General features: G+C 67.8%; 40 protein-coding genes. 4 read left to right on the top strand and 36 right to left on the bottom strand.

All coding sequences use genetic code 11. The features are described from left to right. The 7 genes from MJ777_RS08235 to MJ777_RS08265 form a co-directional block, all read right to left on the bottom strand. On the bottom strand, positions 1 to 426 hold a 426-nt coding region (locus MJ777_RS08235; RefSeq protein ID WP_239374782.1), incomplete at its 3' end, for an ACT domain-containing protein. Between the two features lie 9 nt (positions 427 to 435). After that, positions 436 to 2,292, bottom strand: a complete 1,857-nt coding sequence (locus tag MJ777_RS08240) for a hypothetical protein (protein WP_239374785.1) — start codon at positions 2,290 to 2,292, stop codon at positions 436 to 438. A 155-nt stretch (positions 2,293 to 2,447) separates the two neighbouring features. Beyond that, on the bottom strand, positions 2,448 to 3,359 hold the full coding sequence (locus MJ777_RS08245; protein WP_239309830.1) for a 1-aminocyclopropane-1-carboxylate deaminase/D-cysteine desulfhydrase: 912 nt from the start codon (positions 3,357 to 3,359) through the stop codon (positions 2,448 to 2,450). Positions 3,360 to 3,366: 7 nt separating this feature from the next. After that, positions 3,367 to 3,810, bottom strand: a complete 444-nt coding sequence (locus MJ777_RS08250; protein ID WP_239309832.1) for an SRPBCC family protein — start codon at positions 3,808 to 3,810, stop codon at positions 3,367 to 3,369. Positions 3,811 to 3,878: 68 nt separating this feature from the next. Further along, positions 3,879 to 5,645: a hypothetical protein gene (locus MJ777_RS08255; protein ID WP_239374788.1), complete on the bottom strand. Its 1,767-nt coding sequence runs from the start codon at positions 5,643 to 5,645 to the stop codon at positions 3,879 to 3,881. After that, positions 5,642 to 9,400, bottom strand: a complete 3,759-nt coding sequence (locus MJ777_RS08260) for a TM0106 family RecB-like putative nuclease (RefSeq protein WP_239374806.1) — start codon at positions 9,398 to 9,400, stop codon at positions 5,642 to 5,644. The genes MJ777_RS08255 and MJ777_RS08260 overlap by 4 nt, the downstream gene beginning before the upstream one ends. Positions 9,401 to 9,664: 264 nt before the next feature. Continuing rightward, the gene (locus tag MJ777_RS08265; protein ID WP_239309838.1) at positions 9,665 to 10,777 is read right to left on the bottom strand and encodes a hypothetical protein; all 1,113 of its coding nucleotides are present in this window, start codon (positions 10,775 to 10,777) and stop codon (positions 9,665 to 9,667) included. Between the two features lie 264 nt (positions 10,778 to 11,041). On the opposite strand from MJ777_RS08265, the gene MJ777_RS08270 reads away from it, so the two are divergent. Next, entirely contained in the window at positions 11,042 to 13,558 is a 2,517-nt protein-coding gene (locus tag MJ777_RS08270; protein ID WP_239374825.1) for an ATP-binding cassette domain-containing protein, read from the top strand. A 71-nt stretch (positions 13,559 to 13,629) separates the two neighbouring features. Next, a complete protein-coding gene (locus MJ777_RS08275; protein WP_370651568.1) occupies positions 13,630 to 14,592 on the top strand; it encodes a ParA family protein in 963 nt (320 codons plus the stop codon). A gap of 67 nt (positions 14,593 to 14,659) precedes the next feature. Here the strand turns inward: MJ777_RS08275 and MJ777_RS08280 are convergent, their stop codons facing one another. The 3 genes from MJ777_RS08280 to MJ777_RS08290 all read right to left on the bottom strand — a co-directional run bounded on the left by MJ777_RS08280 (position 14,660) and on the right by MJ777_RS08290 (position 17,808). Further along, positions 14,660 to 16,321 (bottom strand): metallophosphoesterase family protein, encoded by a 1,662-nt coding sequence (locus tag MJ777_RS08280; protein WP_239374828.1) that lies wholly within the window; start codon positions 16,319 to 16,321, stop codon positions 14,660 to 14,662. 129 nt (positions 16,322 to 16,450) lie between these two features. Beyond that, on the bottom strand, positions 16,451 to 17,458 hold the full coding sequence (locus MJ777_RS08285; protein ID WP_239374831.1) for a DUF2889 domain-containing protein: 1,008 nt from the start codon (positions 17,456 to 17,458) through the stop codon (positions 16,451 to 16,453). Between the two features lie 167 nt (positions 17,459 to 17,625). Continuing rightward, complete coding sequence (locus MJ777_RS08290) at positions 17,626 to 17,808, bottom strand: hypothetical protein (RefSeq protein ID WP_239374834.1); 183 nt, start codon at positions 17,806 to 17,808, stop codon at positions 17,626 to 17,628. Between the two features lie 119 nt (positions 17,809 to 17,927). Here MJ777_RS08290 and MJ777_RS08295 point away from each other — a divergent pair, with 119 nt between their 5' ends. Continuing rightward, positions 17,928 to 18,611 carry a maleylpyruvate isomerase N-terminal domain-containing protein gene (locus tag MJ777_RS08295; protein WP_239374837.1) on the top strand — a complete coding sequence of 228 codons (684 nt, stop codon included), beginning with the start codon at positions 17,928 to 17,930 and terminating at the stop codon, positions 18,609 to 18,611. 42 nt (positions 18,612 to 18,653) lie between these two features. On the opposite strand, the gene glgA is transcribed toward MJ777_RS08295, so the two are convergent. From glgA to MJ777_RS08420, 25 genes are all read right to left on the bottom strand, one after another. Beyond that, the gene (gene glgA / locus MJ777_RS08300) at positions 18,654 to 19,802 is read right to left on the bottom strand and encodes a glycogen synthase (RefSeq protein ID WP_239374840.1); all 1,149 of its coding nucleotides are present in this window, start codon (positions 19,800 to 19,802) and stop codon (positions 18,654 to 18,656) included. Positions 19,803 to 19,852: 50 nt separating this feature from the next. Further along, the gene (gene glgC / locus MJ777_RS08305) at positions 19,853 to 21,091 is read right to left on the bottom strand and encodes a glucose-1-phosphate adenylyltransferase (RefSeq protein ID WP_239309852.1); all 1,239 of its coding nucleotides are present in this window, start codon (positions 21,089 to 21,091) and stop codon (positions 19,853 to 19,855) included. 553 nt (positions 21,092 to 21,644) lie between these two features. Continuing rightward, complete coding sequence (locus MJ777_RS08310; protein ID WP_239374842.1) at positions 21,645 to 23,762, bottom strand: glycosyltransferase family 39 protein; 2,118 nt, start codon at positions 23,760 to 23,762, stop codon at positions 21,645 to 21,647. Between the two features lie 246 nt (positions 23,763 to 24,008). Further along, complete coding sequence (locus tag MJ777_RS08315; protein WP_239309855.1) at positions 24,009 to 24,764, bottom strand: hypothetical protein; 756 nt, start codon at positions 24,762 to 24,764, stop codon at positions 24,009 to 24,011. A 66-nt stretch (positions 24,765 to 24,830) separates the two neighbouring features. Then, positions 24,831 to 25,268, bottom strand: coding sequence for a roadblock/LC7 domain-containing protein (locus MJ777_RS08320; RefSeq protein WP_239374860.1), 438 nt, complete (start codon positions 25,266 to 25,268; stop codon positions 24,831 to 24,833). 555 nt (positions 25,269 to 25,823) lie between these two features. Next, positions 25,824 to 26,141, bottom strand: a complete 318-nt coding sequence (locus MJ777_RS08325; RefSeq protein ID WP_239309857.1) for an antibiotic biosynthesis monooxygenase — start codon at positions 26,139 to 26,141, stop codon at positions 25,824 to 25,826. A gap of 56 nt (positions 26,142 to 26,197) precedes the next feature. Beyond that, complete coding sequence (locus MJ777_RS08330) at positions 26,198 to 27,181, bottom strand: acetylserotonin O-methyltransferase (protein WP_239309859.1); 984 nt, start codon at positions 27,179 to 27,181, stop codon at positions 26,198 to 26,200. Positions 27,182 to 27,267: 86 nt separating this feature from the next. Continuing rightward, the gene (locus MJ777_RS08335) at positions 27,268 to 28,284 is read right to left on the bottom strand and encodes an amidohydrolase family protein (protein WP_255724015.1); all 1,017 of its coding nucleotides are present in this window, start codon (positions 28,282 to 28,284) and stop codon (positions 27,268 to 27,270) included. A gap of 248 nt (positions 28,285 to 28,532) precedes the next feature. Continuing rightward, the gene (locus MJ777_RS08340; protein ID WP_239309862.1) at positions 28,533 to 29,054 is read right to left on the bottom strand and encodes an ester cyclase; all 522 of its coding nucleotides are present in this window, start codon (positions 29,052 to 29,054) and stop codon (positions 28,533 to 28,535) included. Continuing rightward, complete coding sequence (locus MJ777_RS08345; protein ID WP_239309864.1) at positions 29,051 to 29,356, bottom strand: antibiotic biosynthesis monooxygenase; 306 nt, start codon at positions 29,354 to 29,356, stop codon at positions 29,051 to 29,053. Before MJ777_RS08345 ends, MJ777_RS08340 begins: the two co-directional genes overlap by 4 nt. Beyond that, positions 29,356 to 30,093, bottom strand: coding sequence for an SDR family NAD(P)-dependent oxidoreductase (locus tag MJ777_RS08350; protein WP_239374863.1), 738 nt, complete (start codon positions 30,091 to 30,093; stop codon positions 29,356 to 29,358). The genes MJ777_RS08345 and MJ777_RS08350 overlap by 1 nt, the downstream gene beginning before the upstream one ends. Next, complete coding sequence (locus MJ777_RS08355; protein ID WP_239345098.1) at positions 30,093 to 31,361, bottom strand: beta-ketoacyl synthase N-terminal-like domain-containing protein; 1,269 nt, start codon at positions 31,359 to 31,361, stop codon at positions 30,093 to 30,095. The genes MJ777_RS08350 and MJ777_RS08355 overlap by 1 nt, the downstream gene beginning before the upstream one ends. Continuing rightward, the gene (locus MJ777_RS08360; protein WP_305039405.1) at positions 31,358 to 32,638 is read right to left on the bottom strand and encodes a beta-ketoacyl synthase; all 1,281 of its coding nucleotides are present in this window, start codon (positions 32,636 to 32,638) and stop codon (positions 31,358 to 31,360) included. The genes MJ777_RS08355 and MJ777_RS08360 overlap by 4 nt, the downstream gene beginning before the upstream one ends. Positions 32,639 to 32,675: 37 nt before the next feature. Beyond that, the gene (locus tag MJ777_RS08365) at positions 32,676 to 33,083 is read right to left on the bottom strand and encodes a cupin domain-containing protein (RefSeq protein WP_239310366.1); all 408 of its coding nucleotides are present in this window, start codon (positions 33,081 to 33,083) and stop codon (positions 32,676 to 32,678) included. Between the two features lie 113 nt (positions 33,084 to 33,196). Continuing rightward, positions 33,197 to 33,673: an SRPBCC family protein gene (locus MJ777_RS08370; protein ID WP_239374865.1), complete on the bottom strand. Its 477-nt coding sequence runs from the start codon at positions 33,671 to 33,673 to the stop codon at positions 33,197 to 33,199. Between the two features lie 59 nt (positions 33,674 to 33,732). After that, positions 33,733 to 33,984 (bottom strand): phosphopantetheine-binding protein, encoded by a 252-nt coding sequence (locus tag MJ777_RS08375; protein ID WP_239310368.1) that lies wholly within the window; start codon positions 33,982 to 33,984, stop codon positions 33,733 to 33,735. A 98-nt stretch (positions 33,985 to 34,082) separates the two neighbouring features. Beyond that, on the bottom strand, positions 34,083 to 34,409 hold the full coding sequence (locus MJ777_RS08380) for a TcmI family type II polyketide cyclase (RefSeq protein ID WP_239374868.1): 327 nt from the start codon (positions 34,407 to 34,409) through the stop codon (positions 34,083 to 34,085). Between the two features lie 411 nt (positions 34,410 to 34,820). After that, positions 34,821 to 35,882 carry a LuxR C-terminal-related transcriptional regulator gene (locus MJ777_RS08385; protein ID WP_239374871.1) on the bottom strand — a complete coding sequence of 354 codons (1,062 nt, stop codon included), beginning with the start codon at positions 35,880 to 35,882 and terminating at the stop codon, positions 34,821 to 34,823. A gap of 18 nt (positions 35,883 to 35,900) precedes the next feature. After that, positions 35,901 to 36,533: an ATP/GTP-binding protein gene (locus MJ777_RS08390; RefSeq protein ID WP_239310371.1), complete on the bottom strand. Its 633-nt coding sequence runs from the start codon at positions 36,531 to 36,533 to the stop codon at positions 35,901 to 35,903. Then, on the bottom strand, positions 36,514 to 36,882 hold the full coding sequence (locus tag MJ777_RS08395; protein WP_239310372.1) for a DUF742 domain-containing protein: 369 nt from the start codon (positions 36,880 to 36,882) through the stop codon (positions 36,514 to 36,516). The genes MJ777_RS08390 and MJ777_RS08395 overlap by 20 nt, the downstream gene beginning before the upstream one ends. A 93-nt stretch (positions 36,883 to 36,975) precedes the next feature. After that, on the bottom strand, positions 36,976 to 37,395 hold the full coding sequence (locus tag MJ777_RS08400; protein WP_239310387.1) for a roadblock/LC7 domain-containing protein: 420 nt from the start codon (positions 37,393 to 37,395) through the stop codon (positions 36,976 to 36,978). Further along, positions 37,395 to 40,160, bottom strand: a complete 2,766-nt coding sequence (locus MJ777_RS08405; protein WP_239374874.1) for a sensor histidine kinase — start codon at positions 40,158 to 40,160, stop codon at positions 37,395 to 37,397. The genes MJ777_RS08400 and MJ777_RS08405 overlap by 1 nt, the downstream gene beginning before the upstream one ends. Positions 40,161 to 40,992: 832 nt before the next feature. Continuing rightward, complete coding sequence (locus MJ777_RS08410; RefSeq protein WP_370652675.1) at positions 40,993 to 43,263, bottom strand: protein kinase; 2,271 nt, start codon at positions 43,261 to 43,263, stop codon at positions 40,993 to 40,995. 22 nt (positions 43,264 to 43,285) lie between these two features. After that, entirely contained in the window at positions 43,286 to 44,947 is a 1,662-nt protein-coding gene (locus MJ777_RS08415) for a DUF2142 domain-containing protein (protein ID WP_239374878.1), read from the bottom strand. Between the two features lie 153 nt (positions 44,948 to 45,100). Next, a complete protein-coding gene (locus tag MJ777_RS08420; RefSeq protein ID WP_239374881.1) occupies positions 45,101 to 45,601 on the bottom strand; it encodes a DoxX family protein in 501 nt (166 codons plus the stop codon). A gap of 207 nt (positions 45,602 to 45,808) precedes the next feature. Between MJ777_RS08420 and MJ777_RS08425 the strand changes: the two genes are divergently transcribed. Then, positions 45,809 to 46,585, top strand: a complete 777-nt coding sequence (locus MJ777_RS08425; RefSeq protein ID WP_239310376.1) for a FadR/GntR family transcriptional regulator — start codon at positions 45,809 to 45,811, stop codon at positions 46,583 to 46,585. Positions 46,586 to 46,668: 83 nt separating this feature from the next. On the opposite strand, the gene MJ777_RS08430 is transcribed toward MJ777_RS08425, so the two are convergent. Continuing rightward, a partial coding sequence (locus MJ777_RS08430; protein ID WP_239374884.1) for an LLM class flavin-dependent oxidoreductase occupies positions 46,669 to 47,402 on the bottom strand: 734 nt, incomplete at its 5' end.

Below are 47,402 nucleotides of genomic sequence, written 5' to 3' on the forward strand. Positions count from 1 at the left end.
CAGGTGGTGGAAGGGCACGCCATGCCAGCGGACCAGCTCTTCGGCGTCGCGGTGGTTGGACACGACACCGGCGATCTCGATCGGCAGGGTGCCGGCGCGGCGGCGCGACAGCAGGTCGGCCAGACAGTGATCGTGCTGCGAGACCATGATTATAGTGCGGGATCGGACGGCGGCGTCCCAGAGCTGCCAGTCCATCGAGAAGGTCTCGGCAACCGCGCCGAAGGCGTCACACAGGTCCTCCAGGCTGCCGTGCGGCTCCTCGACGTCGGCGGCCAGGCGCAGGAAGAAGTGGGTGCTGTCGGGGTCCAGATACTGTTGGGCTTCGACGATGTTGCAACCACTCTCGGTGATGAAGGAGGACACCGCCGCGACGATGCCACGCCGATCGGGGCAACTGAGCGTGAGTATCAGACGCTGGTGTGACACGCCGTCAGTCTAGGGCTTCCGATCATATGATCGGAATTTTCCGGGGGTGTCCCGGGCAACGGTGATCGGCGGTTCGATGAGAAAGGGCTCCAGGGGCCGGTCGGTCGGGGTGAACCGGGGTGTTCCCGCCGCCGCGCCCGTTGAGGAGCCCGGGGTGAAGCGCCAGCGTTTCGGTACCGTACGGACCCCGACAGGGTAGATCGTCAACTGTCCGTCGGGGCTGATGTGTAGTCGCAGGAAGTTCTTGTAATCGGCGATTCCCTGTGCGGCGAACAGTTCGTTGGTGTTCAGGCCCATCGTCCGGTCGGCCAGCCAGAGATAGGCGGCGACCAGTTCGGTGGCGGCCAGGCCGCCGGCCGTGAACACCAGCGGGAGCACTCCGGCGAGCAGCCAGGTGCCGGGCAGCGGGCGCGTGATCGTGACAGCGCCGGCAAGCAGGGCGACAGCAAGCAGGAGCTGGGCAAGCCCATGCGTGGCTCCGGCGGCGATACCCCGCGCGGTCCGGCCGGCTTTGGTCAGGGCGAGCGCCGCGGCGATGACGCCCACGGCCAGCACGAGCCCGGGAATGCCGCTGAGCAGGCCCACGAACAGGCCGCCGACGCTTGCGCCGCGCAGGCCGTCCGCGATGCCGTCGAGGCGACCGGCGGCACCTCGCCCGTCCGTCCCGGCGGCGCCGACTGCCAGCGTCAGCAGTAGGTGGATGCCACCGAGCAGCGCGACCAGACCTGGCGCGAGCGCTGGCAGACGGAAGATGCCGGTGGCGAGCCGGCGGGAGGCCGGCGCGTCCGGAAAGGTGGTGCTGGCCAGCTCGTAATGGACCGGCGGGTCGCTCTTTCCCCGCGCGCGCGATGCCGGCGGCGGCAGTACCAGCCGTTGCGGCAGCCGGTGGGTGGCGGACAGGTAAGCACCGCCACCGCCGGCGGTGAACTTCACCGCGGTGCCGCCGACCTCGCTGTAACGGGCGTAGTGGTGCCGGTCGCCGGTCAGGGACACCCGCACCTGGGCGCCGGCCGCACGGATGATCGTGCGCTCGAAGTAGTCGAGGACGGCGTATGCTTCGGCGTCCTGCTCGGCCGTGCTGATCCAGCTCGGCTTCGCCGAGCAGAGGATGATCGCGTCACCGGGGTGCATCCGCTGTGCGATCTTGATGAAGTAGCGGCGTTGCGGGTCGTCGATGTAGGAGTCGAACTGGATGTCGATCCCCAGCAGCCACCATCGGTGCGGCAGCCGCACCGCGAAGTAGCTGCGGGTCTGCTCGGTACGCCAATCGCCGATGCTCGAGCCCTGGCAGAAGACCCGCATAAAGGCGGTGAGCCCGTCGTACCAGTCGTGGTTGCCCGGTAGCACGAACAGCTTCGGCCGCTCAGCCGGCTCCGAGCGCTGCCTGGGTAACGCGGTGCGGTACGGGCCGATCAGCTTGTTCTCATAGCCGGCGATGCTGGGTGTGGGGTAGCACTGGTCGCCGCCCATCACCAGCATCCGGCCGCGCGGCATCGTCGTCCCGGCCAGGTTGAGGCTGGGCGCGGCCAGCAGCGATGCCATCGCATAGGTCGAGTCGAACCCGTCACCGAGATCGCTGACGTAGTCGAACCACAGTTCGCCGGTGTCAGGTGGTTCGCTGCCATCCGGCAGTTCCCCGGAGGCTGGCGCATCACGGGTGCCGGACAGGTCGGCCACAGGCGCGGCGGGCAGCGCCGCCATCTCCTCCCGTTTGTCGGCGTACGAGCCGAGCAGCCCGCTGATGCCCACGCGTATGGCCGTACGCAGCAGCAGTGAGGGCGAGAGCCATCGGGTCATGGTGGCGCGCGTGAACCCAAGCGCGCGCTCGTTGACGATCATGACGTCGACGTGTTCGTTCTCGCGCACGTGGCCCCTTATCCCGTTACGTCAACCGGAACGCTGCGTCATATCGCCGTTGCGGGACGCTCTCTAAATGGCCGCGCGTCGCCTTCAGCGAGAGAAGCGTGGCAATTCAATCACACCCGCCCGACAGCCGGGCGGGTGCGGATCAGGTCACGCGGCTATCGGGGCGGCGGTTCGGCCGGTCCGGTGATAATGGCGAGGACCTTGGTGCCGGGCGGGATCACGCCACCTCGCACCAGGGCGAAGATACCGTACATCATCTTCGCCACATACACGGCTTCGAGCAGGATTCCATGGCGCTCGGCGAAGGCGTCGACAAAACAGCGGAGCTCCGGTGGGTTCTTCGCGAAGCCATCGAAGTGGAAGCCGCATTCGACCCGCCAGTTGTCGGTCGACCGGCCGAAGGCGGCACGTTGCAGGCCGGCGACCACCCCGGTAAGAAAATGTCCGCCTTTCAGCGCGGAGAACCCGATGGCGGTTCGGCCCGGTTTCAGGCCGGCCGCGATACCGGCCAGCGTGCCGCCCGTGCCGCACGCGCAACAGACCAGGTCGAACTCAAGGCCGACCTCGGCGATGATCTCGGCGCAACCGCGGACCCCGGCGGGGCTGCTGCCGCCCTCGGGGATCAGGAAGAAGTCGCCGAGGCGCCTCCGCAGGTCTGCGATGACGCCGGGGTCGTCCTTGCGGCGGTATGCGGACCTGTCGAGGTAGGTCAGATGCATGCCGCTGGCCGCGGCCGCCGACAACGACCAGTTGAGCGGGAGGTGTTCCTCCCCGCGGATCACACCGATCGTCTGGACCCCGATAATCTCACCGGCGGCGGCTGTCGCGCGGATATGGTTGGAAAAGGCGCCACCGAAGGTCAACACGGTCGACATGCCCGCCGCGGCGGCGTCGGTCAGGTTGTACTTGAGCTTACGCCATTTGTTTCCCGGTACTTTTTCGCTGATGAGGTCGTCGCGTTTGACAAAAACCTGGACGCCGTGGCGGGTGAGCCGATCGTCGCGCAGCTCCTCGACTGGCGACGGAAGGTGAAGGCCGAGATCCGTAACCCAGCCGAGATGCGTCACTCGATCGTCAGTCCAGCCTGGGCTGGATGTTGTCGAGAACACCGTTCCACAGCTTGCGGATACCGATCGGCGCGAAGGCTCGTTCGAAGAAGCCACCGATTCCGCTTGCGCCCGCCCAGCTTGTCTCTACTGATATCCGCGCCGTTCCCGGGTCAGCGGGCCGCACCGTCCACACGGTACGCAGAGTGGAGTTCTGGTCGGTTTCGGTGAGGGTCCGGCTGGGTTCGGGTGTGGACACGACCGCTTCGACGGTACGGACGCGGCGGCGGGTCGCGTGCAGCCGGTAACGAATCCGGGTACCGGCGCCGGTACCGCCCTCGATCACTTCGTAGTCGGTGATCATTTTTGGCCACGCCTCGGCGCGAATGCCCCTGTAGTCGGCGAGCGCGTCGACGACCTTCGCCGGTGTCGCCGCGACGACCCGTTCCACCGCTACCTTGATCTCTGCCATCCGCGCTCCATTCATGGTTGTTCCGTTGCTGCGTGTTCCGTCTGGGGCTCTTTGGCGTCAGTACCTTGTCACGACCGGCCGGGGGCGCTGTCGAGCAGCCACAGGTCGACCCCGTCGACGTAGCGCCCGGGTGCACCCGCCAGCGTCGTCAGCAGGGTGACGAGCTCGTCGTGGTGATCGGTGGGGCCGAGGATGATCGCATTCAGATGGTAGTGGTCGAAGGCTGCCGCCAGGCCAGGTTGTCCCAGGGCCGCCTGTGCGGTCCGCTGGCCGGTCGCGACAGCGATGAGCGCTGAGTTCAGCGGGTCGACCTCCGGATGGAAGCTGGATCGTCCATTACGGTCAGGAACTGTGCAGTAGCAACCTGGCATAGTAAACCGGAAACCGGTCTGCGCCTGCCACAGCATCGCGATGTTCTGCTGAGGGTACGGATAGGGCACGACCAGCGCTGTCGTCGCTGTGGGCAGGTTGTCGACCTGCGGGCCGGTGAAGAACCTCGGCGTGACCGTGGTGAAGGGCAGGAGCGTCGCCGGTACCAGCGGCACCAGGGCGGCGGCGGTAACGACGCCGGTGACGGCGCGCAGCCGCGGCGGCCGTGCCTGGTCGAGCCAAACCGCGATCATCGCACCCGCGGCCAGCACGAGATACAGCGACAGGCGGGACGGCAGTGCGTTGTGCAGCACCGGCCCCAGCTCCAACAGACGCCACGGCAGTGGGATACCGGTGGCGTGCCCGCCCAGGTGCAGGTGCGGGCCGAGGGACAGGACAGCGACGGCGGCGAACAGCGGCCCGCACAGGGCCACGAGCGGATCACGGCGTAACCGCAGCGCGATGAAGGCGAGCAGAGCCAGCAGCGGGAGGCCGAAGTAACCGCTGACCTCCACCGCGTTGCCGGAGAACCGCAGGCTTTCCCGGACGGCGAAGTCCGGGCCGATGGCCTGGAGCGGCGTGGGCGTGACGAAGGTGAGAAGGTCGGACACGGCGATGTCGGACGGCTGGATTGATCCGTGGACGCGCTGGGGGCCGAAGAACTGGATGTAGAGCGGCCAGGCGAGCAGCACGGTGGCGACGGCCGCGCAGACCGCGAGCCCACCTGCTGCCGCCGCGGCGCGCAGGCGGATCTGATCACGATGCTGGACGCACAGGATCGCGATGGCGATGATCGCAACCACCGCTGAGGTCGCCAGCACCTCCTCGCTCACCAGCGCTTGGGCGGCTACGGCCACGCCGAGCAGCGCGCCGGTCCGCGCGGCCCGGCGTTGGCGGATGAGCAGGTCGTCCAGCAGCAGCAGGAGGATCGGGGGAAAGAGCGCGAACGACAGGTGCAGGTGGCCGTAGGAAGCGCCGATGACGTAGGGGCTGAAGCCGTAGAGCAGCCCGGCGACGGCGGCGGGGAACGCCGCGCTCCAGCGGCGCATCACCAGGAACATCACCCAGCCGGACAGCGCCGGCGCGAGCGTCGTCAGTACCTGGAAGGCCACCAGCGGCCCGGCCAGCACGGTGATCGGTGCGGCCAGCACACCGAGCAGCGGCACGCCAGTGCTCCACATGATGTTGACGCCGTCCGGAGCGTTGAGAAAATGGGTGACGAACGGGTCAAGCCCGTGGGCCAGGGCGTAGGGCGTCCAGGCCAGGTACCAGGAGAACAGGACGGCATCGCTGCCGCCGTAGATAGTCGTGCCCAGATCCGTCCAGCCATCCCAGAACAGCGCTACGGACAGCGCGCAGAAGCCGGCGAGAACAGCCGGGGCGGCCAGCCATCGCTTCCTCCCCTTTTTCCCCGCGTCTTTCCCCCGGCCCGTTCCAGTGTCGGCGCTGGTGTCGAGCGCGGTCACGGGCATCCCCTCAGATCGTCCTCAGCGAGTTGACTCGCCCGCGGTGCCGCCGTGGCGCCCGCGTCCCCCGGCGGCGTCCTGGACGCTTGCCGGCGGTCGGGGCCCGCTGCCGCGGAAGCGCGGGCCCGGATCACCGAAACCGGCTGATTACCGGCGGGTTGCGTGGTGATCCCGGGGAAGTCGGTGCGGGCGGTGGCCCGCAGCCGGGCGAGGCCGGCCAGCAGGCGCAGCTCGTCGACCGTGCGTGCGGCGCTGTCGAGCAACGCCGGTGACATCACCAGCACGGCCAGGACCTGCGCCCGCGACAGCGCGACGTTCAGCCGGTTACGGGAGAGCAGGAAGTCCAGCCCCCGGGGCGCTTCGGACGCGCTGGACGTGGTCAGCGACACGATGACGACGGGTGCCTCCTGGCCTTGGAAGCGGTCGACGGTCCCGGCCCGGACGCCGTGCGTCCCGGCCCTGTCGAGCGCCTGCTCGATCGCCCGTACCTGGCGGTTGTACGGGGCGACCACCAGGATGTCGGGGCCACGCAGGACGCGCTCGCCGTCGAGGTCGACGAAGCGCCGGCCGAGGATGGTCTCGATCAGGCCGGCGACCGCGTCCTTCTCCGGGTCCGAACGGGTGGTGTTGCCGTAGTGGAGCACGTCGCGCAGGTAGAGGCCGGCGTCGATGCCGTCGAGGTGACGGCCGGCGGTCACCGGGTGGGCGTGCAGCCGTCCCCGGTAGGCGAGCGCCGAGACCGGTTCGCACACGGCCGGGTGCATACGCCTGGTCAGATCGAGGAAGTACCCGAACGCGCCGGGGATGACGTCATTCGTGCCGAGCAGGTGGGAGAGGGCGGAGGCGTCCGCGCCGTCCGGGTGGATCCCGGCGACGACCTGGGGGAGCTGCTGCGGGTCACCGAGCAGTACGAGGTTGCGGGCGGCACCGGCGACGGCCAGGGTGTCGGCGAGCGCGAACTGGCCCGCCTCATCGATGATCAGCACGTCGAACGGCTCCGCGCGCAGCGCGGGGTTCGCGAAAGCCCACGAGGTATCGCCCACCAGATGCCCGTCCGGGTGCGCGGCGCGCCAGGAGACCAACGCGCGGAGGTCACGGGGGCAGTCCCACGGTGCCAGCGGGCTGGGCTTCTGCCCGGAGCGCAGCTTCTTGGCCGCGGGTATCCCGGTGGCGGGAGGGCGGCTCGCCGCCGGGATGTTGCCGGTCGCCGCCAGCATGGCGTTCTCGATCGCCTTGTGGCTGGTCGAGCACACCCCGACCGTGCGGCCCTGGCCGACCAGATGGCGGATCAACCGTCCGGCCAGGTAGGTCTTGCCGGCTCCGGGCGGCCCCTGCACGGCCAGGTAGGACCCGGCGAGTAGGTCGACGGCGGCGAGCACGGTGGCAATCAGATCATTCCCGTGCTCGGCCGGGTCGGGCAGGCCGACCCGGCCGAGCAGACGTGGCGGGTGCCGGCGAAGCAGATCCATGGCCGGGCCTTCGGGCAGCGCGGGCCCGGCCAGGACGGTGCGGGCGAGCTCCGCGATCGCGGCCGGTTTCGGTTCGGGACGCACCGGCGCGCCAGGCAGCACGGCGACCGGCAGTTCGGCAGCTGCCCCGGCGCTGCCGTCCCCGTCGAGACCCACCTCGCCGGGCCTGGCGGTCTCGTGGATGAGCAGCTGGTCGGGGCCCGCGCGCTTGATGCTGCCATCACGGGTGGTGCCGTCGGCCCCACCAGCCCCCGGGTAGAGCAGACGGATCCGGTCGCCGTCGGAGTACGGATGGGTGCCCTCAGCGTCGAGTGCGGCCAGCAGGTCACGCCGGGTTCGTTTCCCTCGCCCGGCCGGGACGGCCCAGTCCTCGACGATGGTCCAGCCCAGGGGGACGGCGCAGTTGTCGTTCGCCTCCAGCGCCGCTCGGTCGGCGGTGAGCCAGGCGAAGAACTCCCACCACGCCGGCTTGTTCTCGCGGCGGTGGTACCCGACGGCGGCGGCCAGCAGCGCCCGCGCCCGCTCGTCGTCGGTCCAGACCGCCGGATCGTCCGGCAGCTTCGCGGTCAGCGCGTCCACTGTCGCGTCCACTGTCGCGTCGGGCCCGTCGCCGTGGTCCGCCGACGGGTGGTATGCCGGCGCGCCCGCTATGCCCTGCGCCGCGCGCAGGTCCAGCAGCCAGCGATGCAGCCGGTGGGTGGATACGCAGTCGACCCGGTTGTACTCGGCGATCTCGCCGAGGAGGCGGTCGGCCGCGGCACGGTCGGAGTTTGCGAGGTGGGCCAGAACGTTCTCGTAGGCGACGATGCTGTCGATCGCGGTCTTGACCTCCGTCCCCCGGGCGCCGGCCAGGTACAGCGGTTCCAGATACTTGATCGAATATGAGCGTTGGGAGATCTTCAGGCTGCGCCGGACAACCGTGTAGAGGTCGACGAGCCTGTGCCCGGCAAGCAGGTCGTCGACCTGCCGCTCGCGGGTGCCGTGGCGGGCGGCCAGCCGTTTCAGGGCGTTCGGCTCATACGGGGCGTAGTGGTAGATGTGCGCCTGCGGATGGTCGGCGAGCCGCGCGGCCGCCCAGTCGACAAACCGCTCGAAAGCGCGCTTCTCCGCTGGCCGGTCATGTGCCCAGAACGGATGGAAGAGCTCCTGGGCGCCGTCCCCGGTACCGGTCGGGGTCACGGCCCCGAACAGGTACTCCAGACCAGTATTGCCCAGCGCGTATGGGTCGCCCTCCATGTCGAAGTAGATGTCACCGGGGTCCTGGGCGGGCAGGGAGGCGAGCCCGTCCGGGGCGACCACCCGGACGGTCACGGTCCCGGTCCGGTCGTCATCGGTGCGGGTGGCATCCTGGATGGCCTGTAGCTCCGCCTGGAGCCGTAGCCCGGCGAAGGTCGCCGCGGCCATCGACGGCGGGCGCTGGTCGTCACCGGCCGCGGCGAGCTGTTCGAGCGTGCTGATCCCGCCGGCCCGCAGCTTGCGTCGCTGATCGGTGCGCAGGCCGGCGACCAGCGACAGGTCACGGGCAGCCTCCCGCCCTTTCTCGCAGTGGCCGGCGAACGCGCAGGTCTCACATGCGGGCCGGGGATCAGCCCAGGAGGGCGTCGGGATCGCGGGTTCGGTCGCGAGCCGCGAGGCCAGCCGGGTCCGGGCATGGCTGATCAGGGGCGCGATATCGTCAGCCTGCAGCGACTCCAGCCGGCCGTCGCCGAGTAGCAGATGGATGTGGCGCGCGACGTCTACGCCGATCGTCGGCAGCGCCTGGGCATAGGCGGTGAGCTGCAGCACCGCGGTAGGACGGGCGTGGCGGGCGAGTTTGGCGTCGTACGGCTCGTAGCGTCCGTTTGCCGGGGCGCCGGTGTGGGCGCCGGTGAGCGGGTCGAGGTGCGTGGCGATCAGGAAGTCGGGCCGGCCCTGGAAGGAACCGTCGAAAAGGACACCCTGGTAGATGACGGCGACGCCGGCGGCGACGGCGTCGCGGGTCTGATCCCTCGCCGCGGCCAGCGCGGTCAGGGTGTTGTCAGGCCGTTCGATCACCCGGACGCCATCCGCGCCGAAGATGTGGACGAGCCGCTCCAGCCAGCGCCGTTCGTGGGCGTCACCGTGGCGTACCAGCAGGTCGTCCGCTTCGGACGTGGTGACCTCCGCGCCGGTGCCGTCGAGGCGCACGCCGGCCGCGCGGGCATGGGACAGCGCTAGCCGGTGCCCGCACTCGAGCGTGTCGACGACATCACCGGCGGACACGACCCATCGGGCATCTCCGCCGGCGGTGTCGTCGAGTCGCTGCATGCCATCCCCCGGATAGTCGCTTCGTGACGATCCGGGGACCCCTGGCTCGAGGGCCGGCCGCCGCGGCGGGCTGGTCAGTCCGCCGCGTGCGAACCGACCCGGACAAGCTTCGCAGGGTGCGTGTGATCTTCACGTCATGGGCTCGGTCTGGCTGGGCTCGGTCTGGCTGGGCTCGGTCTGGCTGGGCTCGGTCTGGCTGGGCTCGGTCTGGCTGGGCTCGGTCTGGCTGGGCCCGGTCTGGCTGGGCTCAGTCTGGCTGGATGCTCATCCTGGCTGGGTGCCATACCGGGTGGCGGCGTTCCTGACCAGTTGCAGTGAGCCCGGATCGGCGCTCAGCTGTTTGCTGTCCATGAAACTGAACCCGAACAGGCCCGCGGCGGTAATCTGCCGTACGTAGTCGTCGGTGAAAATCGTCCGCAGATCGTCATGCCAGGTGGCGGTCGAGCCGTCGTCGGGTTTGTAGTGCGCGACCATGACCGGGCCATACCCACCGAGGATCTGCGTCATCCTGCGGATATCGTCGACATTGCTTTTTGAGTCCATCGCCTGGAAGCTCTGGAAGTCCGACTGACGCAGCACGTCGTCGAAGTGCCCGATCAGCGATTTTCCGCCGCCTTTTGCCGGGTCGTCCCAGCGGGCCTGCCAGCCACCCCAGCCGAGCGAGACCCTCGCGTTTGGCGCCATGGAGTGGAAGATGCCCATTGCCGCGGTGTACTGGTCCTTCAGCTTCAGGTAGTAGTTGGTCACCTCGGGCGTGGCCGCCCAGGTGTTGGCCTGGCACGGATAGGTCTGTAGCTCGGTGAAGAGCGTGACGTAGAGGGGCGCTCCGTCCGCCGGGCCAGCGAATATCTGCGCGAGCCGTCTGGTGTCACCCAGGAACGATGATGACAGTGGGTAGTCGCGACCACACGCTGGGCCGTACTTGGTCTGGACCGTCGCGACCTGACCGGCCCCGCCGAGCCACACCACGAGGTGGATCGCCCGTCGTTTGGCGTAAACCTGTGGAATGAGGTCCTTCGCCCAGTTAGTCATGAAACCGAAGTCGTTCGGGCTGTTGTACCAGGTTGTGAACATCCCCAGCTGGTTGGCGACGGGCGATGTCGAGTCGCTGTCGAGGGAGGGGCCAAGGCCGAACACGAGCTTTCCGGTCTGGCCGAATACGGCCGGTCGGGGTGATATACGATTGGCGGTGCCCGTCACATTTCCCACCGCCCGCGTCTGGCCGGTTATATCCGGTAGTGACCAGGCGAGGAGGCCGGCGAGTGTCGCGAGAAACACAAAAGACGCTTCAAGTGGGCGAAACGACTTCAATACGAACAAGGCGGGCTTCTCCGCGGTTTCTCCCGAAGTGTGCCCCCGGACGGGGGTAGCGTACATGCTGCCATCCGGCCGACAGGGCCATCCTGGAGATCGCCGCTCGAGTGTCCGTGCCGACTCGAACCTCCGTGCCGCCAGCCGGTGCCGGCCGCGGCGGTTACCGGCCTGTTTCATCGAAAAGACACAATTCCGTGGGGTCGCGGCGGTTAAGATCTCTTTCAGCTGACCACAGGCCACGCGAGCACGCCTCTCTCAGGTGCGCGGAGGCACACCAACGGTGGCCGGAGGCCGACAACCTCCGGCCACGGGGGGAGAGAAACGCAGGTGGACTGGACCGGGACCGCGCTACAGGTCAACACTCCGGCCGGCCAGGTGGTCCTGACCGGCGATGGACCATACGTGGTGGGGCGGGCCCGCCAGGCCGACGTCGTCATCGTCGATGGCCGGGTGTCGCGGCGTCACCTCGTCCTGGAGGCAGGGGCGGAAGGCTGGCAGGTACGCGACATCAGTGCCAACGGCCTCTGGCAGGACGGCCGGCGGGTGGGCAACCTCAGCGTGAGCGCGGCACAGGTGCGGATCCGTCTCGGCGCCGTGGACGGGCCGGAGGTCGTTCTCATCCCGCGGCCGCGGCAGCCCGTCCCAGCGGGGCCGGTCGAGCTACCAGCCGACCCGCCCACCGCGCTCGCGGGAAGCGACGACGATCCGGGTCCGCCCACGTCTGAGCAGCCGTTCATCGGTGACGAGCGCAAGGTTCACCAGCTGCGCCCAGGGCAGGTGACCATGGGCCGTTCCCGCGACAACGATCTGGTTGTGGACGACTTACTGGCCTCTCGGCACCATGCCCAGCTTCGCGTCGACACCCACGGGTCCGGTGGTACCACCCATACCGGTCGAGGCCGTGCGCGACGCGGTGACGTCGAGGTAGTCGACCTGGGCTCAGCCAACGGCACGTTTGTCAACGGCCGGAGGGTGACGCACGCGCCCGTGGCGCAACGTGATGTCGTCGCCATCGGCCATCATCTGTTCCAGCTTGACGGTGACACGTTGGTCGAGTACGTCGATAGCGGCGACGTTACGTTCGAAGTGCAGGGCCTGTCGGTATGGGCTGGTGCCAAGCAGCTCATGAGCGACGTCACCTTCCGGCTGCCGGCCCGGTCGCTGCTGGGTGTGGTCGGTCCGAGCGGCGCGGGCAAGTCGACGTTGCTCAACGCGCTCACCGGATTTCGTCCGGCCGACGCCGGCACGGTCCGCTACGCGGGCCGGGATCTCTATGCCGAGTACGACGAGCTGCGCCGCCGGATCGGTTACGTCCCGCAGGCCGACCCCCTGCACAACCAGCTGACCGTTCGCCAGGCCCTGGAGTACGGTGCGGAGCTGCGCTTTCCAGCTGACACCACAGCGGATGAGCGGCGTGCCCGGGTCAGCGAGGTCGTCGTTCAGCTGGGGCTGCGTGACCATGCGGACACACCGGTCGGCCGGCTGTCCGGCGGCCAGCGCAAGCGGACCAGCGTCGCGCTCGAGCTGCTCACACGTCCGACACTGCTGTTCCTGGACGAGCCGACCTCCGGGCTGGATCCGGCCAACGACCAGTCGGTCATGGAGGCGCTGCACTCCCTCGCCCGGGGCAGCGACGGTGCCGCCAGCGCTCCCAGCGAAGGCCGCACAGTGATTGTTGTGACTCATAGTGTGCTATTTCTTGATCTATGTGACTATCTGTTGGTGCTCGCGCCCGGCGGCCACGTGGCTTACTTCGGCCCGAGTGCCGGTGCGTTGCGGTTCTTCGACAAGAAGGACTTCAAGGAGTTCGTCGCTGTCTTCCGGGAGCTGGAGGCCACCGCGGGTGAGGTGCTCGCGGCCCGTTTCCGCGCGTCGGAGTACTACGTCCCGTCCGCTGTGGTCGCGCCGGTGGTTCGGCGGACCGCGGCGACGCTGCCCAGCGTCCGCCAGCAGCCGGTGCGGGCACAGCTGTCCACCCTCACCCGCCGCTACCTGCGGGTGGTGCTCGCGGACCGTTCCTATCTTCGGCTGATCATCGCTTTTCCGTTCCTGCTGGGGATCATTCCGCGGGTGATCCCGGCCCGGGACGGTCTCGCCGCGCTGCCGGTGCCGAACCCGGACGCGACCAAGGTGCTCGTCGTGCTGGTGCTGTGCGCATGCTTCATGGGGATGGCGAACTCGGTTCGTGAGCTCGTCAAGGAACGGCCGATCTACCGGCGGGAGCGCACGATCGGCCTGTCACGTACCGCTTACCTGGGTTCCAAGGTGGTCGTCCTGGCCGCGATCACGACCTGTCAGTGCGCGATCTTCACATTGATCGGATTACTGGGCCGGATGCCGACCGCTTCCGTGCTGCTCGGTTCCCCGCTCGCGGAGTGTCTCGTCGCGGTGCTCGTGGCGGCGCTGTCCTCGATGATGATCGGCCTGCTTGTCTCGACGCTGGTCGACAGCGCTGACAAGACCATGCCCGTGCTGGTCCTTATCACCATGGCTCAGCTCGTGCTCTGCGGCGGGCTCGTGTCGGCGGTGGGACGTCCGGTACTTGGGCAGGTCAGCTGGATCGCGCCGGCGCGCTGGGGTTTTGCCGCGCTCGCCTCGACCGTCGACCTCAACAAGGTGGCCCAGCTGGGCAGGGTGAGCCCCGAGGCGGCCAACCCGGCCAGGAGGCTGCCGCTGGGTGATCCACCGGACCCGCTGTGGAACCACAACGCCGTGACCTGGCTCACCGACGTCAGCGTTGGCACCGCGGTGGGTGTCCTCGCCCTGACCCTGACCGCCTATATGATCCGCCGGATCGAGCCCAAGGTCGGACGACGGAAGCAGACAGCGGATCCGTCATCCTGATGACGCGGATCCGCTGTCCTCAGCGCTTGTGTTATCAGCGTTGACCGGTCAGGGAAAACGAGGGCATGGACGTGGCGTACATCGTCTCGACGATCAACCTGAAGGGTGGCGTCGGCAAGACGACGATCACGGCTGCCCTTGCGGAGGTCATGGCGGCGGAGCACGGCAAGCGGGTACTGCTTGTTGATCTTGATCCGCAGACAAACCTGACGATCTATATGATCGGCGAGGCACAGTGGAAGGATCTCAACGACTCGGACCGGACGCTGGCCACCCTCTTCCGCGACGCGGTGGAGCCGGGGCCGGCCGGAAGCCGGTTCGACATCGACGCTGCCCTGCAGCGGGACGTGTCCCCGGTGCGGACCGTCACCCAGGTCGATCTGCTGGCGTCCTCGCTCGACCTCATCGACCTGCAGGACCGTCTGCTCGTCCCGTCCAGGGATCTCGTCCACAACCCCGTGGAGCTGCTGGCGCGGCAGCTCGAGAAGATAGCCGGTGGCTACGACTACATTCTCGTGGACTGCCCGCCGAATCTGAGCGTGCTCACCCTGAACGGGCTGAGGATCTCGCACGGCTACATCATCCCGGCTGTCCCCGACTTCATGTCGACCTACGGAATACCACAGGTCCGGGCCAGGATCACGAAATTCGCCGCCGGTGTGGGCGTCGACATCCCGACGATCGGCCTTGTCATCAGCAAGTACCGGTCCGAGGTGACCCTGCACCAGCAGATGGCGGACTACCTCCAGCGAAGCGGGCAGGGCGCTGGGCTCCACGTGTTCGAGTCCAGGATCCCGGAGTCCGGTGACATAGCGGCCGCGGCCGAGTTCAATGACTGGGGCACGCTACGGCAGCGGTACGGCTACAAGGGGCAGTACGACGCGCTGGCCGCCCTCACCGTGGAGTTCATGAGCGTCGTCGAGGGTGTGGCGGCACGGGATCGGGCCGCAGGCCCAGGCGCCGGGATCATGGACCACACGGACGCGGTAACCGATCGTGTTGCCGGATCACACCGGTGGGACCCGACAACATGATCATGCTAATGATTCTGGGCCAGGATGCGTCCAGATCAGGATGCCTTCAGATCAGGATGTCTCCAGATCAGGATGCGTCGAAGTCGGCCTGCGGGCCGCGCACGCCCCGGGATCCGAGGGTGCACAGTCCGGCGGTACGGACGATCGTGACGCGGTCGAGCTCCGCGCCGCTCTCGGCGATCGCGCGGACGGTCAGCGTCGCCGGCTGGCCGGCGCTCGCGGGCCTGACGTCCACGGCGACGAACGAGAAGCCGGTGTAGCGGACCCGGGACCAGGTCACGACCTCAGCTGTCTTCACCCCGACGCCCGTCCACGAGTAGGTGTTGACTGAGGCAAGGTCGTTCACATGCCCGGCGTAGCTGTCCGGGGCCGGGAAGCTGTACAGGCTGCGCCCGCCGGCACCGACCGACAGGTAGGTGGTCCCGTCGGTGTCCGGGTGGACGGTTCCGCCGATCGGCACCACCTTGGTCGGGCTGCCGCCACGCAGCGGGTCACTGCGTTCGTAGATGTGGTTGTGGCCGTTGATGACGAGGTCGACACGGTAGGTGTCGAACAGGGGCACCCACGCGGCCCGCACACCACCGTCGGAGGCATGCGCGTTCGTCGTCGAATACGCGCAGTGGTGGAAGAAGACGACGATGAAGTCGACGTCGGGCTGGTGACGCAGGAACTCCAGCCGCTCCTTCAGCCAGGCTGTCTGGGAGCCGCCGCTGTAGCCGAGGTTCGCGGGAATCTCGTTCGAGACGTCGTTGGCGTCGAGGCTGATCACTCCGACATTGCCGTAGATGAACGAGTAGACCGACGGGCAGGCCTGCGGGCCGTTGCCGGGGAAGTCCCACCGGGCGATCTGGCCACCGTAGCCGTCCGGGGAGTACAGCGCCTCCATGTCGTGGTTGCCGGTCGCGACCATCCACGGCACCCGTGAGGCGACCGCTTCGATCTGCCCGAGGTAGGCATCCCAGATGGTTGGGTTGAACACGTCCGTCCCGTTCGCGCCGGTGGCGCTCACCGGCAGGCCCCGGCCGCTCGGGTCCGCATACGCGATGTCGCCCGCCAGCAGGTGGAAAGCGGGGTTCTGCTGGGCCACGACACCGTCGTTGGCCAGCGCGTGGGCACTGACGCCTTGGTCGCCGAAGGCCGTGAAGGTGAAGGGATCCGTATTCCAGCGGCCCCGCTGGGGCGCGGTGCGCACCGTCGAGAGGGCGCCGACGGTGGTGGCGGGCTCGTAGCCCTGGTGGCCCACCCCATAGTAGTAGGTGGTGTCGGGGCGCAGCCGGTCCACTTCGACGTGCAGGTAGTACTGGTCGACGGGCCCCGCCGCTCCCGGCACCTCCGAATGCAGCGGACGGACCTCGGCCGGGATGCGCCCGGACAGGTTGTACGGGTCGGTGCCGATGCGCAGGAACGGCCTTCTGACGGGGGTCGGCACCTGCCAGCCGACGCGGATCTGACGGCGTGGGTTCGCGCCGAACGCGAGGTGTCGGGCGAACGGGGCGACCGACGCTCCGTCCGCGGTGGAGTTGGTGGTGACCAGCGTCGGGCTCGCTGCTCCTGCGGCTGGCGTTGTGGCGAACGCCGCCGAGTCGAGCAGGCTGGGGCCGGCGAGGAGCGCGCCGGCCCCGATTGCGCCGGCGCGGAACAGCGTACGACGGGACGGGCGCTGGGCCACCAGCCAGTCGTGCTGTTCGGCCATGCTCATCCGCTCGGCGAGGCGATCGGGTATCCCCATGCGTGGTGTCTTCACGACATGTGACACTGGACCGATCAACTCACGCGGCATGGTCGTCCAGATGAATGACTTCCTACTGTTTTCACCTGAAACGGTGAATGATGTGCCTGAGCTGCGGCCGACCGCCCGCTACGGCAACAGGGGGATCAGCGCGTGCATGTCCGCGAGCGCACGGAGCTGGTCGGTGAGGTGGGTGCAGGTCGTCGGTCCGGCCAGGTCCGCGCGCAGCACGTCGCGGAGCCCAAGCAGGCCCTGGCCGACCAGACGGCTGGCGCTTGCCGCGGCGACCGGGCAGTCCGGGCCGGGAAGGACATGGGGCGTCGCGCTGGTCGAGCGGATCGTCCCGGTTGCGAGGTCGACCGTCGCCCTGACAGCATATTCGTGGATTACTTTCTGAGTACCGTCCGCTTCGCAGAACGTGTCACGAAAAAGCCCGTCCACCACGACCTCTCCCGGCAGCGTCCCAGGGAGCAGGTCGATCCTGCGCCGCCGCCGGATGCTTCCCGGTGGCAGATCTGGCATCGTATGCCAGCCCAGCGGATCGGTCGCGTCCTCCAGCGCCGGGGCGGACGGTCCGATGCCGAGAAGAGCGAAGCGGCCTTCGCGCTGGCTCACGTCCATCACGCCACCGGCCTTCCAGCCTGCGCAGACATCCGTGGGTGGCATGATTGTGTTCCGCGGTCGTTTGCCGGAGACGCGGACGATGGCCGACCCTGAGATCAGGGTGACGACGGGTACTTCGTCGAGGAGGAGGCCGAGCAGGGTGCCGTCGGCGGTCAGCTGGGGCACAGCCCGGTCCAGCGCCGTGCGGAAGCCGGAGCCAGCCCGGGTACCGACCAGCGTGTCCGTGCCCGCCGTCGCGGGCTCACAGGAAACCGCGGTCACCAGGCGCTGGCCGAAGTAGTCGATCGCGACTCGGGTACTTGCCTCGGCCACGAGCTCCGGATCGGAGTCTGTGGTTCGCCGGTCTGTGGTCGTGCGGATGTCGCGGGCCCTGCCGACAAGGATGAGCGGGCCTTCGAGGCCGTCCGGGCGCAGGGCGTCGACCGAGCTGGTTCGACGCACCGAGCCTGGGATGCGCGGCGGCGTGCCCGCACTCGGCCCGACTGTCCCGGGCCACAGAAGAACACTGGTCACTCTTACAACAGTTACCAGCCCGGATGAGTCGTTGCAGCATCCAAGCTTGGGCACAGCGCCGGAAGTCGGCAATGTCACGCCCCCACGCTCACGCCCTCGCGTCACGCCCCCATGGTCATGACTGCTTTGCGCCGAACATCCTGGCCCGCTGCTCCGAACGTCTCTGCCTACGAGTCTGGTAGAGGGTTCGGTGTCGGCGCGTGATAAGAGCGCCCGAGGACAGGGCGGACGAACCGGGTGAGGTCCGCCGGCGGCCGGTACGTCGTTTGGCCGTAGTCCAGCAGCTTGCCGTCGACGGGGTCGGTGACCAGGCGCCGCCATACTCCGTCGCCGGCGACCTGGCGAGCCACATCCGCTCTGATCGGCTACACATAGATATCCCCCTAAAAGGGAGCGGCGTACGGGCGGATGGATCGCGAGGTGACGGAGGGATACGCCCAGGTGTTGACCTTGACGGCTCTGAAGGGCTATGACTCGACAGGTGCATGGCACCGGACCCCACGAAACGCGGGCCTGTTTCGAGCATGCGGCCAGCGCGTTCGTGTCCCTCGTCACCGGAATCAGCGATGATTGCTGGACGGCCCCAGCCCTGGGTGAGTGGTCCGTGCGCGACCTGGTCGGGCACACGAGCCGGGCGTTGTCGACCGTGGAGACCTACCTGGGGACACCGGCCGGCGTGGTCGATGCGGGCGCCGGCGCTCAGACTGATCGCATAGATGCCGTCGGCTACTACCTGGCGGTACGAAGCGGGGATCTGGCGGTGCGTATCGGGCTGGCGGACCCCGCGGCCGTGACCCAACGTGGCCGTGATGCCGGCGCGGCACTCGGTAACGACCCGTCGGACGCGATTACAGCGCTGGCTAACCGGGTCCGCAAGCTGGTGCGCGAGAGCCCCGACGACGCGGTCGTCATGACTGCGCTCGGCGCTATGAGGCTGGCTGACTACCTGCCCACCCGGACCTTTGAGCTCACCGTCCACACCCTGGATCTGGCTCGTGCGCTGGACGTCCCGCCACCGCCGAGCCTCGGCACCGCCATCGGTGGCAGCCTGCTGCTCGCCGCCGGCATCGCCGCGGCGCTCCCCGACGCCGCCGACATCCTCCTGCTGCTCACCGGGCGCGCAGACCTACCCGCCGCTCTCAGCGTGGTCTGACACCAGCGGCGTGCTCTGGACACAGCGGCACGCTGGCCGGTGTCAGAGCAGGGCCTCGTAGAGGCGGGCGGTCTTCTCGGCCACGGCCGGCCAGCCGAACTCGGTGACGGCCCGGTCGCGGCCGGCTCGGCCCATCGCGGTGGCACGCACCGGGTCCGCGAGGAGCTCGTTGACGGCGGCGGCGAGCGCCGCCGGGTCGCTGGGCGGGACGAGCAGCCCGGTCACGCCGTCATCCACCACTTCGGGGATACCGCCGACCCTGGAGGCGACCACGGCCGTGCCACAGGCCATCGCCTCCAGGTTGACGATCCCGAGCGGTTCGTACACGGACGGGCAGACGAACACGGTTGCATGCGACAGCAGCCCGATGATGTCGGGCTTGCTCAGCATGCCCGAGATCCATACGAGTCCCTTGCGGGTGTCGCGCAGCCCGTCCACCAGGTCGGTGACCTCGGTCAGTAGCGCGGGGGTGTCGGGCGCGCCCGCGCAGAACACCAGTTGCGCCCGCGGGTCGAGCTCGGCCGCGGCCCGCAGCAGCACTGGTACTCCCTTCTGGCGGGTGATCCGACCGACGAACACCACGGATGGCTGTTCCGGGTCCACCCCGTACCGGGTGAGGACGTCGGTCGCGGGGCTTGGCACGTACTCATCGGTGTCGATCCCGTTGCGGATGACATGGATCTTCGCCGGATCGACCGCCGGATAAGCCGACAGGACGTCCGCCCGCATGCCCTCGCTCACCGCGATGACGGCCGCGGCGGACTCGATGGACACCCGTTCGCACCAGGATGACAGCGCGTAGCCGCCACCGAGCTGTTCGGCCTTCCACGGCCGCAGCGGTTCCAACGAGTGTGAGGTCAACACATGTGGGATCCCATAGAGCAGCGACGCCAGATGCCCGGCCAGGTTGGCATACCAGGTGTGTGAATGCACCAGGTCGGCGCCGGCGGCGGCGGCGGTCGCGGACAGGTCGGCCGACACCGTCCGCAGGGCGTCACCCGCGTCCGCCAGCTGTTCCCACGGCCGGTGGGCGCGCACCGCGATACCGTCCGAGCCCACCCGGTCGGCCCCCTGGCAGTGCACGGTCAGCTCCACGAACCGGGAGATCTCGCGGGCAAGGTACTCGACGTGCACTCCGGCGCCGCCGTAGACCTCCGGCGGGTACTCCCTGGTCAGCAACGAGACGCGCATTACCTGCCCTTCAGGCATCCAGGACGGGGCTCAGTCGGTGATTGTCGGGCTCAGCCGGTGATCGTCACACCTTTCCCGACGACCGTGACGCCATCGGGGCTGACTGTGAATCCGCGGGCGATGTCGTGTTCCTTGTCCACCCCGATCTGCGTACCTTCCGGTACCACCACGTTCTTGTCGAGGATCGCGTCGCGGACCACCGCGCGCCGTCCGATGATCGTGTTGTCCAGTACGACCGCGTTCTCGACCTGCGCCCAGGAGTTCACCCGTACTCCCGGCGACAGGACCGACCGGCGTACCAGGCCGCCGGAAATGATCACTCCGTTGCTGACGACGCTGTTGAGCGCCATGCCGGTACGGCCTGGTTCCTCGTGCACGAACTTCGCCGGCGGCAGGGACGGGACGTTCGTCAGGATCGGCCAGTGCCGGTTGTACAGGTTGAACACCGGATCGAAGGCACACAGATCCATGTGCGCGTCGAAGTAGGAGTCGAGGGTGCCGACATCCCGCCAGTAGCCCCGGTCCCGTTCGCTCGCTCCTGGCACGTCGTTGTCAGCGAAGTCGTAGACCTGTGCCATGCCTTCCTTCGCCAGCATCGGGATGATGTTCCCGCCCATGTCGTGGACGCTGTCGTCGTCGGTGGCATCGGCTCGCAGCGCCTCGATCAGGGTGTCGGTGGAGAAGACGTAGTTGCCCATGGAGGCGAACGTCTCATCGGGCGCGTCCGGCAGGCCCGGAGGATCCGCGGGCTTCTCGAGGAAGGCGTCAATTGTGCGACCATCCGCACTCGGACTGATCACACCGAGTTGTGTCCCCTCCATCCGGGGCACACGCAGCCCCGCAACGGTCACTCCGGCCCCGCTGCCCAGATGCTGTCCGACCATCTGCCGCGGGTCCATTCGGTAGACGTGGTCGGCGCCGAACACGACCACGATATCCGGTTGATCATCGTAGATGAGGTTCAGTGACTGCAGGATGGCGTCCGCGGATCCCGTGTACCAGCGGGGTCCGAGCCGCTGCTGTGCGGGCACCGGCGTGACGTAGTTGTCGAGCAGGTCGCTCATCCGCCACGTGGTGGTGATGTGCCGGTCCAGGCTGTGGCTCTTGTATTGCGTGAGAACGCAGATCCGCAGGTAGCCGGCGTTGGCCAGGTTCGACAGGACGAAATCGATCAGCCGGTAGAGGCCGCCGAACGGGACAGCCGGTTTGGCGCGGTCGGCGGTGAGCGGCGCGAGCCGTTTGCCCGCACCACCGGCCAGCACGACGCCGAGCACTCTTGGCGTTGACATCCCAGACCTCCCCGGGGTAGCGATCGATGATCGGATGGGATCGGCTGGCACCGGCCTGTGGCGGCCGGGTTGGTAGGCCCAAAGCCTAACAACGTGTAGCTAATTGCGATGTTGGGCACAGAAGCTCTTGGGACCTGTCTTACCACCGGGTTCACGCTGATCATCCTGGGCGCGGCGGATCGGATGCTCACGAAAAGGATTTTTTGTTATTATTGGGAATAATAATCTCATCGATTGATTTTTTATGGTGTTCTGGTGTCACTCGGTTGGTCTTCCCTGGCTGTGCCCTGCTATGCGCGCGATCCCCGTTGATCATGCGCATTTCCCGGCGCGTGGCGGGCTCACCGTGGGCGGCACGCCCTACCTGGTGAGCCCGCTCCGGCGGGTCCTAGAGCGACCGGCAACAGGGGACGCGGCGTCGCGGGGCTGGGGCACGCACCTCGCATCGTTGGCATCAGTCGCCACCCAACACCTCCGGTGGCTCCCTGCGACGCCTCGCGATGCACGCACCCCGGCCCCGCTCCTTGATCCACACCCCTGTTGCTGGGCGCTCTTATCCGGCGGGCGTGGTCAGGCCGTACACGGTTGTGCCGCCGATCGTGGTCTGGCTGAAGTTCTGCTGCACCCACGCGGTGATGGCGCTGGCCGTGCCACTGGGCTGGCCGCCGCCCATCGCCATCCCCATCCCGCCGCCGCCCATGAAGTAGTGGATTTTTCGTTGGCTGACGTACTCCTGGAACTGCGCGAGCGTGGGCGTGGGATCGGTTCCGTTGAAGCCGCCGATGGCCATCACCGGGTCGCCGGTGGCGAGCTGGACGCCTGCCGCGGAGTTGGAGCCGACGGCGGCCGCGACCCAGATGTAGCGCCCCGCGTCCGCCCGCAGCGCCGTGACCAGCGCGGCACTTGGCGTTCCCGCGTTGAGAAGCCCGCCGAGGCCACCGGCTGTCCGTCCGAACATGGCTCCGCCCCGCCGGCCGAAGCCGCCGGCCAGACCTGCGGTACCGCCCTGTGCGGCCGGGCCGCCCGGTGACGTGCCCGGCGGGGTGCTACCGCCAGCGAAACCACCGCCAGTGAAACCGTTCATCCAGCCGCCGCCAGCGAAGCCGCGGCCGGGGCCACCGAAACCCGTGGGCCCGGCGGATGGGATGGCACCGGTGTGCGTGGCGGAAGCCGTCGCGACCGCGTAGGCGGCTGGCCCGGTGGCGCCCGCGACAATGCTCACGGCAGCCATCACCACGGCGGCCCGGCGAGCCAACGGCACCGAGAGCACGAGGCTGAGGATCAGCGCGACAATCGCCGCGCCACCGAGAAGGAGCACCAGCGGCCGCAGCCACGGGTGCCAGCTGGGCGTCCGGCTGAGCAGGACGTAGGCCCAGGCCGTTGTGGCGGCCAGGGCCATGGCCAGCAGCAGAGCGGCGGCGAACTGGCCACGGCGGTGCCAGAGGCCGGTGCCGCCGATACCGATCACGGCTCCGATCGCGGGGGCGAGCGCTACCGTGTAGTACGGGTGGATGATCCCCTGGGCGAGGCTCAGGGTGATGCCGGTGACGAGGAGCCAGCCGCCCCACAGCGCAAGGGCCGCCCGGGTCCTGTCCGTACGCGGGGCGCGCCAGCCGAACGCAAGCCCGCCGATCAGGAGGATCAGCGCAGCCGGAATGAGCCAGGAGACCTGCCCACCCATCTCGGAGTTGAACATCCTGGTCAGACCAGTCGCTCCCCAGCGGCCACCGGTGCCGCCCGCCCCGCCCATGCCACCGACGCTGCCGGCTTCGTTGCCGTTGAGCCGGCCGAAGCCGTTGTAGCCGAAGATCAGATTAAGGACGCTGTTGTTCTGCGAGCCGCCGATGTAGGGGCGTGAGCTCTTCGGCCACAGTTCCACGACCGCGACCCACCAGCCGGCAGCGACGAGCATCGCCGCCCCGGCGAGCAGGAGCTGGCCGATCCTGCGCCGGAGCGGTGCCGGCGCGGCCAGGAGATAGGTGAGCGCGAACGCCGGCACGACCAGGAATGTCTGCATCATCTTGGCGAGAAAACCGAAACCGACGAAGACGCCCGCCCAGACGATCCAACGGGTACTCGCGTTCTCCACAGCCCGGACGGTCGCGTACGCACCCAGGACCAGCAGCAGGACGAGCAGCGAGTCGGGGTTGTTGAACCGGAACATCAGCACCGCGACCGGGGTCGTCGCGAAGACCGCGCCGGCCAGCAACGCCGCGCCGGGGGAGAACCAGCGCCGGACCGTCGCATACAGGACGCCCACGGCCGCGACGCCCTCGAGCGCCTGCGGGACGAGCACGCTCCACGAGTTGAGCCCGAAGAGGCGTACGAAGATCTCCGCGACCCACAGGGAAGCCGGTGGCTTGTCCACGGTGATGAAGTTCGAGGCATCCGAGGAACCGAAGAAGAAGGCCTTCCAGCTCGTCGAACCGGCCTGCACAGCGGCGGAGTAGAAGGCGTTCGCCCAGCCGGACCTCCCCAGCCCCCAGCTGTAGAGCAGCGCGGTTGCGGTGAGAAGGGCGAGCAGGGCAGGGCGCACCCAGGGCTGGTCGGATTCCCGGCCGCGAAGAAGGCGCCGCGCCCATCGGGCGGGTGGCTGCCGGACCTGTGTAGCCGCCGGGCCAGCCGGTGCGGGGGGAACTCCGGCCGCCTGGTCCGGAAAGGTTGTGGTCACGTTCAGGTCCTCATCATCAGGGGCGGGAGCTGGACGACGGCGCGGCCGGGGAGCGTCCGGGGTGCCCGGCTGGCCGTCATCACGGATATCGCCGACATCGCCGACATCGCCCTATCGTCGGGTCTCAGCCTGATGTGGGCCTGACGCAAGTCTGGGAACCGACTGAAGGCCGACGCGGGCGGGCAGCCCCGCCGACACAGCTGTGCGGGGACGGCATCGTGCCCATCGTGGTGTCCATCGCGCCGGTCACCCGCTGTCGGGGCGACCGGCGATCAGATCGGAGATGCGGTCTTTGCGGTGGATCCACCGTTGGTCGTGGCGGATGGCCCGGCTGTCGGCCCGCGCGGCTTTGTGAGATCCGCTGTGATAGCGCCATCGTGCCCACGGCGAGTTGGGCCGAGCCAGCCGGATCGCGCCGATGAGCGCGAGGAAGGGGACGAGCAGCCCGATGGTCCCGAGGCGCAGTTTGCCCTTCAGAAAAGTGATCACTACCAGAAGGATGTTGAGGATGAGTGATGCCACGTAGTCCCACAGCGCCGCGCTCTGGCTGTCGTCAAGGCCGTTGACCCCGAAGGGCAGGCTGCCCAGAATGAGCAGGCCGGTGACCGCCACCCCGAGGGCGACCGCATCGACCGAGACGCGGCCCTCCTCGCTCCAGTACACGTCCTGTAGGTGCAGGACCAAAGCGAACTCGTCCAGGACGAGCGCGATCCCGACACCGAACAGCGCTCCGAGCAGGTCCCACCACGGTGATCTGCCGGCTGCCGGGGTGAACGCGCCGACTCCGGCGACGCACATGAAAATGATGCCGAAGACGATATGGTGGATATGTGTCCCGCCAGCCGCGACATTTCCGGGCCACCAGGAAACCCCCGCCCGGATCATCCGGACGCTGAGCCGGATGAACAGAAATGTACCCACGAACGCCACCAGCAGCAGGAACAGCGGCTGTTTCCCGGGCTCGACAATGACCCGGTGATAGAAGTCCGTCACCGCGCTCACCTGAACTTCCGCAAAGAATCTAGGCCCGCCGCGGCCGGGTCTGTCCGGACCGTATTCGTCAGGCGGTTATCCTACGTCCAGCCGGCTCCGTGGCTCGCCGCGCCTGGCCGGTGTCAGGAAGTCGCGTGCCCGCGCCACCAGCCGGGTCATCTCATATCCGACGAGACCGATTTCACATGTTTTGGCGGCCAGGACGGACAGGCAGGCGCCCTCGCTGATGGCCATGAGGAGCAGGGTGCCGTGGTCCATCTCGACCATTGTCTGGCGTACCGGTCCGGACTCCATGAGGGTCGCCGCACCGAGGGCCAGGCCGAGCAGGCCCGAGGAGATCGCGCACAGTTGTTCTGCCCGGTCGCGGATAAAGCCGTCGCACACCGCGAGCAGCAGCCCATCGACCGAGACGACGATGGCACTCGCCACTCCAGGAACCGACCCGACGAAGTTATTGACGAGCCAGTTCAGCCCACCGTCTGGCCCGTCGTCCGGTGCGCTCGCCTCGGTCACACGCTCCCTCGCTGTCCGCACGGGTGCGCCGATCCACCATGGCTCCGGTAGTACAATTCGCTACCTCTCTGGCCGTTCTCGTCCGCGTTCGGTGACCCGACTGAGCCGTGGCTATTTCCGCCAAGGTATCGGCTCGGGGTTCGCCAACCGCGACCAGGTTCCTCGCGTCACCTTCGGATGGCCAGTTTATGCCCTGCCAGGTGGGCGCCTTGACCTGGTGACAGCTGGGTCAGGCGGCGGGCTGGAAAAAGTACCCAAGATAAACGAATTAACCTGTTATGTCTGTATTGCTATGATCACCCGTTGATTGGATTTTGTCACCGGGCTCGTGTCGGCTGGCCTTGAGCCGCCGGGATCCACGGCCAATCTCGTCGCCGTGATCTGACCGGTCGCTATCGGTCGTCATGGTCCAGTCGGTAGAAAAGACTGGAATCCGGCAAGGCCCATGCATCCGGCAAATCCAGTATTGTGGCCATATGCTGGTCCGGCCACCCGGCCGTCGATCAACGGGCGGGTGGCCGGACGGGTATGCCAGTGTGACGGGCATACCGATGTTCAGCTGGTGGCGGCTCCGTGCTCAAGCCGGGCAGCGATGTTGTAGATCCGGCGTTCGAAGCTCCCGGACCAGTACGGCGTCATCGGGCTGGTGATCTCACGGTGGCCCGGTGCGGTCTCCCAGGCGAGGAACTGCTCTTCGCTCTCCCACTCGCTGAGCAGGAGGTAACGGCCGGAGCCGTCGGGGTCTCGCAGGAGCTCGTCACCGAGGAGACCGGGCGTGCCCTTCATCCGTGCGGTGACCTGTAGATAAGCCAGTTCGAACTCGTTCGCCACCGCCGGGGCGACATTCGCGAAGACAAGAATACGCGCGGTCATCGACGACCTCCTTGCGTCAGCTATTTTTTGATCTTCCACGGACGGCGCCGAGAAGGCTATCCGGCCGTGGCCAGAACAAGCGAGGCCGGACCGGCCAGCGGCCGGTGCTCGTCGAACCGCCAACCGGTGTCCGCCAGCAGTTTGGCGGCTTCCTCGACGCTGTAGGCCTGGCCACCGCCGACAAGCAGGAATTCACCCGAGAGGAGTGCCGCAAACGCGGGGTCGGTGTGGGTGGGATCGGTCCACAGGTCGACCAGCAACAGACGGGCCCCGTCAGGGGCCGCCGCCCGGACCCGGCTCAGCAGAATCCGGCTGCGGTCCGGTGGGAAGAGATGAATCACGTTCGCCAGCAGCAGCACATCGTGGTCCTTGGGTATCGGATCGTTGAAGAGATCGCCCTCGACGATGGTCAGCCGGTCCCGGTCAGCCAACCCGTCGACATGCCGCGCAGCCACGACCGCGGTCTGGGGAAGCTCGAACAACGTGGCGGACAGCTGCGGATTGCGGCCCAGTGCCGCGCGCGCGAACGAACCGGTACCGCCACCCAGATCGAGCAGGCGCTGATGGGCGGAGAAGGAGTAGCGACCGGGTAGCGCCGCCGCGGAGGCGCTGGTGCTGACCTCCATTCCGAGCGAGAGCATTGTCTGCTCCGCCGCGGACAGGGGCTCTGTCTGCGGTTCGCCCGTGCGCACCGCGGCCTCAAGCCGTTGCCAGGTGGGATAGCTGATCTGGTCCCACCACCTCAGCATGGGGCGCCGGTCAGCCGGCGTGGCGCCGGCCAGAAACGTCTGCGCGACTGGGGCGTTGCTGTATTCGTCGCCCTCCCGGTTGACCAGGCCGACGCTCACCATCGCATCGGCGACGATCCGCGTGGACCGTTCCGGAACGTCGATCACGGTGCTCAGCTGCGCCGCCGTGCGCGAGCCCGGCGCCAGCGCCTCGAACAGGCCGATCCGGGACGCGACGAACAGAAACTTGGCGGCCATGTAGCCGGCGGAGATCCGTAGAATCTGTTCGGGTGTTTCACTGGACTCGGTCATGATAGTTCCCGTTCTTGAGTAATGGTTCGTCGGTCGGGCGCTGATATTTGCGGGACCAGGTGTCGAGACGGATCGAGGCGGGCAGTTCAGCCGGTTCTCGGGAAATTTTCTGGTGCCACTCGGCGAGCGACGGCCGGGAAAAGCCGAAGTGCGTTTTCGCGACTGATCAGACGAAATGCTTCCGTATCGAGACTGGGATCATTTTTCAGTCCCTGGGACGCCACGGAAACTCCGACGGCGGGCACCGCGTTGTAGTCGCTACCGTAAAGGATTCGCGTGGCACTGACGGAGGCGAGTAATGTCGGTGTGGCGTATGGTGACATCGGCCCGGCTGTATCGTAGTGAAAGCGGTTCAGGGCGGCCTGGACCGTGCTGGCGTCGAGACCATGCCCGAAGGCGGCGGCAAGGGTGAGCCGGGCGGCCTGATAAGGCAGGAAGCCGCCGGCGTGCGGCAGGATGAACGAGATTTCCGGGTAACGGTCCAGCGTGCCGCAAGTAATCAGCTGGATGGCTGCCCGCGTCGTGTCGAGCATGAAGTCCGCGATGAATGCCGGGAACGGGCTCACTGAGCAGGACGGCAGGTTGAACGGGTGGATGAGCACGACTGCCTGCCGCAGGTTCAGCTCCGCGAAGACCTCGTCAAGGGCAGGATCTCCCAGATATGCCCCGTCCGCATGGCAGCCCATGACGACGCCGTCCGCGTCGAGCTCGTCGAATGCATAGGCGATCTCGGCCAGTGAGATTTCCATGAATGGCAGCGGAACGTAGGCGAGAAATCCGAACCGCTGCGGGTGCTGATGGGCGATCTCGGCCAGTGACTCGTTGGCGGTACGGGCGATCTCGGCGGCCCAGGGCGCATCCCCGCCGAGGAATTCGCTGGGAATCGCGGCCGACGCCAGCCCCAGCTCGATGCCAGTCATGTCCATCGTCTCCAGAGCGACCCCGAGATCCCAGGTCGCGAAGGGCGGTCCGCCGACCGGTGGTAGCAGATTACGGTCGACCGCCAATCGTTTTAAAGTGGGTGGTAACATATGGTGATGGACGTCGATGTACCCGCTTGGTCGCGCGCCGTCGGAATGCGCTCCGGGAGGATGTTCGCTCATGGTGGGTTCTCCTGGCCGGGACGGGGTGAGATAAAACTAAGGTGGGATGAATGTTAAAGGGCAACCGGTCCGCTGGATTATGACACCACTGGTCCTGTCCGCGACGATGATTTTCTCGGCCGGTGGCCTGGTTTTCGGCAGAAAATCAGAGCGCGGTGTGATGGTGCTGGCAGGGGCTTGTCTGATCTGTTTCGTTCGGCTTGGGAGACAGGGCTTTTGCCCTCACCGGCCGGGCCGTGGACGGCTGGTTATCCGACGGTGAGAGGTACGCTCTCCTGTTCCCCGCTGCCCGTAGCTCCTTTCTCGGAGCTCCCGAGCCCGCCGCCGAGCCCGCCGGGATGCGGGCCTCGTACGTTCATGCCAAGCTGGCGGAGCAGGCCGCGATCGTCGCGGATCGCGTCATGCTCGACGACCTTTCCCCCGGACATGCGAAACCAGTGGGTATGTCGCCAGGCCACCCGCTGACCAGCGGCCCGCACTCCCATGATCACCCCGTGCGCCGTGCCTTCGATCACAATCATCGAGGCGACGAGCTCCGAATCCGCGACGATGCTTTCCAGCCGCCAGGCGGCGGCCGGAAAGCATCGCAGCACGACCCCCAAAGTGGCAGCCAGACCAGCCCGCCCAGGTGGGCTGCCGGGCTCCATTCGGTGATTAACCATATCCGGGGCGAATGCTGTCAGGGCACCTTCGAGATCGCCGTTCTCCAGTGCCCGGAAGTGGTTGATGATCGTCAGTCTGTTAGTATCGGCCAGGGTCTCGCCGCTCACGATCGCCATTCTGTTCCTTCCAGGTGGACGAGGATTTCGGCTACCTCCATCCGCACGCTCTCTCGCAGGTCGCGCAGTGGCGCGGTGAGAGCGTCCTGCTCCGGGCTGCGCTCGAAGGCCTGGAAATGCTCCCGGTCCGTCCAGTCGCTCGTGATGACGAACGCGCACGGGCCGTCCCGCAGGAGGCTCTGCCGCAGATTGCCTGTTGCCCGGCTCGCGGCCAGCGCGACCTTTTCCCAGACGTCGATGAAATCTTGTTCCCGGTTGGGACGGACACGCATCGTAAGAGTTACTCTGATCATCAGATCCCTCCGTCTACGTACAGCGTGGCGCCGGTGATGTAGCGGGCCGCGTCACCCGCGAGGAAGAGTACCGCGCTGGCGATCTCCTCGGGCCGAGCGAGGCGCCCGAGCGCGGTCATCGCCTCGGCCTGTGCCCGCCTTGCTGGCGACATGCCGGCCGTCTGGTCGGTCTCGGTGAAACCGGGGGCCACCGTGTTGACCCGGATGCCGCGTGACCCGAGCTCCTTGGCCAGGGATCTGGTGAAGCCGAGGACAGCGGCCTTGGAGGCCATGTACGGGGTGCGGTCCGCGACGCCGCGCAATGCTCCGGCCGAGCCGATGGTAATGATCGACGCTTCATTGGCCAGTAGGTCGTGCGCCGCTCGGTGGAGCAGGTAAAGGCTGGTCAGGTTGGTGTCGAGCACCCGCCGCCACTCGTCCAGGCCGAGCTGGTGCAGCGGTGCCTGGGTCGCGGCCGCCGCGTTGTTGACCAGGATGTCGAGCGCCCCGAAGCGGTCGCGGGCGGCCTCCAGCAGCCGGTTCACGTCCGCTTCCACCGACACGTCGGCGCGTACCAGCTGCGCGTCGGCGCCAAGTCGGTTGAGTTCGTCCGCGAGTGAAGTGACCGCATCGCTTTCGTTGACATAGCAAGTGATCACGGACGCTCCCTGCTGCGCGAGCGCCAGCACGACGGCACGCCCGATCCCGCGGGCACCGCCGGTGACCAGGGCTGATCTGCCTTTGAGCCCGAAGTCCATCAGCTGTCCCCCCGCGCGGGTGTCTCGACGGCCCGCAGGATCAGCGAGCTGTTGAAGCCGCCGTAGCCGCGGGCGTTGACCATGGCGACCCGTACCGGGGTCTCACGTGGTTCCCGGACGAGGTCGAGGCGGTACTGCGGGAGCGGGTCGTCGAGGTTACCGACCGCCGGGATCACCCCGTCGCGGATGGACAACAGCGCGTTCGCCGCCGCCAGCGCTGAGCCGCCCGCGCACATCCGCCCGATCAGACCCTGCGGAGCGGTGACGGGAACGTGCTCCGCATGGGCACCGAATGCCAGGTGGATCGCGCGTGCCTCCAGGTCGTCGAGATCCCGCGAGCCCGCGCCGTCCGCGAAGATCACATCAACGTCGGCCGGGCTGAGGTCCGCATCGACGAGCGCTCGGCGCATGGCCTCGGCGTACCAGCGCGGGTCCGGCGAGGGGTCGCGATGATGGGCCGCGTCGTGGGTCGCCGCGTATCCGGCGATCTCGGCGTATATCTTCGGCGCGCCGCGGGCCGCCGCGGAGGCCGGGTCCTCCACGACGAGTGTCACGCCGCCCTCGGCGGGCACATGACCACCCGCGGAACGGTCGAACGGCTTGTAGCCGGCTTTCGGCTCGCTGCTGGTGGACAGGCGCCCGCCGGTGATCTGGCAGGTCAGAGCGTAGGGAGTGAGGCCGGCCTCGGCAGCGCCAGCGAGGACGGCCGGCGTTCCCCGGCGGATCGTCCGCCGGGCCTGCGCGAGACTGTCGAGGCCACCGGCGGCGTCGGTGACCACAACCGCGGACGGTCCCTTCAGACCGTGCCTGATCGAGGTCTGGCCGGTGGTCGCCGCGTAGAACCAGGCGATGGACTGGTACACGCTGACGGCCTGGCGGCCAAGGCTCCACAGCCGCTGGATCTCCCGCTGGCCGAAGTCATTGCCGCCGGACCCGGCCGCGAACACCACCGAGGTCGCGTACGGATCGTGCGCCGCCGGGTCGTAGGAGGCGTCGGACAGCGCGAGTTCGGTCGCGGCCATGCCGAGCCACGTCCACCGGTCGGTCTGTAGGACGAGTCGGCCGCCCAGGCGCCCAGCGGGGTCGAATCCGTCGATCTGGCCGGCAAGCGTCGTGGTGTACCGGCTGGCGTCGAAGCTGGTGATCGGTTTTACCCGTAACTCGCCACGCAGCGTGGAGCGCCAGTGCTCCTCGGTTCCGATGCCGCTGGGGGCAATCACTCCGACACCGGTGACAACAGGACGCAGGGCCGGCCGAGCGGCGATCACCGGGCATCCGATCCGCGGTCGAGAACGATGGCTGACTGGAACCCGCCGAAGCCGCTGCCGACCGACAGGGCCACGGTGACGTCATGGTCACGAGCGATGTTCGGTACGTAGTCCAGGTCGCATTCGGGGTCTGGGCGGGCCCAGTTGGCGGTGGGTGGGACGACCCGGTTCTCGATCGCCAGGGCGCAGGCCGCGACCTCGATGGCGCCGATCGCTCCCAGGGAGTGACCGACCATGGATTTGATCGAGCTCACCGGGACGGTGTAGGCATGTTGCCCGAGTGCTTTCTTGAACGCGGCGGTCTCGTGGCGATCGTTCTGTTTGGTCCCGGAACCGTGGGCGTTGACGTAGTCGATCCGGGCCGGGTCGGTGTGGCCCTGCCGCAGGGCATCCGAGATCGCCACGGCCATGTCGAGACCGTCGGCCTTCAGACCGGTCATGTGGAAGGCGTTCGAGCGTGCGGCATAGCCGGTGACCTCGCAGTACACGTGGGCGCCCCGGGCCCGCGCATGCGCCAGCTCCTCCAGCACGAGTACGGCGGAGCCCTCGCCCATCACGAACCCGTCGCGGGTCGCGTCGAACGGCCGGGAGGCGTGCTCGGGATCGTCGTTGCGCGCGGACGTCGCCCGGATCGCGTCGAAGCACGCGATCGAGATCGGGGACAGCGGTGCGTCCGACGCTCCCGCGATCACGATGTCGGCCTCACCGTCGACGATGAGCTGGTGACCGTACCCGACCGCGTCGATCCCGGAGGTACAGCCGGTCGAGACCACGTGTGCCGGGCCATGGGCGGCGAACCGGTAGGCCACCTCGGTGGCCAGACAGCTGGGGACCAGGGCGTGGTAAAGAAAGGACGATGCGTAGCTGGGGTCGACAAGCCAGTCGCGCCCGCTGTTACTGGCGATCACGTACTCGTCTTCCAGCCGGGTGGTCGCGCCGACCGCGCTGCCCATGCTCACGGCTACCAGCGGCTGGTCGGGGTCGGCGGGGTCCGCGTCCCCGCCGAGTTCCAGCCCGCTATCGGTGACCGCTTCGGTCGCGGCCACGAGGGCGAACTGGATGAAACGGTCGTTACGGGCGATTTCCTGTGGCGTCAGCCCCGCCGCGGCCGGGTCGAAGTCGCATTCGGCGGCCACCTGCGAGCGGAACTGGCTCGGGTCGAAGAACGACAGGCGTCTGGTGGCTGTCCGGCCATCGGTCAGCAGGTGCCAGAACTCCTTGCTACCGGTGCCTCCCGGCGCGACCACGCCGATGCCGGTTATCGCCGTCCGTCTCACTTCCGGCTCCTTCATGGGATGTTCCAGCGTGGGCACGTCAGTTCTGGGGGAGCGGTTCGGTGTCCACGTGGCCGAGTTCCGGGCGCGGCGCCAAGGGGCTCAGCTGGAAGACAAGGAAGGCCGTCTGGCTGCCCTCGTTGACGATCCGATGCCGCATCCCGATCGGGATGAGGAGCCCGTGCTCGGCGGGCAGCGCGGTGTGCTCGCCGTCGAGCCGCGCGGTGACGCCTCCGGACACGCAGTACAGGAACTCCTCGGAGTACGGGTGCCAGTGCTCGGTGACGACCTCACCCGGTTGCAGCGTCAGCGTGCCGAGGAAGCCGGACTTCGCACCCACCGTCGCGGGGGACAGTAGGGTACGGATATCGCCGCCGCGACGGCGGTTGGCCGGGACGGCGTGGATCGACAGCGCGGCCGGTCTGGTGGTGGGGGTGGTCACGGTCATGGCTTCTCCTGGATCCCTGGGGGGTGGGCAGGCCAGCGTTCCAAAATCGTCGGCGACGTGGGGGTGTCGTCGCCGGGTAGCAGGTGTGCTGTGCGGAGGCGTGAGGCGCGGGGTCAGGCCTGGCGGGGGAGCGGCGTTGTGGCTCGGGCGGCTTTTTCGATCTTGTCGCGGATGACGCCCATCTCTCGTCGGGTGTTGTTGTTGATATTGCTGGTCATCCATGCGTCGTCGACGGGTGCTTCCGGGCGCATGTGGAAGTCCTGGACCCAGCGCATCCTGGTGCCGGTACCCTCTGGTTCGTAGGTCCACTCGATATTCATGAACTCGAAAGGCCCTGTTTCAACGCGGTGCGCCTGGACGCGGTGTCTGTCCGGGTCCAGAGTCCGTTCCGAAACCCAGCTCCAGACGTTTCCGTTGGCATCCGGGTGCATGGTGAGCCGGAACCTGAAGGTCTTGTCGTGGTGTTCGAGAATTTCTACCGAGGCGTACTCCGTGAAGAGCTCCGGCCAGTTTTCGAGATCATTGGTTGTTTTCCAGACGAGATCGATGTCAGCGTCGATCCAGATCGAGTTGTCCGTGTGTGAGGCCATCATTCTCCATTCGGTTCACCAGGTGGGCGCAATGGTCCGCCCAGGCTCGTTCTGTTTTGTCAGGCGATGACCTGTCCGGCGGCGTTGATCGTGGCGAGGATCTGTTCGAGGGTGTAGCCGGTGGGCGGTTCCGCGGGCAGCTCGATCCCGAACGCGTCGAAGACGACGGTCTGCAGGTGCAGGTACGCCAGTGAATCGATCCCGACCTCGGCGAACGTGACGTCAAGGTGCGCCGGGCGGTCGTCGGGGGCGAGCACGGTCTGTTCGATGAGAAAGTCGAGCAGCCGGTCGGTGTTCCAGGCATGTTCCATGACGTTCTCTCCCTTGTGGTGGTGGCTGGGGGCGGTCGGCGGTCAGGGTCGGGGAGGCCGCTGGCCAGTCTGTTCAGCCTGCTCGGCCGGTCAGTCGGTCAGTCGGCAGCCCATGAGTAGAAGTTCCGCGCCATTGCGTCCCGTGGACTTTTCCAGGTTGCCGGGTCGTACGCTGTGATGTGTTTCCCCAGTTTCGCGTTGACGTCCACGAACAGTGGATGTTCACGAAACGAGGGCAGCGCGTGGCTGACATCGTCAGCCGCCTCGATCAGATGGAAATACAGTCCGTGAAAGCTGAACAGATCGCGGCGGACGACGCCTAGCAGACGAGGCAGCTGGCCGTTGTCCGACTCCTGGAAGATGTCGGCGACAGCGGTTTCATCGCTGGTTTCCATGCGAGCGACGATAAGGGTCCGGTGCGTCATCGGGAAGGTCCGGGAACAGCTGGGCGGACCTGGCTGTAGAACACTGACACGCATGCTCCCTAGCTGTACTTGGAAGAACTCGGACGAGCGTGCGCGACATCGGTGTCGCATTGACGCCGGCATGTGCTGACGATATGCCAGAACCGCTGGTAGACGCCTGTTTTATGCTTTGATCAGCGGCTGCTCCCGGCTGCCTTCGATGATCTGATGACGCGGGTCCAGCGGACCGCGAAGCGATCTGTTGCATCCGCCCTTGCTGTACCGCGATAAGCCCCCGGAAGCCAGTCCCGACCTGGCCTTTGCCCCCGTAGCAGCATGCTTTATTTGTTCCGCCTGTGTCTCGAAATTGATCTGGCAGGAACATGTAGTGGCAACTTGATGCCAAGTATGGCCTCCAGTGTGCCGGTTCTGTTATAGCCAACCTCGCTCCGCCGCGAGGATGCCGGCCTGGAACCGGCTGCGGGCGTCCATCCGGCGCATCAGGTCAGCGATCATCCGGCGCACTGTCCGGACCGACACACCAAGATGGCGGGCGGCGGCCTCGTCCTTGGCGCCGAGGCTCAACAGCCGCAGGAGCACACGCTCGGATTCCGTCGGCTCCTCCGGTTCGGCGGAATCGTGATCGTCTGTGTCGCGGTCCGCTGGATCGCCACCGGCTGGATCGCCACCGGAGATCGTGCCGAGCGCGTTGCGGCCGGCCTCCAGCGGTTCGGCGAACTTCCACAAGTGGTCGAACAACATCACGGCCAGATTGGTCAGCGCCGGCTCGCGCAGCAGCAGCGCATGGCTGTCGTATGGATCCAGCGTCAGCAAGACGAGAGCGATCTGGCGGTCGACGATGGCAAAATCCGCTGGTGAGGCGTCGATCACACGTAGATCCAGGCCGTGTGCGGCTATGTTACGGATGCGTGCGGCGGTCATGCCGCCCGAACGCGTCCCGCGGGAGTAGATGCCGCGCATGGTGATTCCACGCTCCAGCGCACCTCGGACAGCTTGTGTGCTCGTAGCTGTGAGGGGCGGTTCCCGCCCGGGCTGGGTGTGCAGCATCAGTACTTCCCGTTCCGCCCGGGCCAGCAGTTCCCGCGCCTTGATCTCGACGGCGTCGGCGCCGTCCAAACGCTCCACCGCCTCCCCGTGCCCCCCGATCTGACGCCCCTGTAGGTAGTCGGCGACCAGCGTGTTCACCTGCAGACGCGCGCGGATGAGCTGTTCCTGCCGATGGATGAGCTGATCATGTTGCTGGCGCAGCAGCTGTTCCAGGGGGACCTCGGGATGCACCGCGACGAGGCGGCCCGGATGCTCTCGGGACATCACCAGCAGCGAGAGCTCGATGAGCCTGTCGCGGGCCCGCGTGATAATGCTCGTGGGAAGCCTGAGGGTCAGGCTTACGTCCTCGGTGGTCAGGTCCTCTTGGCGTAGCCACAGCCGGTAGGCCGCGAGAGCGACGTCATCAAGGCCGAGAAGATCAAGCACTTTCCTCTCCCGCGCCGGCTAGTCGACGTGGGCGCTGGCCTCGGACAACAGACCCCGCTGTCGGGTCTCGGTTGCCACCACATCCAGGGCGTGGCGGACCAGCGCGATCAGGGCCTGCCGGACGGATTCCCGCCGACGGGCGTCGCAGAACACGATGGGTCGCCGAGCGTCGATGTCGAGAGCGTTGCGGACGTCGTCGAGGGTGTACGCCTTTGAGCCGTCGAACTGGTTGACCGCTACCAGGAACGGGATATCGCGTTCCTCGAAATAGTCGACCGCCGGGAACGAGTCCGAGAGCCGGCGGGTGTCCACGAGCACGATGGCGCCGATGGCGCCGAGGACCAGCTCATCCCACATGAACCAGAAGCGGTCCTGACCGGGCGTGCCGAACAGGTACAGAATCACGCTGTCGAGCAGGGTGATCCGGCCGAAGTCCATGGCAACCGTGGTCGTGGTCTTGGCACTGACCTGGGACGTGTCGTCGATACCGAGGCTTGCGGAGGTCAGCGCCGCTTCGGTGGTGAGCGGGGGTATTTCGCTGACGGCGCCCACAAAGGTCGTTTTTCCGGCGCCGAATCCACCGGCAATTATTATCTTAACCGGATTGAGTGCGGAGCCGGTGGTATTTGTTCTAGAGGGTCTGAAGTCCATCGAGCACCTTCTCCATCAGCGCTACGTCGGGACGCTCGGTCGGTCGGGTTGGGCGGGTGACGTGTACGAGACCAGCGTCGATCATGTCGCCGACGAGGACGCGTGCCACGCCGACCGGAAGGCTGAGCTGGGCGGAGATCTCCGCGATCGACTGGATGTGCTGACAGAGCAGCACGATGTCCTGCTGCTCGGGATCGAGGTTCCGAAGCATTGCCCGTCCGTGCGCTGTCGTCGACACCAGAGCTACGAGCTCCAGCGCGCGATTGGCCGCCGGCCGCGTTCGGCCGCCGGTGACGGCGTAGGGGCGGACGACCGGACCTGCGTCCTCGTCGTACCACTCCTCGTCCACGGGTCCTCCTGATCAGGGCGTGGGGTCAGGTCCCCGCTGGTCTCCGGCGACGCGACAGAGCGAGAATCGCGTCGCCTTCAACCGGGCGGGCGCTCAGCGCGGTAGTGCCGCCTGCATCTCGGCACGTAGCTCGGGGGTCAGGAACTCGCCGACACGGATGACCAGCAGGGCCATCTCGTATGCGATCAGACCGATATCCGACCCAGGCGTGCTGAGGATGGCCAGACACGACCCGTCGCCGACGGCCGTGACGAACAGGAAGCCCTGTTCCATCTCGACGATTGTCTGGCGGACATTGCCGCCGCGGAAGAACCGCCCGGCCCCCCGGGCCAGGCTGTTGAATCCCGAGGCGACCGCGGCCAGCTGGTCGGCGGTGGTCCGGTCCATACCGTTCGACGTGGCCAGCAGGAGACCATCCGATGACAGCACAATCGCGTAGGTGACCTCCGGTACTTTCCGCGTGAGATTGTTCAACAGCCAGCTCATGTTTTCAGCCGGGCCGATATGGCGCATCACATCACCTTCCTGGCGTCATCGCCGTTCGGGTTAGGTCCTTCTTGCAGGCCGCGGCCGAAGTTGGACTGGAAGGAGGACATCATGTTCCGGATTTCCTCCGGTGATCGTTGCCCGACAAGGAGCGGCGGGGCCGTGGGTTCGTTGGCGGGTGTTCCCCTGAGCTCGGGAGCCAGACTTGCCCGTCGCCTCCGCTTCGGCAGGCCCGCGTCCGTTGTCGGTGGTGTGGCGGGTGGCAGCTCCGATGCGGGTGCTGACGCCGCCACCTGCGGAAAGGATGTTGTCTGGGATGGTGCCGCTGACGGGGGGAAGCGCGGGCTGGGTGGGCTGGCTGGGCTGGGTGGGAAGGGCGAAGCCGGCGGGACCGGCCGGGATTCGGGCGCATGGGCCCGCTCGGGCAGGCCGTTGTCAGTGAACGCCGCGGTGGTCCAACGTGTTGAGGTATCGGCCGGTTCCTCCCAGCGACTGGTCGGTCCGGTCTGGTGGCCATCATTGCCCGGCGGCTGGCCCCACCGGTTCGATGGGTCAAGCAGCTCGGCCGGGGTATCCGGAGCTTCGGTCCAGGCATCGGACGCGGGCTGTGGGTCCGGCCGCGTCCATGGCCCAGAGTGCTCGCCGTTCTTACCGTTGTCGGAGCTCCCGACTCCGTTCCGCTCGGCGACGAACCAGCTTGAACGGATCGTGGCGAACACGGGCAGATCGTCCATGAGCGGCCGGTCATCGCCGTCGCCGTTGCTGGACGCGGCCGGCGCGCCCACCGGCATCAGTTCGCCGAACTCGCTGGGTTCGGCGGAGCCGCCGAGCGAGTCCGTGAACGAGCCGGCGGAGACCGCTCCGGAGGTCTCTTCGTAGATCGCCGGGTTCTGCTGGCCGGCGGTCGCGTCGATCTCGCGCAGCAGCGCCGCTGGGAGCAGGACGATGGCGAGGGTTCCGCCATACGGTGACGGCCGCAGCCGGACCTGGATGCTGTGCCGCTGGGCGAGCCGGCCGACGACGAACAGGCCGAGTCGTTCACTGGTCTGGAGGTCGAATGGTGGCGGGTTGCCCAGCCGCTCGTTGACCTCGTTGTACTCCTCGTCGGTCATGCCGAGGCCGCGGTCTTCGACCTCGACCACGCAGCCGTTGGAGACCTCGTGGCCGGAGACGTGGACGGGAGTGTGCGGCGGGGAGAAGGAAGTGGCGTTCTCGATCAGTTCGGCGAGCATGTGGATCACGTCACCGACCGCGTGGCCGCCGACGGCGGAACCCGAGATCGGCAGCACCTTGACGCGGGTGTAGTCCTCCACCTCGGCGACGGCTCCGCGGACGACGTCCTTGAGCGGGACCGGCCGGCGCCAGCCGCGGGCTGGTTTCGATCCGGACAGCACGATGAGGTCCTCGGCGTGGCGCCGCATGCGTGTCGCGAGGTGGTCGAGCCGGAACAGCTCCGCCAGCTCGTCCGGGTCGGTCTCCTTGCGTTCCAGCCCGTCGATGACCTTGAGCTGGCGATGGATGAGCGCCTGGCTGCGGCGAGCGAGGTTGAGGAACGTGTCGCCGATGCTCTTGCGCATCGCCGCCTGTTCGACAGCGGTGCGCACAGCCACCTGATGGACGGTGGTGAAGGCATCGGCCACCTGGCCGATCTCGTCCTTGGTCCGGCTCGCGGTGGGGAACGCCTCGTTGTCGATGTTTACCTGTTCCCCTTGGTGGAGCCGTTCCACGACATCTGGCAGGCTCTTGTTCGCGACCTCCAGGGCGGCTCCCCGCAGGCGCCGGAGGTGGCGGATCATCGGGCTCGCCACGAACAGCGAAATGCTGATCGACACGGCGAGAACCAGCGCGACGGTGACACCGCCGAGCCAGGCGCCACGGGTCGCGGTCGAGGCGATCGCGTTGCTCCGGTTCCGCAGGTCGGTCGAGAGCTGGTTTTCCACCTCGACCATCCGGGCGAGCTTGTCGTCAGCCGCGGTGAGCCACGCCTGTGGGTCGATGGTGATGGGCTGGTTCATCTGGGCCGCGAACACCGTGCCGTCACGCATCCGGGTCACGCCGTCCACGGCCGGGCCGACCGTCTTGTCGTAGCTGTCCTGCTGCCGCTGGGAAGCGGTGGTGCGGAACTGCGTGATCCAGGCATCCTCCGCGCCGCCATTCGCCTGGATCAGCTTGACGACCCCGACGTTGCTCTGGTGGAGGAACAGGATCACGGCCACGTAGCCGCGCTGGAGAGCGGCGGCCTCCTTCGCCCGCGTCATGCTGCTCAGGCTCGCGGCCATGTTGATGAGTTCCGAGTTGTCGGACCCAAGACCAACCTGGGCGACGACGGTCAGCAGATCCGTGATTCCTCGGGTGTAGAAGGTGACGTTTTTGTCACGGTCAGTCTGCCCCAGGTCGATCGACTGCCGGTGGGCGGCAAGCTGATCGAGCTGGTTGCGGGTGGCTTCCAGCACGGGTCGCAGATTCTTGCTTGCGCTGCTGGGAAGCTCCGCGACGTCGGTTCGGTACGTCTCCAGGGCCGCGTCGGTCGGGATCCGGGTGGCTCGCACGTCGTCCAAGCCGACCCGAAATCCGCTCCCGACATACGTGCCCGCTGCGTTGCGTTCCTTCTGGAGGGCATCAGCGAGATCGTTGACCTTGATTGAGAAACCCGCGAGGGTCCGGATCCGATCGCTTGCGCTGACACTCTCAAGGTTCGTCCGGACCTGGATGGCGCTGAAAACTGTCAGCGCCATCAGCGGAAGGATGAGAATGGCGACCAGCTTGGAGCGGATTGGCCAGTTCTGGAGCATCCGATCCTCTCGTCCGACGCCGTGTCTTGGCGCCTCGTTGGGGCGAGCGTTCTTGTAGAGCCTTCGTGCCCCGGCCCTGCCACGGCCCGGGGCGAAAACCGTAACCCTTCGGTCTCCCCCCGTGGGCGAGACGACTCTACCCGGGTGATTAGTCCAGGTTCGGAGGGGGTACACCCAACAGGTTCGGCTGCGGGTTGGCTGGGTCAGCCTAAGGCCGACAATGGATCATTGGCACGAACGGCCAATTCTGTGATGAATTGTTGGGTATCTCCTTGCGCCGGCAATGGCGCCACGCGTCCGTTTGCATGGTTCTGGTTGTCTCGTGAGCAAGGAGTGGCATCCACGGGGATATTCCCAATAGTTCCACATGTAACAGACTCTATCTGGCGGCCGATGGGCGCCTGGCGGGCGGTTGCTGCGTGCCTGGGGAGAGCTTTGCCGGACCGTGGTCGCGGCCGTTGGGGAATTTGGTGCCAGCGGTGCTGTATCGAAAAGGCGTGCATCCGAGCGGGTCGGTGAGCTGCTAAAAGTTTCATGATCGTAATCTGCTCTGCCGTGCCCGCGGGATCACCGGGTGGTCCCGAAGGGATCTGAATTGTGTCCCGTACTTGTCTTCGAGGGATGAGATGACAGGAAGGGAAATGGGTACTGATTGCCGGATTTATGTTGATCGTACGGCGATTGGTAAATATTTAGTTAACATATTGTATTTGTTGGCAGGCTGAACTGTTGGTGGTAGGGAAATGCTGTTTCCAACCGCTCGGATGGTGTTTCCGTTGAGTTGTGAAAAGCGTCCGGGCGGGCTACGCGCGGGGTCGAATGAGTCGAATGATCAGTGGGAGCCGGTGCGGAGGACCGCGTAGGTGCCGGTGGACAGCGCCCTGACCCCATCCGCCGACCGGACCAGGGGATAGACGGCGAAGTGGTAGACCAGTCCGTTGTCGGGCGCGCGCAGGTGCCAGCCGCCTCTGATTTCCAGGCTGGCGTTGGTGACCTTCGCGCTCCGGGCGGCCGGATCGTCCGGCCCGGTGGGCATCGTGTCATGGCGCCACAGCACCCTGGCTTCGGTGATGCCAGGTGGCATCTGGAACGTCAGGACGATCTCGTTGCCGCGGTCGACGGCATGCAGCGCACGGATAGGCCCGGTGGGCAGGTGGTGGGTTGAGCGGCCGACGACCGCTCTGTTGCCGGCGACACTGACCGGGGTGTATACGACCGGCCCGCCGGCAGCGGCCACGGTGAGACGTCCACGCCGGCTTGAGCCGGCCAGGTGCACGTGCCCGTCCAGCGAGTCCACGGGCAGTTCTTCGTCGACAGCGCCGAACGGGCCTGTCGCGAGGAGCGGATCAGCCGGGGTGGGGCCGCCGTCAGGCGGCTGGTCCGCCGGGCGTTCGGGTAAGCCGGCGGGCACCTCGGTGACGTAGATCCGCACCAGCGCGCCGGGAACGGTCGTCCACCGCAGGGTGGTCACCGCGCCATCGCCGTCCGCCTCCAGATCGAGGACCGGACGCGGCCTGGCGATCACTTTCACGACCACGTCCACGCCCGCGGTATGGGCCAGGGCGCCGAGCGGATCCGGGTAGGACACCCGTACCCGATAGCGATAGGTGGCCCCGGTCTGCGCGTCATGGTCGACATAGCGGCCGCCGGCGGCGCGGACCCGACGGGTGGCCCCGTGAAACGGCGACGACTCGTCAAAGGTCCGCTCGATCAGTACGTCGTCGTATCCTGCCGCGAGAGTCCAGGACAGGGCGACGCCGTCACCGTCCATGCGGGCGCGCAGCGCCGTGACATCTGGGGCGATCACCAGTGGCTGGGTGCGGGCCGGCGTCGAGCGCTGGCCGCCGGCCGCCGACATCACCTCGTGCCAGACCGTCACGCCGTGGGGAACACCCGCGTCGGACAGCTCGGTGGAGGCGGTCATGCCGAGGCTGCGTTCGGACCGTCCACTCGGTGCGGCCGGGTCCGCCACCACGCGCAGGACGCGGAAGGAGAGCGGGCCGGACGACGTCGGCGCGCTCCACCGCAGGACCACCGCTCCGTTCTCCTGCGTGGCGGTCAGATTGGACGGCGGTGCGAGCGCGCCGGGCGCATCGTCTTGATCATCAGGGGCTGTCTGGGAGCCGCGGGTGGTCGGCGCGATCTCCGGTGCTGTGACCTCGGGCGTCGTGCTCCCAGGGGCGCTGCCGAAGGCGTAGCGCGGGCCGACGTCGTCACGGCTGACGACCCGCGGGCGTCCGCCGGGCTGGCGGCTTGGTGGCGGGGCAGCCGGCGGGCGTGCCGCGGCGATGCCGATCAGGAGCCCGTACATCTGGCGGGACGTCAGGCGGGTGCGCGGATCCTTGTCGAGCAGGCCGGTGAGAATATCGTCCAGCGGGCCCGCCCGGTATGTCTGTGCGGGGGGCTGGAACAGGATCGCCGCCACCATCGCGGCGAAGGTCTCCCGGTAGAACGGCGGCTTCCCCTCCACAGCGAAGTAGAGGGTCGCGCCGAGGCCGAACATGTCCGCCTCAGGCGTTGCCGGGTCACCGTTCAGGCGTTCCGGTGACATGTAGGACGGCGTCCCGAGCACGCCGGTGACGGTGAGAGCTGAGTCGCTGTCCCGGGTCGCGATGCCGAAGTCGGTCAGGACCACCCTGCCGTCGGTTCCGATCAGCACGTTCGAGGGCTTCACATCGCGGTGCAGAATCCCGAACGCGTGCGCGGCGGCCAGCGCGTCGCCGATCGCGATCCCGATACGGGCAACCTCCGCGACGGACAGCGGACCGTGATCGCGGACCAGCTGGAACAGTGACTGGGACGGCACCAGCTCCATGACGATCCATGGCAGACCATCCTCGACGATCACATCGAGGATGGTCACGACATGCGGATGGCCACGCAGCCGCGCGGCGTGTCTGGCCTCCCGGAGAGCTCTTTCCACCCGGTCGGCCCGCTCGAACGGATCAGGAGCGTCGCCGAGGTCGACCTCTTTGAGAGCAGCCTCGGTCAGCAGCACCTCGTCAAAGGCGCGCCACACCGTGCCCATCCCACCGGTGCCGAGCCGTTCGATGAGCCGGTACCGGCCAGCCACGATGCGGCTGGCCTCTGGAGCGGCAGCCACGTCGTCCCCTCCGCGGTGTTTGTTACGCCGAGTTGTCCCAGTGCAGCATGCCACCTGGATTGTGCGTTCGCGCCGGCCGCGTCGTCACGCTTTCGGCGGCGCCGGCCGCACGGTAGCGCCGGGAGAGCGGACCATGTGGCCGGCCGGCCCGCACCGGGCGGCAGGACTGGGCCGCGGCGAGGGTCACAACGACAGGGAGGCAGGCGAGAAGCAGCCAGACAAGCCAGCCGCCCGATGGTGACCAGGCGGGGCGGGGCACGAACCAGAGGGGTCCGTCCATGCCGACCGCGTACCGGTGGCTGTTGGCGCCCCACGCGACGAACTGGCCGGCCGCGGTCATGACGATGATGCCGACCGCCACCGTGGCCGCATGGCCGCAAAGGCGCTCGGGCAGCCGGACGGCGAGCACCTCCGCCGCCAGCAGGGGCAGCATGACCAGCACAGGCAGGATGTACCGGCCCTGCATGCCAAAACCGTTCTGGATGAACACGGCCGCCGCGAGCAGCTCATAGCTGGCCATGACCACCGCGAGGCTGCCCGCGAGCAGCGCACGATCGCGCCACCGGCCGACCGCGAAGGCGGCGAGGAGGAGCCCCGCCACCAGCAGTCCCCACAGCCAGTACACGGCGTCCGGGATGGGGACGGACTGCCAGCCGAAGACCCCGACAGCCTGGCGGGCGGACTCCGGGGCCAGCTCGACGGCGGCCGCGAGACCGCGGCCGAGGCGGTCCCACAGGACAGGGGTCCGTAGCGACAGGCTCTGCGTCCACAGCGCTGTCGCGGCGATTCCCACCGCGGTGACCGTCACTGCCGCGATCGAGGGCCGGCCGGCCGCGCGCAGCCGCAGCAGCGCCGCGCGCCCGCCGGCACGGCCGATCCCGACAGCGATCGCGAAGGCCACCCACAGGGGTGCCAGCGGACGGCTCAGCGCGGTGATGCCCAGGACAGCGCCAGCGATCAACCAGGTCCGGGCCGTGGGATGTTCGGTACGGGACAGGCGCAGCGCCGCCGCGGTGGATGCGATCGCTCCGGTGACCTCGGCGCCACTGGTACCCACCTGCGAGCTGAGAAAGATGACCATCGGGGTGGCGGCGAGGGCGTACCCGGCCAGCAGCAGGGTCTGCCGGGCGCGTTGCCCGGCTGGTGCTTGCCCGGCTGGTGGCTGCCCGCCCAGCAGCAGCCACAGCCCGGCGCCGAGCAGCCCGGCCGAGATGAGGGTGGCACCCAGCCGCGCAAGGAGGTAGCCGGAGCGAACCGACCAGGCGGCCCGGGTGAGAACTCCCGCGGGTAGGTACAGCCAGGGTGGATACGCGCCGACGATGCTGTTGACCCGCCCGTCCGGAACAGCTGCCGGCAGGCGAAGGCACGCCGCCGACACGTCCGGGTGCAGGGCGGTGCACGGAGGATTCGTCGTGTCCCGGAGGTCAGCTGGCAGCAGGAAACTCCGGTAGGCGTTCCGGACCTGGCGCAGCGAGTCATCGCTGAATGCCCGCGTCGCTTGTATCTCCGCGAACGGGACAGCGTCGCCGAGGATCTGTCCGTGTCCCGCCGCCACGGCCTTCGCGTAATGGCTCGGCTCGTCCGGGGCGGTTCTCAGCGGATTGGTCAGCGCCCACAGCAGCATCCAGCAGGTCAGCGCACTGAGAAGGAGCACCGGCGCACGGCTCACCCGGGCGCCGGGCAACCGCGGTCTCCTCATCCGTGCTTACCGCCGCCTGGGAAGGTTCTTGCTGACAACATGTGGAGATCCTCCCGCCGCGACGTCCCGGCAGCCCGTCGCACGGGGCCACAGTAGTCTCCCTGCCGCGTCACCGGTCTGATGCCGGCTGAGGCGGGTTCAGGGATTGACAGGCTGTGGCCGCCAGCTGGTCACCAGGAGCGCGGCGGCGCCCGCGAGGCCGACGCCGGTCGAGATCGCGAAGCCGGCCCAGCCGACTCCACCCAGGCCGATCGCGTGGTCGAGCGAGGCCTTGCCCGGACCGGCGGTAGCGATGGCGACCGCGATCACGGCGATCATCAGAACGTACTCGTAACCCTCACGGAACACGAAGAATCCGTGCGGCCTGTGCGCGACCACTCCCGCGACCGTCATGAGACCGACCGTGGCCGAGGCCGCCAGCGGGGTGAGGAAGCCGGCGGCGAGGCCGATGCCCGCCGCGAACTCGAACAGCACTGACATCCAGGCCTGCACGAGTGGGGGACGCAGGCCCATGGAGCCATACCAGCCGGCCGCGCCGGCTATCCGGCCGCCACCGAACAGGTGGTTCCATCCGTGGGCGACCAGGGTGAGCCCAACGCACAGGCGAATCAGGAGGATGGCTGTATCTACATGGGTCATTTCATGCTCCCGAGGAAGAACTGGTGGATCGGTGCCGGGTACCGCGGCGCTGCGTGCCAGCCGGGCCTCGGGCCTCTCGGACCTCGGACGTAGCAGGGCTGGGGCACGCACCTTGCGTCATCGCTCCCCTTGGTCCACGCCCCTGTTGCCAGGCGTTCTACGTCCAAGATGCTTCGATGATGGCTGAATGAACTATACGATGAGTTGGTGAGCAGACGACCCGCCGACATCGACGCGACTGGCCACGTCCGGGTGCCCAAGACTGCCGAGTTGGTAGCGGCTGCCCTGCGTCGGCAGATTATTCGTGGTGATCTTCGAGAAGGTGACGGCCTCCCCAACGAGGCGTCCCTGATGGCGAGGTTCGATGTCTCGCGACCGACGCTGCGTGAGGCTTTCCGGGTGCTGGAGTCCGAGGGCCTGATCGGTGTGCGGCGGGGCGCTCACGGCGGGGCACGGGTGCATGTTCCCAACGGCGATGTGGCGGCACGTTTTGTGGGGCTGGTCCTCCAGCACGACAACGTGACGGTCGCCGACGTGCTGGAAGCCCGTTCGGTGATTGAGCCACCGGCCGCTCGGCTGCTGGCGGCGCGGCGGCGGCGGCGGGATGTCGAGGCGCTCACGGCGCATCTCGATTGCGATGAAGAACGCCTGACCGGCCCGGAAAGCCTGATTCCAGCGCACACCGACTTCCACGAGACAATGGTGGAGCTGGCCGGCAACCAGACCCTGGCGGTCCTGACGAGAATGTTGCATCACCTGGTCACCGGAGTGGCCATGGCGCACCGGGCCGCGCTGCCCTCCGGTAGCGGGGCGGAGTCCCATGAGGACGATCTTGCCCTGCGTGCGCACCGGCGGCTGGTTGATCTGATCGCGACTGGCGACGCCACCGGGGCGGAGCTTTTCTGGCGGCGTCATCTGGTGGAGACCAATCAGCTTGTCCTGGCGCATTTTGATGAGGCCAGCGTGCTTGACGTGCTCGGCTGAGGCTGCCATCCCGCTCTCCTGCCGGGCCGCTGGCGGGAACCGCGGCGGGCCGGATGGTCGTGGCCCGTCGGCCTGGCCGCCCACTATCGGGCCGATGGCGTGGCCGGTGCGCTGGTCTCGCGAAGCAGGGGCGCGAGTCTGGTGCACACGATGTCGACGTGGCGGGCCACGAGGTCCGCCGGCATTCCGCCGAGCGAGGCCCACAGGTACACGGTGTCGACCGGTGCGTCGCCGACGAAGGCCCGGATACCGCTCGCGACCTCCTCGGGCGTGCCGTAGTGGAAGTAGTCGATCGGGCTCTTGGAGGCCTCGCGGGCCCGGACGCGGTCGGGGTCGACCGGCCGTGGCGTCGGGGCACCGGTTCCCTCCACCATGTGCCGGCGGTAGGAGTCGAGCTGGTAGGCGAGGTACCCGCCGATGACCGGCCAGTCGCGTTCCGGGTCGTCACTGACCCAGCCCTGGATGCCGCCAGCCATGCGGGCGGTCTCGGGGGCGTGCCCGGCTTCCGCGAGCCCCTTGCGGTACGGCTCGGCGATCGGGCCGAAGGCCGACAGCAGGTTCTCACCGAGCAGACCGGCCCGCCGGGCGCCCTGGGGGCCCAGGTAACCGAGCCAGATGGGCAGCCGTTCCTGGACGGGGCGCGGGGTCACCCGGCCCTCGGCCCAGATCTGCCGCAGCTCACGGACCCGCCGGTCGGTGGCACCGTAGCGCTTCGCCGGATCGGCGCCGAACAGCTCGAACTCCGGTATCCGGTAGCCCGCGCCCAGGCCGAGGTCAAGGCGGCCACCACTGATGATGTCCACCACCGCGGCCTGTT

This window comes from Protofrankia sp. Cj5 (genome assembly GCF_917627405.1).
GTDB lineage: Bacteria > Actinomycetota > Actinomycetes > Frankiales > Frankiaceae > Protofrankia.

What these genes read in the sequence shown, in the direction of transcription:
- MJ777_RS08250 (WP_239309832.1), bottom strand. Translation starts at nt 3,810, where the DNA reads ATGGCAGAGATCAAGGTAGCGGTGGAACGGGTCGTCGCGGCGACACCG.
- MJ777_RS08260 (WP_239374806.1), bottom strand. Translation starts at nt 9,400, where the DNA reads ATGCAGCGACTCGACGACACCGCCGGCGGAGATGCCCGATGGGTCGTG.
- MJ777_RS08265 (WP_239309838.1), bottom strand. Translation starts at nt 10,777, where the DNA reads ATGTACGCTACCCCCGTCCGGGGGCACACTTCGGGAGAAACCGCGGAG.
- MJ777_RS08280 (WP_239374828.1), bottom strand. Translation starts at nt 16,321, where the DNA reads ATGGGGATACCCGATCGCCTCGCCGAGCGGATGAGCATGGCCGAACAG.
- MJ777_RS08295 (WP_239374837.1), top strand. Translation starts at nt 17,928, where the DNA reads ATGACTCGACAGGTGCATGGCACCGGACCCCACGAAACGCGGGCCTGT.
- glgA (WP_239374840.1), bottom strand. Translation starts at nt 19,802, where the DNA reads ATGCGCGTCTCGTTGCTGACCAGGGAGTACCCGCCGGAGGTCTACGGC.
- glgC (WP_239309852.1), bottom strand. Translation starts at nt 21,091, where the DNA reads ATGTCAACGCCAAGAGTGCTCGGCGTCGTGCTGGCCGGTGGTGCGGGC.
- MJ777_RS08325 (WP_239309857.1), bottom strand. Translation starts at nt 26,141, where the DNA reads ATGACCGCGCGTATTCTTGTCTTCGCGAATGTCGCCCCGGCGGTGGCG.
- MJ777_RS08330 (WP_239309859.1), bottom strand. Translation starts at nt 27,181, where the DNA reads ATGACCGAGTCCAGTGAAACACCCGAACAGATTCTACGGATCTCCGCC.
- MJ777_RS08335 (WP_255724015.1), bottom strand. Translation starts at nt 28,284, where the DNA reads ATGAGCGAACATCCTCCCGGAGCGCATTCCGACGGCGCGCGACCAAGC.
- MJ777_RS08345 (WP_239309864.1), bottom strand. Translation starts at nt 29,356, where the DNA reads ATGATCAGAGTAACTCTTACGATGCGTGTCCGTCCCAACCGGGAACAA.
- MJ777_RS08350 (WP_239374863.1), bottom strand. Translation starts at nt 30,093, where the DNA reads ATGGACTTCGGGCTCAAAGGCAGATCAGCCCTGGTCACCGGCGGTGCC.
- MJ777_RS08365 (WP_239310366.1), bottom strand. Translation starts at nt 33,083, where the DNA reads ATGACCGTGACCACCCCCACCACCAGACCGGCCGCGCTGTCGATCCAC.
- MJ777_RS08370 (WP_239374865.1), bottom strand. Translation starts at nt 33,673, where the DNA reads ATGGCCTCACACACGGACAACTCGATCTGGATCGACGCTGACATCGAT.
- MJ777_RS08375 (WP_239310368.1), bottom strand. Translation starts at nt 33,984, where the DNA reads ATGGAACATGCCTGGAACACCGACCGGCTGCTCGACTTTCTCATCGAA.
- MJ777_RS08380 (WP_239374868.1), bottom strand. Translation starts at nt 34,409, where the DNA reads ATGACGCACCGGACCCTTATCGTCGCTCGCATGGAAACCAGCGATGAA.
- MJ777_RS08390 (WP_239310371.1), bottom strand. Translation starts at nt 36,533, where the DNA reads ATGGACTTCAGACCCTCTAGAACAAATACCACCGGCTCCGCACTCAAT.
- MJ777_RS08400 (WP_239310387.1), bottom strand. Translation starts at nt 37,395, where the DNA reads ATGCGCCATATCGGCCCGGCTGAAAACATGAGCTGGCTGTTGAACAAT.
- MJ777_RS08405 (WP_239374874.1), bottom strand. Translation starts at nt 40,160, where the DNA reads ATGCTCCAGAACTGGCCAATCCGCTCCAAGCTGGTCGCCATTCTCATC.
- MJ777_RS08420 (WP_239374881.1), bottom strand. Translation starts at nt 45,601, where the DNA reads ATGACCCATGTAGATACAGCCATCCTCCTGATTCGCCTGTGCGTTGGG.